The 57,671-nt window shown below is 43.2% G+C and carries 50 protein-coding genes and 2 tRNA genes (1 of these 52 running past the window's edge); 34 read left to right on the forward strand and 18 right to left on the reverse strand.

From position 1 onward, the window contains the following. The 8 genes from GL182_RS23495 to GL182_RS23530 all read left to right on the forward strand — a co-directional run. Window positions 1-367: hypothetical protein (locus GL182_RS23495; RefSeq protein WP_205603723.1), on the forward strand; the 367-nt coding region annotated here is incomplete at its 5' end. A 107-nt stretch (window positions 368-474) separates the two neighbouring features. Then, window positions 475-1,650 (forward strand): group II intron reverse transcriptase/maturase, encoded by a 1,176-nt coding sequence (gene ltrA / locus GL182_RS23500; RefSeq protein ID WP_262889365.1) that lies wholly within the window; start codon window positions 475-477, stop codon window positions 1,648-1,650. A 163-nt stretch (window positions 1,651-1,813) separates the two neighbouring features. Continuing rightward, window positions 1,814-2,881, forward strand: a complete 1,068-nt coding sequence (locus tag GL182_RS23505; RefSeq protein WP_205603724.1) for a hypothetical protein — start codon at window positions 1,814-1,816, stop codon at window positions 2,879-2,881. A gap of 171 nt (window positions 2,882-3,052) precedes the next feature. Continuing rightward, on the forward strand, window positions 3,053-3,817 hold the full coding sequence (gene map, locus GL182_RS23510; RefSeq protein ID WP_163382412.1) for a type I methionyl aminopeptidase: 765 nt from the start codon (window positions 3,053-3,055) through the stop codon (window positions 3,815-3,817). A 264-nt stretch (window positions 3,818-4,081) separates the two neighbouring features. Further along, complete coding sequence (locus GL182_RS24365) at window positions 4,082-4,174, forward strand: type II toxin-antitoxin system HigB family toxin (protein WP_240469945.1); 93 nt, start codon at window positions 4,082-4,084, stop codon at window positions 4,172-4,174. Window positions 4,175-4,185: 11 nt separating this feature from the next. After that, window positions 4,186-4,572, forward strand: a complete 387-nt coding sequence (locus GL182_RS23520) for a type II toxin-antitoxin system HigA family antitoxin (RefSeq protein ID WP_163382414.1) — start codon at window positions 4,186-4,188, stop codon at window positions 4,570-4,572. A gap of 299 nt (window positions 4,573-4,871) precedes the next feature. Continuing rightward, window positions 4,872-5,396, forward strand: a complete 525-nt coding sequence (locus tag GL182_RS23525; RefSeq protein ID WP_163382416.1) for a TetR/AcrR family transcriptional regulator — start codon at window positions 4,872-4,874, stop codon at window positions 5,394-5,396. Window positions 5,397-5,819: 423 nt separating this feature from the next. Beyond that, on the forward strand, window positions 5,820-6,716 hold the full coding sequence (locus tag GL182_RS23530) for an SDR family NAD(P)-dependent oxidoreductase (protein WP_163382418.1): 897 nt from the start codon (window positions 5,820-5,822) through the stop codon (window positions 6,714-6,716). 186 nt (window positions 6,717-6,902) lie between these two features. Here GL182_RS23530 and GL182_RS23535 read toward each other — a convergent pair. The 3 genes from GL182_RS23535 to GL182_RS23545 all read right to left on the reverse strand — a co-directional run bounded on the left by GL182_RS23535 (window position 6,903) and on the right by GL182_RS23545 (window position 7,938). Further along, a tRNA-Ala gene (locus tag GL182_RS23535) sits at window positions 6,903-6,976 on the reverse strand. A gap of 42 nt (window positions 6,977-7,018) precedes the next feature. Further along, window positions 7,019-7,639 carry a recombination mediator RecR gene (gene recR / locus GL182_RS23540; protein WP_163382420.1) on the reverse strand — a complete coding sequence of 207 codons (621 nt, stop codon included), beginning with the start codon at window positions 7,637-7,639 and terminating at the stop codon, window positions 7,019-7,021. A gap of 11 nt (window positions 7,640-7,650) precedes the next feature. Continuing rightward, the gene (locus tag GL182_RS23545; protein WP_163382422.1) at window positions 7,651-7,938 is read right to left on the reverse strand and encodes an ATP-dependent Clp protease adaptor ClpS; all 288 of its coding nucleotides are present in this window, start codon (window positions 7,936-7,938) and stop codon (window positions 7,651-7,653) included. A 53-nt stretch (window positions 7,939-7,991) separates the two neighbouring features. Between GL182_RS23545 and GL182_RS23550 the strand changes: the two genes are divergently transcribed. Next, on the forward strand, window positions 7,992-9,437 hold the full coding sequence (locus GL182_RS23550) for a sodium:solute symporter (protein ID WP_163382424.1): 1,446 nt from the start codon (window positions 7,992-7,994) through the stop codon (window positions 9,435-9,437). 22 nt (window positions 9,438-9,459) lie between these two features. On the opposite strand, the gene GL182_RS23555 is transcribed toward GL182_RS23550, so the two are convergent. From GL182_RS23555 to GL182_RS23565, 3 genes are all read right to left on the reverse strand, one after another. Then, window positions 9,460-10,149: a sugar transferase gene (locus GL182_RS23555; RefSeq protein ID WP_163382426.1), complete on the reverse strand. Its 690-nt coding sequence runs from the start codon at window positions 10,147-10,149 to the stop codon at window positions 9,460-9,462. Between the two features lie 327 nt (window positions 10,150-10,476). Next, complete coding sequence (locus GL182_RS23560) at window positions 10,477-10,815, reverse strand: MGMT family protein (protein WP_163382428.1); 339 nt, start codon at window positions 10,813-10,815, stop codon at window positions 10,477-10,479. Further along, entirely contained in the window at window positions 10,808-11,686 is an 879-nt protein-coding gene (locus GL182_RS23565) for a mechanosensitive ion channel family protein (RefSeq protein ID WP_240469946.1), read from the reverse strand. Before GL182_RS23565 ends, GL182_RS23560 begins: the two co-directional genes overlap by 8 nt. An 82-nt stretch (window positions 11,687-11,768) precedes the next feature. Here GL182_RS23565 and GL182_RS23570 point away from each other — a divergent pair, with 82 nt between their 5' ends. The 7 genes from GL182_RS23570 to GL182_RS23600 all read left to right on the forward strand — a co-directional run bounded on the left by GL182_RS23570 (window position 11,769) and on the right by GL182_RS23600 (window position 20,136). Then, a complete protein-coding gene (locus GL182_RS23570; RefSeq protein WP_163382430.1) occupies window positions 11,769-12,449 on the forward strand; it encodes an SDR family NAD(P)-dependent oxidoreductase in 681 nt (226 codons plus the stop codon). A gap of 29 nt (window positions 12,450-12,478) precedes the next feature. Then, window positions 12,479-13,159 (forward strand): head GIN domain-containing protein, encoded by a 681-nt coding sequence (locus GL182_RS23575; protein ID WP_163382432.1) that lies wholly within the window; start codon window positions 12,479-12,481, stop codon window positions 13,157-13,159. A gap of 455 nt (window positions 13,160-13,614) precedes the next feature. Further along, a complete protein-coding gene (gene thrA, locus GL182_RS23580) occupies window positions 13,615-16,062 on the forward strand; it encodes a bifunctional aspartate kinase/homoserine dehydrogenase I (protein ID WP_163382434.1) in 2,448 nt (815 codons plus the stop codon). A gap of 1 nt (window position 16,063) precedes the next feature. Further along, the gene (locus GL182_RS23585) at window positions 16,064-17,008 is read left to right on the forward strand and encodes a homoserine kinase (RefSeq protein WP_163382436.1); all 945 of its coding nucleotides are present in this window, start codon (window positions 16,064-16,066) and stop codon (window positions 17,006-17,008) included. A 28-nt stretch (window positions 17,009-17,036) separates the two neighbouring features. After that, a complete protein-coding gene (thrC, locus tag GL182_RS23590) occupies window positions 17,037-18,332 on the forward strand; it encodes a threonine synthase (RefSeq protein WP_163382438.1) in 1,296 nt (431 codons plus the stop codon). Between the two features lie 161 nt (window positions 18,333-18,493). Further along, on the forward strand, window positions 18,494-19,408 hold the full coding sequence (locus GL182_RS23595; protein WP_163382440.1) for an aminotransferase class IV: 915 nt from the start codon (window positions 18,494-18,496) through the stop codon (window positions 19,406-19,408). Further along, window positions 19,405-20,136: a sulfotransferase family protein gene (locus GL182_RS23600; protein ID WP_205603725.1), complete on the forward strand. Its 732-nt coding sequence runs from the start codon at window positions 19,405-19,407 to the stop codon at window positions 20,134-20,136. Before GL182_RS23595 ends, GL182_RS23600 begins: the two co-directional genes overlap by 4 nt. A 159-nt stretch (window positions 20,137-20,295) precedes the next feature. On the opposite strand, the gene GL182_RS23605 is transcribed toward GL182_RS23600, so the two are convergent. Beyond that, complete coding sequence (locus GL182_RS23605) at window positions 20,296-21,312, reverse strand: polysaccharide deacetylase family protein (protein WP_240469947.1); 1,017 nt, start codon at window positions 21,310-21,312, stop codon at window positions 20,296-20,298. Between the two features lie 251 nt (window positions 21,313-21,563). Here GL182_RS23605 and GL182_RS23610 point away from each other — a divergent pair, with 251 nt between their 5' ends. Beyond that, entirely contained in the window at window positions 21,564-22,610 is a 1,047-nt protein-coding gene (locus GL182_RS23610; protein WP_163382442.1) for a hypothetical protein, read from the forward strand. A gap of 301 nt (window positions 22,611-22,911) precedes the next feature. Here GL182_RS23610 and GL182_RS23615 read toward each other — a convergent pair whose 3' ends face one another. Next, complete coding sequence (locus tag GL182_RS23615) at window positions 22,912-23,103, reverse strand: hypothetical protein (protein ID WP_163382444.1); 192 nt, start codon at window positions 23,101-23,103, stop codon at window positions 22,912-22,914. Window positions 23,104-23,353: 250 nt separating this feature from the next. On the opposite strand from GL182_RS23615, the gene GL182_RS23620 reads away from it, so the two are divergent. From GL182_RS23620 to GL182_RS23630, 3 genes are read left to right on the forward strand one after another with little or no spacing between them, the layout of a single operon-like run. Continuing rightward, window positions 23,354-23,794, forward strand: a complete 441-nt coding sequence (locus tag GL182_RS23620) for a hypothetical protein (protein ID WP_163382446.1) — start codon at window positions 23,354-23,356, stop codon at window positions 23,792-23,794. Beyond that, a complete protein-coding gene (locus GL182_RS23625) occupies window positions 23,791-24,564 on the forward strand; it encodes a hypothetical protein (protein WP_163382448.1) in 774 nt (257 codons plus the stop codon). The genes GL182_RS23620 and GL182_RS23625 overlap by 4 nt, the downstream gene beginning before the upstream one ends. 47 nt (window positions 24,565-24,611) lie before the next feature. Further along, window positions 24,612-25,172: a DUF1349 domain-containing protein gene (locus tag GL182_RS23630; protein ID WP_163382450.1), complete on the forward strand. Its 561-nt coding sequence runs from the start codon at window positions 24,612-24,614 to the stop codon at window positions 25,170-25,172. Here the strand turns inward: GL182_RS23630 and GL182_RS23635 are convergent, their stop codons facing one another. The 5 genes from GL182_RS23635 to GL182_RS23655 form a co-directional block, all read right to left on the reverse strand. Beyond that, entirely contained in the window at window positions 25,173-26,537 is a 1,365-nt protein-coding gene (locus GL182_RS23635; RefSeq protein WP_163382452.1) for a flavin monoamine oxidase family protein, read from the reverse strand. A 203-nt stretch (window positions 26,538-26,740) separates the two neighbouring features. Beyond that, a complete protein-coding gene (locus GL182_RS23640) occupies window positions 26,741-28,126 on the reverse strand; it encodes a vanadium-dependent haloperoxidase (protein ID WP_163382455.1) in 1,386 nt (461 codons plus the stop codon). 121 nt (window positions 28,127-28,247) lie between these two features. Then, entirely contained in the window at window positions 28,248-29,147 is a 900-nt protein-coding gene (locus GL182_RS23645) for an ROK family protein (protein WP_163382457.1), read from the reverse strand. Between the two features lie 141 nt (window positions 29,148-29,288). Then, window positions 29,289-31,616, reverse strand: coding sequence for a PIG-L family deacetylase (locus tag GL182_RS23650; protein ID WP_163382459.1), 2,328 nt, complete (start codon window positions 31,614-31,616; stop codon window positions 29,289-29,291). 24 nt (window positions 31,617-31,640) lie between these two features. Then, window positions 31,641-32,885, reverse strand: coding sequence for an ROK family protein (locus GL182_RS23655; protein WP_163382461.1), 1,245 nt, complete (start codon window positions 32,883-32,885; stop codon window positions 31,641-31,643). A 273-nt stretch (window positions 32,886-33,158) separates the two neighbouring features. Here GL182_RS23655 and GL182_RS23660 point away from each other — a divergent pair, with 273 nt between their 5' ends. The 3 genes from GL182_RS23660 (at window position 33,159) to GL182_RS23670 (ending at window position 35,655) form a co-directional block, all read left to right on the forward strand. Continuing rightward, window positions 33,159-34,151, forward strand: a complete 993-nt coding sequence (locus GL182_RS23660) for an isoaspartyl peptidase/L-asparaginase family protein (protein ID WP_163382463.1) — start codon at window positions 33,159-33,161, stop codon at window positions 34,149-34,151. Between the two features lie 6 nt (window positions 34,152-34,157). Further along, entirely contained in the window at window positions 34,158-34,913 is a 756-nt protein-coding gene (locus GL182_RS23665; protein WP_163382465.1) for a copper homeostasis protein CutC, read from the forward strand. Between the two features lie 274 nt (window positions 34,914-35,187). Then, on the forward strand, window positions 35,188-35,655 hold the full coding sequence (locus tag GL182_RS23670) for a CBS domain-containing protein (protein WP_163382467.1): 468 nt from the start codon (window positions 35,188-35,190) through the stop codon (window positions 35,653-35,655). A gap of 23 nt (window positions 35,656-35,678) precedes the next feature. On the opposite strand, the gene GL182_RS23675 is transcribed toward GL182_RS23670, so the two are convergent. Next, window positions 35,679-36,455 carry a YdcF family protein gene (locus GL182_RS23675; protein ID WP_163382469.1) on the reverse strand — a complete coding sequence of 259 codons (777 nt, stop codon included), beginning with the start codon at window positions 36,453-36,455 and terminating at the stop codon, window positions 35,679-35,681. Window positions 36,456-36,617: 162 nt separating this feature from the next. On the opposite strand from GL182_RS23675, the gene GL182_RS23680 reads away from it, so the two are divergent. From GL182_RS23680 to lpxB, 9 genes are all read left to right on the forward strand, one after another. Continuing rightward, on the forward strand, window positions 36,618-39,827 hold the full coding sequence (locus GL182_RS23680; RefSeq protein ID WP_163382471.1) for a UvrD-helicase domain-containing protein: 3,210 nt from the start codon (window positions 36,618-36,620) through the stop codon (window positions 39,825-39,827). After that, window positions 39,828-42,704, forward strand: coding sequence for a PD-(D/E)XK nuclease family protein (locus GL182_RS23685; protein WP_163382473.1), 2,877 nt, complete (start codon window positions 39,828-39,830; stop codon window positions 42,702-42,704). A gap of 54 nt (window positions 42,705-42,758) precedes the next feature. Then, a complete protein-coding gene (locus GL182_RS24370; RefSeq protein ID WP_240469948.1) occupies window positions 42,759-43,928 on the forward strand; it encodes a response regulator in 1,170 nt (389 codons plus the stop codon). A 55-nt stretch (window positions 43,929-43,983) separates the two neighbouring features. Next, a complete protein-coding gene (locus GL182_RS23695) occupies window positions 43,984-44,781 on the forward strand; it encodes an MlaE family ABC transporter permease (protein WP_163382476.1) in 798 nt (265 codons plus the stop codon). Window position 44,782: 1 nt separating this feature from the next. Continuing rightward, entirely contained in the window at window positions 44,783-45,535 is a 753-nt protein-coding gene (locus tag GL182_RS23700) for an ABC transporter ATP-binding protein (protein WP_163382478.1), read from the forward strand. After that, on the forward strand, window positions 45,532-46,500 hold the full coding sequence (locus GL182_RS23705; RefSeq protein WP_163382480.1) for an MlaD family protein: 969 nt from the start codon (window positions 45,532-45,534) through the stop codon (window positions 46,498-46,500). Before GL182_RS23700 ends, GL182_RS23705 begins: the two co-directional genes overlap by 4 nt. A 134-nt stretch (window positions 46,501-46,634) precedes the next feature. Next, entirely contained in the window at window positions 46,635-49,418 is a 2,784-nt protein-coding gene (gene acnA / locus GL182_RS23710) for an aconitate hydratase AcnA (protein ID WP_163382482.1), read from the forward strand. 327 nt (window positions 49,419-49,745) lie between these two features. Then, window positions 49,746-50,165, forward strand: coding sequence for a 6-pyruvoyl trahydropterin synthase family protein (locus tag GL182_RS23715; protein ID WP_163382484.1), 420 nt, complete (start codon window positions 49,746-49,748; stop codon window positions 50,163-50,165). Window positions 50,166-50,195: 30 nt separating this feature from the next. After that, window positions 50,196-51,311 carry a lipid-A-disaccharide synthase gene (gene lpxB / locus GL182_RS23720; protein WP_163382486.1) on the forward strand — a complete coding sequence of 372 codons (1,116 nt, stop codon included), beginning with the start codon at window positions 50,196-50,198 and terminating at the stop codon, window positions 51,309-51,311. Window positions 51,312-51,333: 22 nt separating this feature from the next. Here the strand turns inward: lpxB and clpX are convergent, their stop codons facing one another. From clpX to GL182_RS23740, 4 genes are all read right to left on the reverse strand, one after another. Then, window positions 51,334-52,560, reverse strand: coding sequence for an ATP-dependent Clp protease ATP-binding subunit ClpX (clpX, locus tag GL182_RS23725; RefSeq protein WP_163382488.1), 1,227 nt, complete (start codon window positions 52,558-52,560; stop codon window positions 51,334-51,336). Between the two features lie 7 nt (window positions 52,561-52,567). Beyond that, complete coding sequence (locus GL182_RS23730) at window positions 52,568-53,239, reverse strand: ClpP family protease (protein WP_163382490.1); 672 nt, start codon at window positions 53,237-53,239, stop codon at window positions 52,568-52,570. 82 nt (window positions 53,240-53,321) lie between these two features. After that, window positions 53,322-54,650, reverse strand: a complete 1,329-nt coding sequence (gene tig / locus GL182_RS23735; protein WP_163382492.1) for a trigger factor — start codon at window positions 54,648-54,650, stop codon at window positions 53,322-53,324. An 87-nt stretch (window positions 54,651-54,737) separates the two neighbouring features. Further along, a tRNA-Leu gene (locus tag GL182_RS23740) sits at window positions 54,738-54,819 on the reverse strand. A 242-nt stretch (window positions 54,820-55,061) separates the two neighbouring features. Between GL182_RS23740 and GL182_RS23745 the strand changes: the two genes are divergently transcribed. After that, the gene (locus GL182_RS23745) at window positions 55,062-57,281 is read left to right on the forward strand and encodes a RelA/SpoT family protein (RefSeq protein WP_163382494.1); all 2,220 of its coding nucleotides are present in this window, start codon (window positions 55,062-55,064) and stop codon (window positions 57,279-57,281) included. 57 nt (window positions 57,282-57,338) lie between these two features. Then, on the forward strand, window positions 57,339-57,671 hold the 5' portion of the coding sequence (locus GL182_RS23750; RefSeq protein WP_163382496.1) for a Fur family transcriptional regulator. Its footprint extends 165 nt past the window's final position; the window shows 333 of its 498 coding nt (coding positions 1-333); it begins with the start codon at window positions 57,339-57,341; its stop codon lies off the right edge, out of view.

Below are 57,671 nucleotides of genomic sequence, written 5' to 3' on the forward strand. Positions count from 1 at the left end.
TAGGTCCGGACCTGCTTCAGTAAACTGGCACAGTTTGGACCGGAATCACTGGCACGCAAAAACCGGAATGGGTGGCACAAGACGAACCGTTATATCCACAAGTGAACCAATGATGAAGCCCCGAAAGGGCAAGATGGAGAGAAAAGCGGGTGGGTACGTTTGCACCCGCGACCAAGCACAACGGAAACCGGATTTACTGGTTGTGTCTCTCCCGGGGTTAAGTTGGCAGGACATCAAGACAGGCGGTACATTGGAACAAGTGAAATCATTGTCGTGCTGTAAAACCGTAAAAGGGGAAGCAGCCACCGTAGGTTGCGGTGAGACAATGGTGGCAGACCGAATCGTAGTAGCGATAAAGGTGCTGTAATGGCATCGGAGCGAAGGGTTCGGCATGTTTGTGTTTTTATAGGCCCTACAACCGGAAACGGGATGATAGACTACTATGAGACAAAGTCGCAACCGATCACCAAAGTGATGGTATGGCAGGCTTACAAGAAAGTACGAAAGAACAAAGGCAGTTCCGGCGTGGACGGAATGACCTGGGCATTGCTTGAGAGCGATCTGTCCGGTCATTTGTACAAACTTTGGAACCGTTTGAGTTCAGGAAGTTACTTTCCACAGCCTGTCAAAGCTGTACTGATACCGAAGAAAGGGGGAGGGAGTAGGCCACTTGGCATACCCACCCTTCTGGATCGCATCGCGCAGCAAGTGGTTAAGCACCACTTAGAAAAGCAGATGGAGCCGTTGTTTCATGATGCCTCGTTTGGGTACCGTCCCGGACGAAGTGCTCATGATGCAGTAGCCCAAAGTCACCGGAATTGTTTCAACCACGACTTTGCCATAGACCTGGACATCAAAGGCTACTTCGATAATATCGACCATGACCTTATGATGCAGGCATTGGGGCATTACTGCAATGACAAGTGGGTGCAACTGTACGTATCGCGTTGGCTCAAAGCGGACGTGATGCAAGAGATGAAAATTCGCAAGCGCTTAAACGGCACACCACAGGGAGGAGTGATCAGTCCACTTTTGGCTAATCTTTTTCTTCACGTGGTATTCGACAAATGGATGGATAAATTTCATCCAGAAAAGCCATTTGAGCGATATGCGGATGACATCGTGGTGCACTGCAAAACAGAAAAGCAGGCTCAATTTATGCTACGGGTCATAGACCAACGTATGCGGACTTGTAAACTGACTTTACATCCTGACAAAACCAAGATTGTGAACCTGCGAGGTCACTCGGAGAATAGTTATCCTAGAAAGTACGACTTTTTGGGATTTAGTATACGACCGGTGATGCGCGAAGTGAAAGGTGGGCGTAGGTTGTTACCCGGCATCTTTGTGAGCAATAATGCGAAGAAGGCCATCCGGGAGAAGTTCAAGGAACTGGAGATTCACAAGCGCAGGATTTCCGTAAAGGAGCTTGCAAAAAAGTTGAACCCAATAATTCGTGGACTAATGAACTACTACCACAAATTTTGGCTGGCGGGAATGCGCCCTGTATGGAATGGCCTAAACCATCGACTACTCAAATGGGTAAAATGGGAAAAGGGCTTGTACAAATATGCGTCAGTTCGCTGGCTCAAGAAGCAGTTCAAGCAACATCCCGGCCTTTTCGAGCATTGGAAATTGGTCCAACCATGAATATACCTATATTCACAGTGACAAAAACATGAAGAGCCGTGTGAAGGGAGACTTTCACGCACGGTTCTGTGGGAAGGCAAGGGTGAAATTCCCTTGCCTGACCCGATTGTGAGTAATTTAAATGAACGACAAAAATCACATACCAATAATAATCGGAAACTGTTTGCCTTTCAGAATAATTGAAAGAGAAACGGATGAATGGAATGCGACATTAGAAGAAATTAATAGTCGAGAATACGATTATGTAAAACTCAATCGAATGTCAACCTTCATTGACATTGGAATAGCTCCTTTTTCATTAGGTATTGGTTTTGATGGAAGCTTGGTTTTACCTGCAACGGAAGATTACAGGACAAAAGAAAGTGCACTTGAAAAATTTAATCAAACACTAGGTATTCTCTTGCTTGGGGGAATTTATTCAGAGTCTGTTCAACCCGACAATATTTCATATGGGACGCTATTTTTTGATGGGTATATTAAAATTCACGGAGGCAGTAGTGGATTGGTTGCGGGATTTCATAAGTCAATCCGTTCAAAACTTGTTGGTACACTTGATTCTATCAAATTATTAGAACCTAAGTCGATTAAGACAAGTGAAATTGAAAGTGCTTATAAAATCGGAAAAAGTATAATTGAAAATCTCCCAAATTTATCAGCTAATATGTTACTCGATGGAACTTCTCATTACGTCAGGAGTCAATGGTCAGAGAGTTTAATATTTCTGTGGACTTCAATTGAACAACTGATAAATCAAATATGGGAGCAAGAAATTATTAAAAGTGAAATTGAAGGTGTAATAGAGGGCAGAACAGACTTTCTAAAAGACTATCGTACTTGGACTACTTCTACTAGAATTGAAACATTGTTTCAAAAAGGGTTTATTCCATTCGGAGTTTATAAATTCTTAAACCTCGCAAGAAAAACAAGGAACGACTTCATTCACAACGGAAAACCTCTGACTAAAGAAAAAGTTGAAAATGCCTTAATTGGTCTATTCCAAGTTGTTTCTTTGATAATTAGCGATTACAAATCAACTGATAAGTTGGACGAAACACTAGAGGTTATCAGACAAAACCAAAGAGGAGGATTGTTTCCTAAAAAGACTAAACTCGAAAAAAATGAAGTAACTCATTGGCTTGAAACTCCACCTATTCCAGGAGATAGTCATTGGGGTAAAAAAGAATATGAAATTATTGAAGAATTAGTTCTTAAACCAATTAGAAAAGAATGAAAACTACTCACAACAAAGCATATAGCTTATGGCGGGTAGTCGGCTACCAGCAAGGCTTTAGCTCCGTAGCAAGCTTTGGTTTCGGGGGACAGAAAAGTGCTTCGAAACCGCCACAAGCCATATGCAAAACGTTATCGGTCAGGCTAGAATGACAAACCAACAAAGAATAACATGTCAATAACAAAAGAATCAGAACTAATAGGAATGAAAAAGGTAAGTGATGTAGTTGCTTACACTTTAAAAGCAATGAAAAATTATGCTCGACCAGGTATATCAACCAAGCAACTTGACGACTATGGAGCAGAGATATTGAAAGATTTTGGTGCAAATTCAGCACCTCACAAAACATACAAATTTCCGGGTTGGACTTGCATAAGTGTAGACAATGAATTTTGCCACGGAATACCTTCAACGAACAGAATATTAAAAGAAGCTGACCTCATAAATATTGATGTTTCGGCAGAACTTGACGGTTTTTGGTCAGACAATGGCGCTTCGTTTGTTCTCGGAGACGACAAATACGGACATCAAAAACTAGTGGAAGCTTCTAAAGAAATTCTGAAAAAAGCCGTGTCAAATATCAAAGGTGGTATTAAAGTATCAGACATTGGACTTCTAATAGAAACAGAAGCAAAAAGACGTGGTTACAAGGTGATTAAAAACCTCACAGGACACGGAATAGGTAGAAGTCTGCACGAAGAACCATCTGAAATAGCAAATTTTAAAGACCGATTTAATCTGTCTCGATTTAAGAAAAACTCTGTGGTAGCTATTGAGACTTTTATATCTACACACTCAAACTATGCAGTATCTTTGAATGATGGATGGACAATGGTTGGAAATAAAGGCGGTTATATGGCTCAACACGAACATACAATTGTAGTGACAGACAACAAACCAATTATACTGACTGAAAAGAATGAAATTTGGAATTGAAAATTAAAAACAGCCCGAACCGCTAAAAGCATATTTAACTTATACCGGGGAAATTGGTAAATTCAAGGTTGGTGCTTTTAAGTAAATTTGGTGCAGGCGGACAGGAAAGTGCTTTGAAAACCGCCACAAGTAATGTATGCGGGAAGTTACCAACCTTGGTTCAAACTGGCTGAGGACCAATGATGTAAAACAATCCTATGCAAATGCCAGCATATTGAAAGACAGTAGGATTGTTTTAAGATAAAGGGAAATTCTTTCAGGCTGGTGGCAAAATTCAATTTTGAGAAACGGTGGGTTTTCATTCTGTTCATCGGGACTCATAGTGAATATGACAGGATTGATGCAGATACGATTTAATTGAAAAGCAAATGGAACTAATACCAATAAAATCAGCAACAGATTATCAAAAAGCACTTGAAAGGCTTGGGAGTATTTTCGATGCCTCTAAAGGTACATCGGAAAGTGATGAAGCGGATATTATTGGATTAATGGTGGATGATTATGAAAAGAAACATTATCTGATCGATTCCCCCGATCCCATTGAAGCCATAAAAATAAGGATGGAAGAGCTGCAATTAAAACAAAAGGATCTGGGAAATGAGATCGGTGGAAAAAGCAGGGTTTCTGAAATACTCGATAAGAAAAGGAAATTAACTGTAGAAATGATAAGGAATTTAACCGAAAAGCTAAATCTTTCACCTGGGGTATTGATTACAGATTATCCAGATAAAGGTACGGTTGGCAACAACGGTTAAAGCAAATGCGGCAGGCCAATCGAAAATGGCATTTTTGAGTACCTTTATAAATCGAAATTAAGAGATCAATTTCGTTTTCCAACCCCGCACGTCAATGCTATTAAGTTAAGAAAAAAATGGCCTCAGGAGATAAAATAAGTTGTGGGTAGCCTTGAAGGCACTGGACAGGATTCCATAATGCCATTCCAGCCCTTGCACCTAGCAACATGGGATTGGCGGCAAATAAAATAGCGAATTCAATAAAAATGTAATTGAATTCAATTTTTTTCGTTAAATTACTGACTGAACGGTCAGTCAGTATGCTTAAAAGAGAAAAAATAATAGTATCAGCCTTGCATCTATTTGCAAAAAATGGTTTTTCAGAAACCTCTGTAGATGCTATTGCAAAACACGCCAATGTATCGAAAGGATTAACCTATAGTCATTTTAAAAACAAAGAGGATTTATTAAGGGTCGTTATTGAAAGTACAATAACCGAAATGACTGCGAAAATGATGCAAATTGAAGATCATTCTATTTCATCATTGCTGCAAAATTTGAAAACAAGCCTAATAAAAGATAAGGAGATTATACGTTTGTCAATTCTTTTGCTAATTCATCCACAGACACCCGCTTCAGTAACAGCAATGCTAAATAAGCAAAAATTAGAATTGATCGAATTACTCTCATCACTTTTGGAAGTTAAATTCAATGACAAAGCAAGAATTGAATCCGAATTGCTTCTCGCAACAATTGATGGAATAACCATGGATTATGTATTGAATCCTGATATAGAAAATTTTGAGGATAAAATAGATCATATAATAAATAGGTATGAATCATGAGATCAATAATCATAAAGGGATGTACGAAGGTGGTGAATACGGAGGAAGCCTATTTACTGTCTGTACGGAAGGTGTCTTCAGGCTGGCGTAGCCTGCTCCGCAGTCATTCGGGAAACCCTATTCGAGCTCGATTATCCCTATAACAAAAACATTGAAAATCATGTGAATCAATCTTAAACCGGTACTGATAGCAAGGCATGCTGACGGGTTTGAATGCCGTGTGGAACCCTTGTATAGCTCAACATAAATGAACCGTTGAGCATGTGCCGGGAATTTGCGGAGATGGTTTTTTCCTTTTATTTTTAAAGCACTAGATAGTAAAAGTAGCTGTTTTTAAGTGGGTTATTTGTCCGAACTCCGGGCCTGGTTCATGTGGGTACTTTGGCTTTTACCCTATGGGATGATGGATCTAGCGTAAGCAAAATGATTCAAGCCAACTGCACAGTAAAAATACGTATGATGAGGTTTGAAAAGGTATGTCTGATAACTGGTGGGAATTCTGGAATTGGCAAGCAAGCTGCCATTCAATTGGCTAAAATTGGGTTTCATGTCATAATCGGTGTCAGGAATCTGGAACGAGGAGAAGTTGCAGACATTAGAGAGAAATCGGGTAAAGATGACGTTGAATTATTACAGATTGATTTGTCATCAAAGAAATCAATAATAGATGCCTCACATGAACTAAACAATCGCGTAGTGAAGCTGGATGTCCTCATTCATAATGCAGCGGACTTTGATATTTCACGTAAGCAACCTGAAAAATCGGTCGATGGCATGGAGTCTATTTGGGCAACCAACCACATTGGCCCGGTATTGCTGACTGATTTGCTTTTGGATTTGATTAAGAAAAGTGAGCAAGGCAGAATCATTACAATTGCTTCACAGGGCTTGGTTATGCATCCAACAATGACAGTAGATTTGGATGATCCAGAATTTAAAAATAGAAAATTTAGCGTGTCCAATGCGTATTATCAATCAAAACTTGCCCAGGTAATGTATACCTATTGGCTAGCGGATCAGTTAAAAGATACAAACGTTACCGTAAACGGCATTCGAGTAACCAATGTGAAGGTAGATATAAGCCGGTATCCAAATATTTCGGGATTGATGAAATTGCTTTACTCCATAAAAAGTAAATTCTCCATCTCCCCTGAAAATATGGCGAGAACCTATACTTACTTAGCAAGTTCTACAGATTTAAGTAAAACGACTGGAAAATACTTCAATGAGAAAAATAAACCAGTTACTTCATCTGCCTACAGTATGAAAAAAGAAAATATTGATGCAGTCATGGAATTAACGATGAAGTACCTTAATTAAATCAACGCGTTCCGTTCAGCAAACCATCCATATAGTTTTGACGGTCTTCTGTAATTAGTGAAGAATTAAGTTCTTTCTTCAACATTCTGATCAGCAAAAGGGGTGTTTTTTTCGATATGCTATCGGGAATGGCAAAAAAAAGCCCCGCAACTGAGACAGATACAGGGCTTTGTAAATTGCATAAAGTGGAGGATAACGGATTCGAACCGATGACCTCTACACTGCCAGTGTAGCGCTCTAGCCAACTGAGCTAATCCCCCGAATGGGAGTGCAAATATATGTAGGGAATTCTATTCCCCAAATTATTCCGCAGAATATTTTATTCGGGAAAGGATACTGCGGCCCAGGGTGATTTCGTCTGTATACTCCAATTCACTGCCAACAGGTATCCCCCTGGCAATGGTGCTCACTTTGATTCCCCGGTCCTTGAGCTTTCTGGTGATAAAAAAAGAGGTGGTATCTCCTTCCATGGTAGCCGGAAGGGCCAGTATGACCTCCACTACTGCCTGACCCGATGGGGGGCTTTCAATTCTTTTCATCAGAGAGGCAATGTTGATTTCATCAGGTCCTATGCCCTGTATGGGTGAAATCACCCCACCGAGAATATGGTACAGTCCGGCGTATTGGTTGGTATTTTCTATGGCCAGTACATCAGGAAGATCCTCCACCACACAGATCAGGCTTTTATCCCGTTTGATCCCTTCACAAATACTACATACAGCCTTATCTGATACATTGTGACAAATGGAGCAGTACTGGATGTCATGTCGAAGTTTGATAAGGGCATCTGTCAGCGCAGTGGTGACCGGTTCTTTTTGCTTGAGCAGATGTAGGGTTAACCTGAGGGCTGTTTTTTTACCTATGCCAGGCAGTCGGCTGATTTCAGCAACAGCATCCTCAATAAGTTTGGAAGAGAAATTCACCAAAGGAGAATTTAAACGATGGTAGCCTGAATCCCTGCATCAAGGATGGATTCACACATGGGCTTTAACTTGCTGATGCTGCCTTTTTTTACAGAGCATTTGCCTTTGTAATGAATGATCATCGTACATTGTTCTGCTTGCTCCTGGCTATGTTTACAAACCTTGATCAGGATCTTGGTGACGTGATCAAAAGTGTTGAAATCATCATTGAAAACAACCAGATCATGCTCCTCCTTATCTACCAGCTCATCAAGTAGTAATTCTTCTTCTGTTTCCACTAAATGTTCTAAAGGTTTCATTTTGCAAAGTTAATAATTAATCACAACTTTATCGGCCTTTAGCCTCAGTCAATATGGATTCAAATTTAGTACTAATTGTTATAACGTCCTATTTTTTGCTGTTGTTCCTTATTTCCTGGCTTACTTCCAGAAAATTGACTGCAGACACATTTTTTACCGGTGACCGGCAATCTCCCTGGTTTTTGGTAGCCTTTGGTATGATTGGAGCATCCTTATCCGGGGTGACTTTTATCTCAGTACCTGGCGAGGTAGGGAATAGTAACTTTTATTATTTTCAGCTGGTGCTGGGCTACACGGTGGGTTATACGGTGATCGCAAAGGTACTGTTGCCCCTTTACTACCGGCTAAACCTGGTTTCCATTTATGCCTACCTGGAGGGCAGGTTTGGTTTCTGGTCATATAAGACCGGTGCTTTCTTTTTTATTCTTTCCAGAACTCTGGGTTCTTCCATCAGGGTTTTTCTGGTAGCCGGGGTCTTGCAGCTGATCCTGTTCGATCGCTGGGGCATTCCCTTTTGGGGTTCGGTATTGATTACCGTCAGCCTGATTTGGTTGTATACCTTTCGGGGGGGGATAAAAACAGTGGTATGGACCGATACCCTGCAAACCTTTTTCATGTTACTGGCGGTGGTGGTCAGTATAATCCTGGTGGCAAAGGAACTGGGATTAACCGGTTTGGGGGATTTGATGGTTATTGTTTCTGAGCAGCCTTATTCCAGGGTTTTTGACTGGGACTGGAAGTCGGGCACCAATTTTTTCAAGCAGTTTTTTTCCGGGGCATTTATTGTCATCGTGATGACCGGTTTGGACCAGGACATGATGCAAAAAAACCTGACCTGCAGAAACCTTAAGGATGCCCAGAAAAACATGTTTTGGTTTACCAATATCCTGGTTGTTGTCAACCTGGTCTTTATGGCCCTGGGAGTTTTGCTGTACCTGTATGCGGCAGAAAACCAAATCTCCATTCCGGAGCGAACGGATGACTTGTACCCGCTTTTGGCCACCTCCTATTTTTCCACCTTTGTGGGACTGGTTTTTGTGCTGGGCATCACTGCAGCGGCATACAGCAGCGCAGACTCTACGTTAACGGCTCTTACGACATCTTTTTGTTATGATTTTCTGGAAATCGATAAGAGATATTCCAAAAAGGAAGCAGTAAGCATGAGGAAAAAGGTGCACCTGGGATTCACCTTTATCATGTTTTTGGTCATCCTGGTATTCCGGTGGATCAACGATCAAAGTGTAATCAATGCGGTTTTCACCATTGCAGGTTATACCTATGGCCCTTTGCTGGGATTGTACTCCTTTGGCTTGTTTACCAAATTCCAGGTCAGGGATAAGTGGGTGCCGGTGATGGCTATTTTGGCCCCTTTGATTTCTTTTGTGCTTTCCCTACAATCCGAAAAGTGGCTGGGAGGTTATCAATTTGGGTTTGAATTACTGATATTAAATGGGCTTTTGATGTTTCTGGGTTTGCTGATCGCCAGGAAAAAGCAGTAAACATTTCCAATCAATAGGTTTTTCAATAGGCTTTGTCCTTGTCCATAAGCAAAGATACTATGGTCCAGAAAATGATCTTTAAATCCAGGAGCGGAGACCAGTTGTTGACATAAAAGATATCCAGCTTACACCTGGAATAAATGTCATAAAAGTCTTTGGTTTCTCCCCTGAAGCCCTTGGCCTGCGCAAGGCCCGTAATGCCGGGCTTTACCGTATGCCTGAACATGAAATTATCAATTTCTTCTGAAAACTTGTAATTCATGGGAACAGCATGTGGTCGGGGACCCACTATGGACATGTTGCCCTTGATGACATTAAAAAACTGAGGCAATTCATCCAAACTGGATTTTCTCAAAAATTTTCCGATCCAGGTGACCCTTGGATCATCTTTGGTTGCCTGTTGCACATCGGCCTTTTCATTTACGTACATGGTCCTGAATTTGAAACAGTAAAAAGGAACATTGTCCTTACCATGCCTGAGTTGTTGGAAAAATATGGGACCTTTGGAAGTAGCTTTTATCAACAGACCAATGATGGGGAAAAGCCAGGAAAAAACAAAAATCACCAGGCCTATGCTGATGGATAAATCAAATGCCCGCTTTACTACCAACTGAGATTCGTCAAAAAATACAACAGGAAAAGATTTGAAGAAACTCCTCTTGGTATTGATGTTTTTTAATGCTGGTTTTCTCTCCGTAATTGTAGAGGCCATAATATTTTCAGATTAAAATAATTGAATGTAAGATGTTCCCCTAACCATTATCGTGCCATAATACCAATCATGTAATTTTGTATTTTTAAAAATGTATTTCAAATGTAGAATAAAGGCTTTTAATTTCCTAATTTTTATTCTTAGTAATTGTATTTAATAACATAAAAAGCTTATTTTTTAACAAATGATTAATTTTTTGGCAGATCACATAAATATTTGGTAATTTTTAATCTTTTTCTGTCAGAAATAAAAAGATGACCGTTTGTAAAATTTTTTCCCAAAATAATGAGAAAGGCAGTTTCCAGCCAAAAGTTACCGGTCTCCGGTTTATATCTGGAGGTTTTGGCAGGGATCCCAGAAATGTTTTTCAAAATCCTGAACCCGGTCATTGACTACTTTTACACCTTCCTCTTCCAGCAGCTGCTGCATCCGGTTGTTGTCAGCAAAGTGAAATTTTCCTGTCAGCAGCCCTTGCCTGTTGACTACTCTGTGGGCAGGGATGTTTTTGTGCTGATGGGCAGCATTCATGGCCCACCCGACCATTCTGGCACTCCCTTTACTGCCAAGGTAGCTTGCGATGGCACCGTAGGTACTTACCCTGCCTTCAGGTATCAGCCTGACTACCTGGTATACCAGATCAAAAAAGTTCGTTTTTTCTTCATTCATGCCCCAAATCAATGATACTTTGGTTGATGCTTCTCCTTATTTTCTTTTCCAGTTCCTTAGAAGTGGTGTTAAGTTGGACCTGGAGTTTCATTTTCACTGTATCTTTATGGATTTCCAGTGCTTTCAGGCTCATACTTTGTAATTTTATTTCCTTTCCAAAAGGTTTGATGGCTTTCTTAAGCTTTTGTTCCGTCTGGTCTACATTTAAACCCGCCTGGTTTTTGACTTCAAACTCAAAAGTGAGCCTTCGTACACTTTGCCTGCTGTGGTTGATTACGTGAGAAGCGAGGATCAGGCTATTGGGTACCATGACCAGGTCGCTGTCATCGTTGATCAATACTACATTGAGTAGGGTAATGTCCTGGATTTTTCCTTTGTGCTCTGCCACCTGAATGAAATCCCCAAGTGTGATCTGGTCAGAAAACATGATGATCAGACCATTGATCATATTGGTGATATAATCCTTAGACAATAAGGCAATGGCTGCCGCTACCAGGGTGATGCTTCCCAGAAATTCAAAGGGTTTGATCTGGAAAAAGATCATGATAGCAAAAAGAAAGACAATCACATTTAGCAGGCTGGCGATGTGATTGATGCCCAAAACAAAATTGCTGTGCAGGGAATCCGATTTCTTTTTTCTCAGGTAAAACCGAACCAAAAACAAGCGGGCAAGTGAAATCAACACACTTCCTGCCAGCAGAAGAGATAGGGCATCCATCAAAGGGATCAGCCGGGTAAGCAAGGGCTCCTTTTCCCATTCCAGAAATTCCCGCAGAAATACCAGAATCAGATAGGTGATGACTTTTAGGACAAAAAGAATTCGCTTTCTTTTCTCCGTAGCTTCTATTTTGCTTTTTCCCAATTCCACCATGTTTCTTAAAAATAAATCTTAATTTTATGTTTTTGCATTTGCCATGCAAAAGTATCGGATTGTAACCAAACTAAATAATAGCATGAATAGAAATATTATCATCACCGGTAGTGCAGGGAATCTGGGTCGAGCAGTAGTGACCAAATTCAAGCGGGAAGGTTTTAAGGTCATTGCCATTATAGCACCTGAGAGTGGAGATGAGGTGGAAGATGCAGATGATGTATACCAGGTGGATGTTACCGATGAGTACGCTGTGCAGGAATTTAGTAAAGAATATCAGGTACAATATGGGGAGCTGGAATGTATGGCATTACTTGTAGGAGGCTTTGGTATGGGAGGCATAGAAGATACCAGCACCCGTGACCTGGATAAAATGATTCGCCTGAATTTTTTCAGTGCCTTTAACATGGTGAAATTTTTCCTTCCCCTGATGAAAAAGGCCAACAACGGAACCTTTCTTTTTGTAGGAGCCAAACCGGCCCTGCAACCTAATGAAGGTAAAGATGTTCTGGCATATGCTTTGAGTAAAGGATTGGTGATAGACCTGGCTGAGTTCACTGCCAATGAAACAGCAGATATCAAAGTCCGTTCTCATGTATTTGTTCCCAGCATCATCGATACTCCCCAAAACAGGGAGGCCATGCCGGATGCGGATCACGGTCAATGGGTAAAACCATCTGAAATAGCAGAGGCCATGCACTATGCGGCCAGCAATGCCTCGCTAAGAAACATGACCTTTAAACTATACGGAGGCGTATATTAAATCAAACACCCTTTAATCCAGCTATTGATATGAGAAATTTGTGCTTAACCTTTAGTTTACTGTTATCCTTTTCCCTGGTACGGGCCCAGACTTCCTCCGAAACCAGAACATTGAAAGCTTTTGATCAGGTGGTAGTGAGTCATTCCATCGAGGCGGAGTTTGTTCGTGGGGATCAGCATGAAATAGAAATTACGGCTTCCGGAATCGGATTGGAAGAAATCCTTACCAATGTAAACAAGAGAAAGCTTGAAATCAAAATCTCAGGGTCCAATCCCAAATCCAGCTCGGTGAAGGTGAAGGTAACCTATACCAAACTGGAGGTGGTGGAAGTAGAGACTGCTGCCAGGGCTTTTATCCAGGATCCTCTCGAAAGCAAATCCATTAGCTTGTCTGTTGCTACCAATGCCTACCTGGAGGCAGGTGTAAAAGCCGGAGAATTGAACCTGGATGCAAAAACCAATTCCAAAATGTATGTCAAAGGAAGTGCAGATCACCTGAACTACAATGCCTTTACCAATGCAGAGATCGATGGGGAAGACCTCGTGGTCAAGCATGCGGAAGTAAGGACCAATACCAATGCCTATGGTACTTTCGAAGTGTTGGAATCACTGAAGGGTACCGCAGCGACAAGAGGAAGGATCAAATACAAGGGAGATCCCAATGTGGTGGATATCAAAGAAAGCATTGGTGGAGTGATTGAGAAATTCTGAGCAGTACTGATTTTTTCTCCAGGAGCCTGCCTTGTCTGATAAAAACCTTTATTCAGGCACTGGAGAAAACCTCATCAGGCACCGGTCGGTCAGGAGGGACACAGGTGCAGGATAGATAATAAATAGCTCCCTTTCCAGCAGCCCATTCCTGGTTTGGCAATCAGGATTTTATCTGCAGCCAGCCGGGTATTTCTAATCAAAAAAACTTGTGATATATAAAATTTGTCCTTAGAATTGTCCCTTCAAATAAAGAAGCATGGTTTTCGCAGTAAAAATTATTTCAAATCTTTCAAAAACCGGATTTATCCGGGATGCAACCTGCAACGTATTTTTTAGCGGCAACACAACTACCACTTTCACCACGGGGTAATCCCGTGTTTTGATTCATATTGCCTCAATACCAACAGGTCTTCTGCAGACCTTAATGATTACATTTTAACCGATAATAATTAGCAATGAAAATATTAAAATTCGGAGGTTCGTCAATCGCTGATTTGGAAAGAATAAAAAATGTTCTCTCCATAGTAAAGAATGCTGCTCAAAAAGATGATATAGCGGTAGTTTTTTCAGCTTTTGGTGGGGTAACAGAGGATTTATTGAAATGTGCAGCACTGGCCAGGCAGAATGATCCTGAATACCAGCCGCTTTTGCTTTCCATGGAAAAGCGACACCTGCAATTGGTCAAAAACCTGATACCCGTGCAAAAGCAATCAGCTGTGCTGACCTATGTGAAGATCAGGTTCAATGAACTGGAAGATTTGTATCATGGCATATACCTGATCAAGGAATTTTCCCCCCGGACTTCTGATTATGTGGTCAGTTTTGGAGAGCGCATATCTGCCTTTATCATGGCGGAAGCCCTCAAGGAGACTGATCTGAACACGCATTATGTGGATGCCAGGGATCTGATCCGCACCAATGACCGGTTTGGAAATGCCAGGGTAGTTTTCCCTACGACCAATCAATTGATCTACGATTATTACAGCAAAAACAAAGGGCTCCTGGTGATTACAGGTTTTATTGCTTCCACTGATAAGGGAGAGACCACCACCCTGGGAAGAAGCGGATCCGATTATACGGCTGCCATTTTTGCAGCTGCCCTAAAAGCTGATGCTTTGGAAATCTGGACGGACGTATCAGGTGTCATGACTGCCGATCCCAAATTGGTGTATTCGGCCATCACCATCCCTCAGCTCAGCTATAGCGAAGCCATGGAGCTTTCCCATTTTGGTGCCAAAGTAGTTTTCCCAGCTACCATGCAACCTGCCATGAAAAGGAAGGTGCCCATCTATATAAAGAATACTTTCGAACCTGAGGAAGAAGGCACCCTTATTTGTGAAACATCAGAGACAAACAAACTGATCAAGGGGATTTCATCACTGAGCCATATCTCCCTGCTCAATGTGCAGGGTTCAGGTCTGGTGGAAGTAGTAGGGGTAAGCAGCAGGGTGTTCGGGACACTGGCCCAGTCGCTGATCAACGTGGTGCTGATCAGCCAGGCATCCTCTGAGCACAGTATCTGTATCGCCATCAAAAGTGAAGATGCCGAAGTGGCCAGAGAAGTATTGGAGAAGGAATTTCACTATGAAATTCTGGCCGGGGAAATGGACAAGGTACAGATCATGCCCAATATGGCCGTAATAGCCGTGGTAGGGGAAAACATGAAACACTATCCAGGTGCCAGTGGTAGGTTGTTTCAGGCTTTGGGCCGGAACAATATCAATGTTTCAGCCATCGCTCAGGGAAGCTCCGAGTTAAATATTTCTGCGGTCATCAAACAGTCTGACCTGCAAAAAGGTCTGAATGCGCTGCATGAAGCATTCTTCTTGTCAGACAACAAGGTACTGCATGTGTTTTTGGTGGGGGTAGGCCTCATAGGTAAGACGCTGATAAAAATGATTCAGAGCCAATTGAATAAATTGCAGGAGGAGTACATGCTGGACATCAAAATTCATGGCCTGGCCAATTCCAGGTTTATGGCTTTTGACGAGGACGGTTTTGATTTGTCCACTGTTCCCGTGCCTTCAGAAAAGGACCTACCGATGAACCTTCCTGTTTTTCTGAACACCATGAACAGCATGAACTTTTCCAACTCTGTTTTGGTGGATTGTACGGCCAGCCAGGAAGTGGCCGATACCTACGCCAGGGTGTTGGAATCTAAAGTGGCCATAGTCACCCCAAATAAAAAAGCCAATTCAGGTTCACTGGAAAAATACAAGTCACTCAAAAAACTTTCCGGGCAGCGCAATATCAAGTTTTTTTATGAGACCAATGTGGCGGCAGGTTTGCCGGTCATCAATACCCTTCAGGACCTGATTTTGAGTGGAGACAAAGTTCTCAAGATAGAGGGGGTATTGAGTGGGTCAATGAATTATATTTTCAGTGAATTGAGTAAGGGAATTCCTTTCAGCCAGGTAGTGGCTCAGGCCAAGGAAAAGGGCTACACCGAGCCTGATCCCCGCGATGACCTCAGTGGTATGGATGTGGCCAGAAAAATATTGATTTTAGGCCGGGAAGCCGAGCAGGATTTGCATTTTGAAGATGTTTCGGTACAAAGTATGGTGCCGGAAGATTGTGCCCATATCGAGTCTGTGGGGGAGTTTTTGGAAAAACTGGAAGCGCATGACGGCCATTTTAAACAGCTGCTGGCGGAAGCCGATAAGAAGAAAGAGAAGCTCAGGTTCATGGCCGTTCTGGAAAACGGTAAAGCTACGGTAGGATTGAAGTCGGTGGATAGCAGTCATCCTTTTTATTCCCTGGTAGGAAGTGACAACATGATATTATTTACTACTGAAAGGTACCACGAATTTCCCATGATCATCAGGGGACCGGGGGCAGGAGCAGATGTCACCGCAGCGGGAGTTTTTGCAGATATCATCAGGCTAGGCAATTATTCAAGATAAGATGGAAAAGCAAAAAGTGACCGCCTTCGCCCCTGCTACCGTAGCCAATGTTTCTTGCGGCTTCGATATCCTGGGCTTTGCCGTGGAAGATTTAGGAGACAAAGTCAGTGTATCCCTCTCCGAAAAACCGGGGATTCGTGTCACCAAAATTGAAGGGGATAAGGGCAAATTACCCTATGAGGCGGAGAAAAACACCTGCAGTGTGGCCATCATGGCCATGATGAAAGAGCTGGATTTTAATGGAGGATTGGAGATAGAATTGTATAAGGGACTGCCGTTGGGTAGCGGCATGGGTTCCAGTGCGGCCAGTGCTGTGGCGGCCTTGATGGCTACCAATACCTTGTTGGGTAATCCATTTGAAAAAAAGGACCTGCTGCCTTTTGCCATGGAGTCTGAGCGAATTGCCTGCGGGGCAGCCCATGCTGACAATGTGTCTCCGGCACTCTTGGGAGGATTCGTTTTGATCCGGGAATATCATCCCCTGGATGTGATTCCGCTTCATGTTCCCAGGGGATTGTACTGCACCCTGGTGCACCCCCATCTGGTACTTAACACCTATGATTCCAGAAGCGTATTGAGAAGAAATGTGTCCCTGCAGGATGCTACCACCCAATCGGGCAATATAGCAGGTTTGGTGGCAGGATTATTTCAGGAAGACATGGCCCTTATCAGCCGATCTCTGAATGATGTCATTGCAGAACCCTCCCGGTCGGTTTTGATTCCGGGATATGATGAGGTAAAGGAGGGCATCAAGCCTGCCGGTGCCCTGGGATGCGGCATCTCCGGATCCGGCCCCACCATTTTTATTCTGTCTCCATCCGAGGAGATAGCCTGGGAAGTCAGCCGGCTGGCCCAACAGGTTTTTGACAAAATGCAGCTTCCCATCGACCTTTATGTTTCTGCTATCAATACCCGGGGAGCCTATATTATCGAAGAGGAAATTTAACATTATTCACCGCCGGGAATCTTTTGCAATGAAATATTACAGTACCAATAACGCCAATCATAAGGTAGATATAAAGGAGGCAGTCATCAAAGGCCTGGCACCGGATCAGGGCTTGTATATGCCTGAAAACATACCTACTTTGCCTGCTGCTTTTTTTGACCGATTGCCTGGGCTGTCTTTTAGAGAAATGGGCTATGAAATCATCGGCGCTCTGTTTTCGGAAGACCTCAGTCCTGAACAAATTAAAGCACTGGTCGACCATACGCTGACCTTTGATGCCCCCCTGTTGCAGGTAGAAGAGGACGTTTACAGCCTGGAATTATTTCACGGGCCCACCCTGGCCTTCAAGGATTTTGGTGCCAGGTTCTGTTCTAAATTAATGAGCATGCTTCAGGACAAGCGGGAGATCAAAGTTTTGGTGGCTACCTCCGGGGATACGGGCAGTGCAGTGGCCAATGGTTTCTTTGGAGTAGACGGAGTGGAAGTCATCATTCTGTATCCTTCAGGCAAAGTAAGTCAATTGCAGGAAAAACAATTCACCACATTGGGAGGAAATATCCGGGCAATAGAGGTAGCAGGTGTATTTGATGATTGCCAGAAAATGGTCAAGCAGGCCTTTCTGGATCCGGAGTTGAACAACAAAATGCTTTTGACCTCTGCCAACTCAATCAATATTGCCAGGTGGATTCCGCAATGCCTCTATTATTTTTATGCCTATTCCCGTTTACCGGAAAAGGATAAAAAAATCGTATTTTCCGTACCTAGTGGAAATTTCGGCAATCTTGCGGCTGGTATCCTGGCGGAAAGGATGGGATTGCCCATCACTTATTTTGTAGCCGCTACCAATATCAATAAGGTGGTACCGGACTACCTGCAGGGAGAGGAATTTATGGCCAAACCTTCCCTTCAAACCATCAGCAACAGCATGGATGTAGGGAATCCAAGTAATTTCTATCGCCTGTTGGCACTTTTTGGCAATGATGAATCCAAGTTGAAGGAAAAAGTGAAGGGCTATTTTTATACCGATAACATGACCCGTGAGTCCATGCTGAAAGTAAAGTCCCAAACCGGTTATACCATGGATCCGCATGGAGCAGTAGCCTATCTGGGATTAAAGGATTTTATGAGTGCGCATCCAGGGACCTTTTCGGGGGTATTTCTGGAAACAGCTCATCCGGGGAAGTTCCGCCAGGTGGTGGAAGAAACCTTAGCCATTCAGCTGGATTTACCTGAGCGCTTACAGGCTTTTATGGAAAAGGAGAAAAAGGCGGAAAAAATGGAAAACGATTACCTTGAATTCAAGAAATATTTATTGACCATTTGACCGATTACAGCAAAGGGTTTTGAACCTTTATTTTACCTTCAGGGACTTAAAGCTGGTTTGGGCAGGTAGGTATAAAGCGGATTGATCTTTTTTTATCATATTTGTGAAAAGGTTCCTGTCGGGACTTTTTTTATGATACCAGACACTACAAATTTACATCTATGGTTAAGGGCACTCACCAGGCAAAGGAAGACAAAAGAAATCAATCGGTTAAAATATTTATCAATGGAGAGTTTCTTCCAAGAGAGGAAGCCAAAATATCTGTTTTTGACAGCGGGTACCTGGTAGGGGATGGGGTCTGGGAGGCTTTCCGCGTCCATGATGGGCGCATGATTTTTATTGATCTGCACCTGGACCGCTTGTGGCAATCGGCAAAAGTCGTTGGCATAACCATTCCCTTCAGTAGGGAAGTGTTGGTAGATAAAATCCGGAAGACACTTGCGATCAATGAGATGAAAGACCACATCCATGTCCGGGTGATGCTGACCCGAGGTATAAAAGCAACACCCTCTCAGGATCCCAGACTTACCATTTCAGGACCTAACCTGGTGATCATTGCTGAGCACAAAGAAGCGGCTGATGAAAGTAAAAACCAGGGAATCAGCTTGTTTACCAGCACCATCAGGAGAGGTTCTCCGGATTACCTGGACCCAAGGCTGAATTGCCACAGTAAACTTCACGAGGTTCAGGCCCTGATACAAGCCATAGAAGCCGGAGCCGATGAAGCCTTAATGTTGGATATTAACGGTTTTGTGGCTACTTGTAATGCCACCAATTTTTTCATGGTAAAAAACGGAGAGGTCTGGACGTCTACCGGCGAATACTGCATGAACGGCATCACCAGAGGAAACATCATCCGGGTTTGTGCGCAAAATAACATTACCTGTCACCAAAAGAATTTTTCTTTATTTGATGTTTATGGAGCGGATGAAGCGTTCGTTACCGGAACCTTTGGCGGGCTTACACCGGTCATAAAAATTGATGGCAAGCCTGTAGGACAGCCTGAAGCCGGACCTTTGACCAGGCAGCTGAGGAAGGGATATGAAAAGTTAATTGAAAAAGAGATCCAGTCATGAGGAGCCTGCAATACCCCAAAAGACTTTTCCTCTGGTCTGGCCCCAGAAATATTTCTACGGCCCTGATGTATGGTTTTGCCCAAAGAAAGGATACTGTGGTAGCGGACGAGCCTCTCTATGCCCATTACCTGAAGATATCGCCTGCCAAGCCCTATCACCCCGGAGCCAATGAAATCCTGGCCTGTATGGAGAATGAAGGGGAAAAAGTGGTTCAACAAATGCTTGGAAAATTCGAGCAGCCCATCGCCTTCTTTAAAAACATGACCCATCACCTGATTGGATTGGATTGGTCCTTTATGGAGGAAGGTGTCAATATTATCCTGACCCGGGAACCCAAAGAAATGCTGTTGTCATTCTCCAAAATCATAGAAAAGCCGGTCATGGAGGATATAGGCTATGCCATGCAATGGGAACTGCTTCAATACCTACAGTCCAATAATTATCCCTATGTGGTTTTGGATGCCAAAAAATTCCTGATGGATACAGCCGGCCAACTGCGTAAATTATGTGCGGCCTGTGGGATACCTTATGATCAAGGTATGCTCCAATGGACGGCCGGTCCCCTTCCGGAAGATGGGGTCTGGGCCAGGTATTGGTACCAAAATGTGCACAAGTCTACCGGATTTCAGCCTTATCAGGAAAAAAATGAAGCCATGCCTGAACATTTGCTACCCCTTTTGGCTACCTGTGAACCCCTGTATCAAAAGCTTTTGGCTTTTTCTATTTAAAGATCCAGTTATACCAGGGCAGGCAGATAGGACATTTAAATCAGACCAATTTTGCAGGTTTAGGGGGCAATTGCACTCATTTTCAGGTTACCTTGATTTATTTCATAAATTCATTGGTAAGCAGGAAGCTTGATACCTTATACGGGTTTAATGCTGTCATTAACGGGACTCCAGGCTACTCAGCTGTTTCCGTCTTTCATGCACTTCCCTCCAGGTGGTGAGGATGATGCCTTCTTTTTCCAGGAATTGTTGGAACCGGGGGTCCATCATGGCCAGCATATCGCCTTTCCTCAATGGGGCACTTGGGGTAATGATTTCAAAATGTGGGGTGGAATTCGTGCTGTGCAGGATGATTTGTGTGAGTCCCGGTTCGAGCATTTGAATGGCTTCAATAAATTTATCCGTCTTATACCTTTGGATTTTTTGGTCATCTCCTGCTATGTCCGGGCTTATTTTCCAACTGTAGCTGTCCGCATGCAGGTCATCCAGTACAGGAAGACCGGCATTCCATAGTTTTTCACCTATTTGTTGAAACTGTTCGATCCTTTCTTCCGGAGCATCGATTTCTTGTTGAATCCAGCTGGCATGACCACCGGGAAACATGACCGGAACCTGTTCTTCTATCCCAAGCTGTATGTATTTTTCCAAAAACGTTTCCGTCGCAAATAAGGTACCCATATGGGAGTCCATATGGGTAGGCTCCACGCCCATCTTTCTGAATTTCTCCAATTGAGCTTTGATCTCCTCATACAATTCCTCAGGATCAGCATGGTTGACCACCTCCGCTACAGAAGGCCAAAAGTACCCCTCTTCGTCCATCAGGCTGGCTCCCCCGCTAGTTCCGGTCAGGGGACTCCATCGGTACCCTTTCCATTCTGAAGTGAGTGTGAGGTGGACGCCCGCATCTGTAGCCGTGTTTTTTTTCAGGTATTGGAAATAATCCGGTACCCAGGCACAGGGCATCATGACAGAGGAAGAGTTGGCCATGCCTTCATCCATGGATAGGATGGTGCCCTCATTGGCTTCCCGGGACATCCCGGCATCATCTACATGGAGGATAAGTACCTTTCTGCCTTTTGGAAACCCAAGTTTTTCGGCATAGGTTTGACCATTTACTGGTACAGCCTGACATAGAGCCAGCAGGATGGGAAAGTAACAAAATATTTTGACCATCATTATCAGGGGGTGTTTCCCATGTAGTACCAGGATTTGTCCATTTGGACTAATCAACCTTAAATTTATGATGGAAATTGAGATTATTTCAGAAAGGTTGGGTTTCATACTTGCTTTGTGGTTTTTTAAAACATAATTTTGAATATTATTCCTTCCGCCCGGAAATTCAGGAGATAATGGAATGATTATCCGGGCCAGCTCATCGGTAATGTACCTGAGCCAGGTACATCCTCAAATTTGAAAATACTATAGCAATGGAAAACGACCAGCCTGTTGATGTTAATGTTACGCCCAAGGGATTGATTTACCTGCCAGAACCTGCCAAAGGATTAAAATTTGTCAGTGAAGGTACTATTGAGCCCCTGTTTTATGATCCGGAAAAGACCTCCGATGAAAACCTCAACTACAAGTTTTTGTTGCCCGCTCTGGAGAAAATAAAGGGGCAAGATTTCGACTTTGTGCTGGGTTTTGATCATGAATTGAAGCGAACCATTATCGGATACCCGAATGCTGAAGGGCGGTTTCTGGTTTTCAATGCCCATCAACAGGCTGCTTTGTTTGCCCATACTTTTTTGGCAGGCGAGGGATATCCGGTAATGGAGGAAGAAAAGACGAAAATTGTAATCAAAAGTATTGTCCTTTCTCAGCAAATTGATAAAATCATCACCAAAAACAATGGGGCTTACAAAGAATCCCATGCCGGATATGATGACCTTAAAGAAAAAATCATGAGCATGGATGATGATATCCGTGAATTCCTGGCTTTTGATGAGAAAAACCATGTCATCATGGATTTGGATAAGGACATCAACGTGGAAAAGCAGCTTGATTTGATCAATTCCCTGGTTAAAAAATTGAAAGGGGAGGAGAAAAGCCTGTTTGATTTTCATGTAGACCTTCAGATCCGGTATAAATTATATGGAGAGAAGTCCTTCAATATAAGCTCTGAGGGAGAGAATAAAAAAATATTTGATCGCTTCAGAAACAAGCCGCCCTCAGACGCGATGCATGAAGAATTGGTGAGCATATCGGACTACAAAAAGCAATTGTTTTTCAATAAACTGACTGGTAGGAAAAGTGAGCCCGAACTCAGACAAATGGATATGGTGCAACTGGAATACAGCAGCGGGCTTAAGATCAGTGTAGAGCTGACAGACGGGGGCGACAAGCTGTTTCTTCACCTGAGTGATTTTACTGATTGTTATAACAAAGAGTCTTACGCCACTTCAAGGAAAAATATCCACGACCGCTTGCTAAAAATTGTGGTTTCCTTAGGTAAGATGGTAATCGATGTCAATTGATAGAAAGTGATTGTAGCTTGAATGAACAGACCGACAATGGGTCGGCTTTTTCTCTTACTGTTGTTCATTTTTTGACTTTCCCGCAAGGAGAATAGCACATCAAATGACGCGCTACCCTCAGGTATTCGGGAGGGGAATGCGGGGGAGCAGGCTACCGAAGCTGGAATTCATAAGATGTTACTATCAAAACCATCTGGTGCCGATTGGCCATTTACCTTCCTATCAAACGCCTGAGGGGCAACAGCCTAAGAAACCGCTACCTTTCGTTTAGATCCCTGATAGCAAAACCATTTACCGGATGTCATTTTTTTTGCTCCTTTTTTTCTGATTTTTCCTTTTTCTTCTCTTCTTGATCGGGATATTCGTTTCTTCTTGGAGGGCGTGGCCCCTCACCTGCTGTGCCCGGCGTTTTTCTATTGGACCCTTTGTCTACCTTATCTCCATTGAAATACAAGGGAGAATGAATTACTGGATGTGTTTGTGGAGAAATCATTTTTTTGTCTTTTGGTTAGGTGATGGAAATTGGCCAAAATCATGCCATATATTGATGTAGCGCTTGGATGGAAGTTTACGTCTCTTATTATAAAGGCCTGCTACATTTGACCGGATTGCTAATAACTAAACACTTTTCCCGGGTCATGGGGTGGAGCCGGTTTTTTCTTTGGCTGTAGATCTGGAGATCAGCTAAGTGGTGGTATCAATTCCAGGTGGCAGGCCGGCAAAGGACGATAAAGAAAAATAAAATGGAAACAAAGTATCTAGCACCTGTTATTTGGACCCTGCTTTTATCAGGCTTGTATTTACCCATTAAAGAAAAATGGAAGCCAAAGCCCAGGCCATCGGTTTCACTGTCTCAGTCAACATGGGAGTTTGTGCCGGGCAAAGGGGAGGGGTCGTCGGACAGGCTACTTAAGGGACCCAAATACTTTCTGGAATTTGTCAATGATTCCATCTTTTTTGTTCAGCTGGAGGCCACAATGGTATACGGTTTGTATACCTATGAAGCAGGTAGTCAAAGTTTTACCTTTGGAAGTTTGCAGCGCATCAATCAACAATGTTGTGACAGCCAATTTTCATTAGACTTGATAGGAACCCTGCCTTCCATTCATTCCGGTGTGATATCGGGCGGGAAATTGAAATTGTATGGAAAAAAAGATTTAACATTTAAAGCCATGTTTATATGAAAACTGTAGACAACCTGACATTCGGTAGAAAAATCTTGTTTTCTCATGTATACTTATTGAGTAGGATTGGAATGATCCTTTCTTCCCTGCTGCTGGTCCCAGGCTGTGTAGAAGATGATTCTCAGCCAGAAGGGGATATCAGGGTTATTTCAGATAGTTTTGTTTCAGGGATGCAGGGATGGGCAGGAGGCTTTGCGGATCTGCCTGTTGACGGGCTCGATAGCTATGAGTTAGAGGTTGAACTGGATAATTTACCAGAAGAAACAGGGGAAACAGGCCAGGCCATTCGTGTTCAGGGCCACAACAGAAGTGATGATTTGTTCATGTTTCTGAAAAAGGAAATTTCCGGATTAGAGCCCGGAGCCAGCTATCAGGTAGTATTTAAGGTGAAATTAGCCTCCAGTTATCCTGAAAATTCCGTCGGTATAGGAGGAAGCCCCGGAGGTTCGGTTTATTTGAAGGCAGGTGCGGTAAATTTTGAACCCGAGCCGGAGCCTGTAGAGGAGGCCCAGACCACTTACCATCGGATGAATATTGATAAAGGGAATCAATCCCAGGATGGCTCTGATATGTACGGTTTGGGAACTATTGGGATAGCAGGAGATGATTTTGTTTACCAGATCATTTCAAGGGACAATCAGGATCGTCCGCAGCAAGTGACGGCCGATGAGGAAGGGAAACTGTGGCTGATAGTGGGTACAGACTCTGGGTTTGAGGGGTTGACAGTTTTGTACTATCAGGAAATCGAGGTAACTTTAACCAAAAAGTAGGGAAGGGGAAAAGAATTCCCTACCCAAGGCTTTAAATTATAGATGTCATGTCCAGTAAAAAATGGGAGGAATTTCAATGGCTGAATGAGCCCCTGAAATGGAATGCGGACCAGGAATCTCTTGAGATGAAAACCGATAGGAAGCGTGATTTTTGGCGCATTACCCATTATGATTTTGTCAAACATGATGGACATTTTTTTTATCGGGAAGTAGCAGGTTTATTTACCTGTCGACTTAAATTTTCGGGTCAATACCGGGATTTGTATGATCAGGCAGGGCTTATGCTTCGCCTGGATGAGAACAATTGGATCAAGGCAGGCATTGAATATGTAGATGGATTGGCTAAGGCAAGTGTAGTGGTGACAAGGGATTTTTCAGATTGGTCTGTAAAAAATTTATCAGAAATTCCTTCCGCTTTTTGGATAGAAGCGAGGAGAGGCAGCGATCATGTAGAAATATCTTACAGCATTGATGGGATAAAGTTTGAATTGCTGCGCTTAGCTTTCTTTCCTCCCTGCAATTTCCTGCAGCTAGGGATCATGGCCGCCTCCCCAAAAGGTGATGGATTTGAAGTAATTTTTGATTCTCCGGATATAAAAATGGAGTAATCAGGAAAGCATTTGCTCCACCACTTCCTCTCCCGAGTTGATGGCCCCTTCCATAAATCCCTGCCAGTCTGCCAGATGTTCACCGGCAAAGTAAACCGATTTGAAGGGTCTCTTCAGAATGGGCATCAAATCAAACCACTGTCCTATCCCGTACTGGGCGTAGGCTCCGTAGGAATATTGGTCTTTGCCCCAATAGTAACTGTTTTCGCCGGCTACCAAATGGCTGAGATCTCCAAAGGCGGGTCGAAGGGAATCCAGGATCAGTTTTAGTCTGGCTTCCTTGGGCTGTGCATGTAATACTTCGGCTTTATCGCCAATGGCATAGGCTACCAGCACACCTTTTTTGCCGGGTTGGTCTTTGGTGCCATGGTAGAAATAGTGTCCTACTCCATCGGTGACGCAATCAAAATTCTCTCTTCCCCAAAAACGTTCGGAGAATACCACTGGAAATTTTCCTATTCTGGCGTATTGAAGCCCTTGAAGCGCCTCAGTCATGCTTACCGGTAAGACAGGCTGCCAGTCAATTTTCAAGACCATATAAGTAGGAGCCGTGCAAATCAGTTGATCGGCCTGATATACCTCGCCATTGGCACAAGTCAGCCTCACTCCTTCACGGGATTGTTCCACCTTGGATACTTTTTTTCCCAACATTATCGAATCGCTTCCAATGGCAGCTGCCATTTTTTTAGGAAGCAGGTCATTTCCCCCCTGGATTTTCAGATCCATTTCGTTTTTTTCGCTACTTTCCGCATACTCTGCCAATGCGCAAAAAGTGGATACCTTGCGGATAGACTCACCAAAATCCGTACTGTCTAAAAGCTCCCTGATGTCAATGTCACGGTCAGAAAATCCTTTTCTGGATAAGAATCTCCACCAATCCATTTGATCCATCTTTTCTTTTTCTTTGTCAGACAGCTTATCCCAGTATATTTTTTTATTGTTCCAAAATGTCTCCATCTCAGGAGAAAAGCTCCATTTACCAGCTTTTTCATGTTTGCCATGATAAATCAGATCCGTTTCAAAACGGTTATCGAAAAGTTTGAGATCAAACTCCTGGCAGAGTTCGATCACCCTTTCATGAGAAGCTCCTACCCATTCTGCTCCCATCTCTATGGTTTGGCTTTCCCCTTTCACGGGTTGATGGGAAAATACCCGACCACCCACCCTGTTCCTGGCCTCCAGGATGGTAGTCTTGATGCCAGCCTTTTTGAGCTTATAAGCGGCAGCAAGTCCTGATAAACCGGCTCCGATTATCAGCACATGTTTTGGTTTTTTTCCAGGTAGGATGTTAGGGTATCCTTTTGCAGGCAGGGTCAATGCCCCACCCAATAGCGCAGTGGCCTGAAGGAAGTCTCTTCTTTTCATGTGTTTATAATTTGTTTTAAGCGGTCAGATGCCTGTCCCGATACTAAATCGGGAGAATCTTTGACGATTAAAATAATCATTGCTCTGTGTGTTTAATGATGATTTTAGTCGTGTCGATTTCATGGGAATAAAATGATTTTCCCTGAAGATAAAAAAAATAATAATTTTATTTCACAGCCCGGGTATTATATATCCGTTTAATTTTATTGGTCCGCTGTAAGCAGTATTTCTTTGGGTATATCAATTGTACTCAGGATGTAATGAGCGATTGCTTCGCCTTGTTTCATGCCTTCTTCAATGGCATCTCTGAAATGAATCCCTCCATATAGTCTCGAAATGGCGGCTTCCTCTGAAGCTTGCAGGAAAGAGTCAAAAGAACGTTCGGGAAGGCCGAAAAAAACCTCCGAGGTATCGACGAATTTGAAATCATCCCCGAAATATGAGCTGAGAATAATGGCACTTGTTTTGGAAATGACACTATGACCGCTGGTGTACTCTGGAAAAGGCGGGGTTTGTAAAATCGGCCTCCAGCTTTGGTCAATAAATTTATTGATGACAGTAATCGGTCGGATCCGGTCACTTCTATATTTTTCATCCCAACAACTGATAAAAGCATCATGTAATCCCATGGCCACCAGGGTGTGGATGTAGATACTGCTTTTTAAGTCGAGCCCTGCTTTTAGTGCGGCTATGCCCGTGATTCCCATCCAATGTCCTCCGGGGGAAATTTTCTTGAGGCCAATGGCCATATGGCCACTGTAGGATACATTGAAAGGGTTGCAATCCCAAAAATTGGCAATCAACTGCTGTTCTTCAGTTAAGGCACTGGTGACCTCATACACTTCATGTACTTGCCGGTAAAAGGAACTTCCTTCCTCCATGGAAAATTCAGCGGGTGGGTCGGGAGTAAAGGCTTCGGCATCCTTTATAAAAAAAGGCCTGATGGTTCTCCATTCGGGGTCAATGGCCGATAGGTATGCCGGTGGTGTAGGGTACCATTTTCCTTCACCGGGACTTGGACTGTAACGCTGTAGGGTGCTCAGGTAGCCATAGCCATCTTCTCTGGCGTATTTTAATACCAGGGAGGCGACCTCTTCGGCATACCGGATGTTTGCGGGTAGTGCTTTTTTTCTAAGGTATCTGTTTTTGATAAATTGATCAATAAGTTTTTCCTGTGACTTTTCCAGTCTCTTACCTGAGGGCATCAGTTTTTTACCCACTTCCAGCATGGCATAAATGCTTGCAAATGACCGGTTAAAAGTAACTTCGTCCAAATAGCTTGCTGAGGGTAAATCCGGGAGTGGGGCATTCAGGTTTTTGAGTAGCGGGTCCCTGGAGGTGCTTTGAGTTTCCTGAAAAACCAAATAGGCCGCTAGTAAGGAGTAACTGTAAAACCTGGCTGCACCAGGAGGGGTGGCTACATCGGTAACCATTACTTCTGTGATGGAAAATAGATGCTCCACCATCCAGGCTTCTACCTGGTCTTCTTGTTTAACAAGCGCTTTTTCAGCAGCGGGAATGGCTAATGGCTGGTTATTGCCGGGAAGAAATAGCCATACAAACAAAACTAACAACAACTGTTTTCCCATGTCCTTTCATTTCAATCTTTCAAAGGTATTCAATAATTCTATAAACCTCAACAAGAGATAGGGGTGGGTATACAGGAGAGATACCTTTGAAAAGGTGATTTTTGCAGCCTTCAAGAAAAGGTTAGGCCAAAGATGGTCTGGTGTCGGCCAGATTTTCGTTTTTTATTAAAAATTCATTTTCCTCTACCATGGATATGGCACCTAGAATGGCTGAATCATCCAGTTCGGAAACATAAATTTTCAAATTTTCCGAAATGGGTTTATAGGGGAAATTATTGATGACCTCTTGCAGGCCATTTTTAAAATAGGGATAGGCTTTTCTGATGGAACCACCAATAACAATGGCCTCCGGAGCATAGGTGAGTAATAAGCGGTAAATCAATTCGCCCAGGTGTCTGCCATAGGCATTAAAAATCTGCAGGGCTTCTGCATTTCCATCTTTCGCTTTTGCGGATAATTTCTTGGCACTGTACCTGTATTTACTTTTAAAAAATTTACTACTGCAATAATCTTCAAATGTTTGGTCCAGATAGGGCACCGCACCCCATTCTCCTGCCCCACAAAGCCTGCCTGTGTAAAGGTGTCCGTTTGCGATTATGCCTGTTCCAATACCTGTCCCAAGGGTAATGCCTACCACATGGCGGTGTGCATATGCCGGACCAAATTTGTACTCTCCCAGGGCAAAGCAATTGGCATCGTTATTTACGGCTACGGGAACCTTAAATTTACTTTCTAAGTATGCTTTTAAATTTACTTTTTGAAAAGAAGGAATATTGGCCAGGTTATAAACAATTCCCTGGATAGGGTCTACCAGCCCGGGTATGCCAATGCCTATGGACTTGAAGTTAAATTTATTGTAAGCTGATATTTGTGAGGAAATGGCATCAAGGATCTCTTCCTGGGGCAAACTGGCAGGGGTTTTACTCTCAATTCTTTCGACTAATTTACCTTCACGGATTATTCCGGAACTGATTTTTGTACCGCCTATATCCATTCCAAGTACCGTATTGCTTGCTTTCATTTTTTTGTTTGTTTTCGGAATTACCCCGATTAATTTTTTACCCCGAATGACCTGCGCCTGCCAGGCATTATTTTGCTTACAAAAGAAAATATCCGCAGGATGCTTTTTACACCTGCGGATAAAACGATTCAGTAAGTAGGTTTACAACATGCCTTCGGTAGATTTTTCCAGCTCTCTGGCTTCCACCAGAAAATCCTCTACACCCATCTCGCGGAAAAAAATCAATCCATGACTGGACCTGACTTTTGCCGTATGGTGTTGGTAAAAATAGTTTTTACCTAATAAAAGCTGCACATCGCTCAATTGGTTTACCCAGGTTCTCCTTGCAAGCGTGCTGAATTTACCATTGTGGGCATAGCTGGGAAAGGAAGCATTTACCTGGCTCATGTAACAGTTGGTAAAAGAATCTTCCATAACAGACATGTCACCTAGGGAAACGGGCACGATTACATTGGACTCAGCCGCATCAAATTTGAACCAGACATTTCGATATCCTATAATCTTAAAATTACTTAGGTCCTCTTCCAGACTCCATTGTCTAACCGCTTCAGCTGTGGCCTGCAATACCTTGTAATGAGTGTCTGGACCACTTCCTTCGGGATCCAGGGTGAGGCTGAGCTTGGTAGGCTTGATCTCCCTTAACATATTTAAAATGGGCTCCACATCTCTTTTCTTATCCGGCTGCTCGGTAAATATATCTCCGGTATAAAAACCCAATCGTAAATGATGAACGTTCTTTACCTGCACCCCAAAATGTGCCCATACCAATTCCTCTTCAAATTCCCTGATCATCCCTTTTAAGGTTTGGATGTTTTTTGGGTTTTTCTCCCCATCATAGGAATTTTTTAGTACGGTGATGATTTCATTGATCTGATCCCGCAGCTGCATGGTGGACTTGATGCCAAAAGTAAATACAATCGCTCTTACTACCCTGTGACACAATCCTCGTAGCCTTTCTTCCGCATTTTCAGAAGCTACATTGGTCAGGTAATGATAGACGTCCTTGTCCATTTTCAGTTTGTAGCCAGACTCATAGAAATCTTCGAACTTGACCATCTGTATGCGGCCCTCATCCAAAAACTTCTTGGTACTTTTCAGCGTGTCGATTACAAAAGAATTGGTAACTGCAGTAAAACCGGAGGTCAACACAGCAAAATGAGCCTCGTTACTGTTTTCATGGAGCTGTTTCGTTATTTGGGGTAAGATTCCGAGAGATATGTCATCATGGTGGGGACCGGTATGAAGAAAAACCTCATTCTTTTCCTCTTCCATTCCCTTGTCGATCTTACTGCTGATACTTTGAATGACTTCATTGACAGTATTTTCATTCAGATCGGGTATCTGACTGGTATATTTGTCATTCTTCAGGTCTTCCAGGGTGATCCTGTGGCCGTATTTTTGTAATTTTTTACAAAGGTCCAATACTGCCCGCTCCGTTTTGGTGAAATCCCATTTTCCGGTGAAGTAATACTGATCCACACTGTCAGTCAATTTGGAAGCGGCACCTTTGGTAAGATAAAACCGACCATTTTTCAGTTTCTGAAGTACTGTGGCGGGATAGACATTGGTCATGGATTGCTCCAGGGACTGTTTGACAATGGGCGCTTTGGCTTCCCCGGCAGCAATGATGATGGCCACTGCTTCCGGATTGTGAACGATGGTGTCCAATCCTATGGTGATTACCAGCCGATTGGCAGAAATTTCAATGCCACCCAGATCCCCTGCGGCCACAGCCTGGGTTTCAAAATTGGTTTCCGTTAGCCGGGTAGTGGAAAAGATATCGGAGCCCCTGGTATTGAAAGCAATGTGTCCATCCGGACCAATACCCCCAACAAAGAAGCCAATACCGCCTTTTTCCCGGATTTTGGCCTCATACTCCCCACACCACTGATCGATAAGGTAGATGGATTCCTGTTGTAGCCTTTCCTGATTATTGGTGTATTCCCTATAGCGCAAGGATAAATCTACCCTTGAGTCTGGGAAAATTTCCTTATAGGATTTCCCTTCTGCCAATTTGATTTCATCCGAATTTATCAGCAGGGCCTTTTTGGGGTCCAGGCCAAAGCCTTCTATGTAGAACTTGTTTACATAATGATAAAAACTATTTTTTTGCTCGGAGGAGATAGGGTAAAATTCATCAATTTGAACAAACTGAAGGTCTTTCAGTACAGGTTTTTTGCATTCTTTCAGACCATACTTTTCCCTTAATTCCAGTCCTTTTTTCTTATCCCAATTTTCCAGCAGAAACTTGGTCCATTTGATAAAGTATTCCGGTGTTTTACCTGTAGGTAAGCTGATGACACCATCGGGATTGGTAGAAACCCATTCTAAAAACCTGCATGCGGTAAGCAATCCCAGTTTTGGGAAATTATCTACCGTGAGGTAAGGAATCCTGGTGGTGACGGTCTCTGTTTCTGAATCCTCGAAAAAAGCCTCTTCAGTTTTCGAAAGTGGATAGTTTGCTAACATATCTTTTGTATGAGTTTTAATTTTCTAGTGTGAGTTGATCGTGTCTTCAAATATATGTTCATTCACAATAGCTATGGCTCCCCTGAGACCGACTTCCTTACCCAATTTGGAAAGTTCGATGGAAGTCTTTTCTCTAAGCTTGGCCATAGAGTAAATGTTCAATGCCTGTTGTATAGGAGTGGTGATGTATTGATTTGCTTCAGCAATGGCACCACCTAAAATAATTAGCTCTGGATTAAACAACTGAATAAGAATGGCAATCCCTCTGCCCAGGTCAAGCCCCACATCAGACAGGATACTGATCGCTCGCTGGTCTCCGGCACTGGCGGCTTCCACTACAATGGATGGGTCAATATTCTCTTCTTTCCCTTCAGATAACCGGGCCAGGATGGAGTCTTTGTCTAATTCTATGGCCTCCTTTGCCAACCGTACCACCGCTCCTCCGGAAGCCACTGATTCCAGACAGCCTCTTTTGCCACAGGAACAACTGATTTCCTTGGCATCAAATAAGGGGGAATGACTGAATTCACCGGCAAACCCTGAATAACCTCTGTACAGTTTTCCATCAATGATAATGCCTAAACCTATTCCCCAATCGACAAAAATGCCCAATACATTTTTATGACCACTATTATTACCAAATTTAAATTCGGCCAATGTTTTCGCTCTGGCATCATTCTCAATAAAAACCTTTCTCCCAAACTTGGATTCCAACTGATCTTTGAGCGGTTTTTTTCCCGATTTCAAATGGGTATGATTGATGCCTGCAACACCATCTACCAGGCCTGGCATGCTGATCCCTACGGCTATGACTTTTTCTTCCGGTATGCCGGATGAGGCGATTACTTCCATAGAAAAATCATAGATGCTGTCCAGGGTTTTTGGCTCATTATTCAGGGTTAGTTTGACCGTTTTTATTTTTGAGACCCTTTCATTTTTGGTGTTGTAAACAGCTGCCTTCGCTCCATAGCGACTGAGGTCTATCCCCAAAATAAAAAAAGAATCGGGTGCAAGTCCGTAAAGGTCTGGTTTCCTTCCTCCCTGAGATTGACCTCTTCCTTCCTTTATGACTATATTTTCTTCCAAAAGGTCTGCCAATAACAAATTTACTGTCGGTAAACTGATGCCTACCAGCTGGCAAATGTTATTGGCGGTGTTATTACCAAGGGTGTACAACTCCTTGACGATTTTTAGCTTGTTGATATAATTTTTAATCTCAACAACCCCTTCCTTTTTTTCAAGGACTATATTTGGATCAATCAGGTTCATCAGGTTAATTTTTGTGCAAATTAATAAAAAATTTTATTAATTAGCTATTACTTACATTAAAAAATTTATGTAATTTTAGACAGATTTTTTTTGATTTTGTCCGAAAACGATTTTTTTCTCAAAATACCGGCAGTAAAAGGGAAAAAGGTTTTTTATGGTCTAGCGAATTTTAAGTTATTTATAAAAATATATAAAGCCAAGGTATTTATTGAAAATATTTTATCATGTTTGTTATTTATTTTGACCAAATACAACCTTTAACACAAAAAATTTATGGGAGGAAGAAGAAAATTCATCAAGCATTCCCTGCTATCCACATTGGCAGGAATTCCTTTGGCAGGAAATGCTGGGTCTTTGCAAACCTTTCGAAAGGAAGAAAAAACAGTAAAAAATTTCACTCCGCAGGTATTGTCCACCTGGAACCATGGTATGCCGGCCAATGACAAAGCCTGGGAAGTGCTGAACAGTGGAGGGACCATAGTGGATGCCGTGGAGCAAGGCGTCATGGTGACTGAAAATGATTTAAGTAACCTTTCTGTAGGGCTTCAGGGATTGCCAGACAGGGAAGGGATCGTGACATTGGATGCTTCGATAATGAAAGGAGATGGCTCTTGCGGTTCTGTAGCATTTGTAAGGCAGGTAAAGCATCCCATTACATTGGCAAGAAAAGTCATGGAAAAGACACCCCATGTCATGCTTGCCGGGGAAGGAGCAAGGCTGTTTGCCATTTCTGAAGGAATGCCCATAGAGCAAGAGGAGCTTAGTCCCAAGGCCCGGGAGGCCTACATGCGATGGAAGGAAAATGCCAAGTACCAGCCTGTCATCAATATAGAAAATCACGATACCATTGGCATGGTGGGTATGGATGAAAATGGTGCAATGGCTGGCTCTTGTACTACCAGTGGACTTGCCTATAAAATGCATGGAAGGGTAGGGGATAGTCCCATCATTGGAGCAGGCTTGTTTGTGGATGAAGAAGTGGGGGCAGCTACCGCTACGGGCCTGGGAGAGGAAGTTATCAGGATTTGTGGCGCCTTCCTGATAGTGGAGTTGATGCGTCAGGGCCGGACACCTCAGGAAGCCTGTGAAGAAGCAGTGAAAAGGGCGGTGTCCAAAAGTAAAGACATAGACAATACCCAAATCGGATTTTTGGCCTTAAACAAAGAAGGTGAATTTGGGGCTTTTGCCATACGGCCGGGGTTCAATTTTGCCCGGCATCACGGACAGGGCAAATCGTTGACGGATGCCAGAAGCTGGTATAAATAGGAGGCCATGTCTAAAGGAAACATTGTTTTTGAAGCCCCTGTATATACCATAGAAGCTGCCCTCCTTGCCGTGGAACATGGAGCAGACCGAGTCGAATTGTGTGCGGATTTCGGTGAAGGGGGGACTACACCCAGTCCCGGATTGCTAAAAGAAATAAAGAAACATGTCCCTGTTCCTGTGTTTGTAATGATCAGGTGCAGAGGTGGAGATTTCCTCTACTCCGAAAGGGAATTGCAGGCCATGCAAACCGATATGGGGATATTGTTGGAAAACGGAGCTGATGGCTTTGTATTTGGAGCGTTGACCTCATCCGGGGAAGTAGATGAAAGCGCCTGCAACAAACTGATTCAGGGGGCTAAGGGAAAACCCTGCACTTTTCACCGTGCTTTTGACCTGATTCTGGATAAAAAATCAGCATTGGAAAAGATTGTTTCCCTTGGTTTTGAAAGGATCCTTACTTCAGGAGGGGCACCAAATGTAGCCGCAGGAAGCGAAATCATAGCGAAATTATTTTTGTGGGCATGCGACAGGATCATCATTATCCCTGGAGGCGGGCTAAATGCAGCAGATTTGCGAGATCTGCACCAATCCTGGCCCTTAAAAGAAGTTCACAGTTCCTGTAAGGCTTTTAGGAAATCAGCCATGAACCTGCCCCCCACAGGTTTAAAGCTATCTTTGATAGAAGAGATGGAAGGCAAGGTGCTGACGGTTGATCCACAACTTATCCGCTCCTTCAGGGCAGCTTTGGATGACTTGGATTGACATTGCTTGCCTTTTTGGCAGAGTACCTCACAGGAGGTAAAAGAATGTCGGGTGAAAAAAAATTACCTTTAACATTGCCAATCAGGGTAAGTAAGGGGATTGTATCCTATTCTGGTCCACATGGCCTCGTTCGCCCATTTGCTGTTCTTTAGATGGGGTTTTTATACAGCATCCAAAGCCAATTTAATTTTTTCTACTAGCCTTCATTAGTAGATTATGTTTGCATTTATCTGTCTGTTTTGCTATATTATCTGTTCAATAAACCCTATAACATATGGTAAAGAGTTTTCAGGGGGTACGGGAGGCCCCTATCAAAAAAAGCAATCAGCCCCTGTTGGTGAGGGATCACATGAGCACCAACCTGATAACATTTCATCCCAAAGATACTATCGATCATGTAATCTCGGTGCTGACAAGAAAGCATATTTCAGGAGCCCCGGTCGTTGATGACAATGGTGCACTGGTGGGTATGATTTCTGAAGGAGACTGTCTGAAAGAGATCATCAAGGGGCAATATACCAATACACCCAAATTTCCAGGTACAGTGGAAGACCAAATGACCAAAGAGGTCATCACCATGCCGCCGGATATTTCCATTTTTGATGCTGCAGATCAGTTCCTGACCCTTAGGATACGAAGGTTCCCTGTTGTAAAAAATGGAGAATTACTGGGACAGATCAGTGTGAGTGATATTATCCGGGCCATGCCCAAACTCAAGGCATCCACCTGGGAAAAGCATTAGCACATCACACGGGTGAAGTTCTTTTAGATGTATCCAAGGGTTTTATAAGCCAGTATGCCTACCCATTCCTTGACCAGTTTATGCCAAACCAAAATGGCATTTATGCTGGGTTGAAAAATGGTTTTAATGTTAAATTTGGGAGTAGCGGCATAGTAGTCTACCGGAAAGGTATCCGGATTCAGGCCTGTTTTTACAAAGCAGGCCTTTGCTCTTTTCATGTGAAAAGCCGAAGTAATCAATAAGAAAGAGGAGTTTTGCTGGTCCAGGATACCTTTTTCCTTCAACAGTTGTTGGGTATAGACGGCATTTTCTCTGGTGTTTTTGGCTGCTGTTTCCAGTATCAGGTCAGCTCTTTTTACCCCTGCCCAAACCATGAAATCTCCCAGGGATGCTGCCTCGGAAATCTCATCTGAGGGATCAAAGCCCAAACCTCCTGTGATGAGGATTTTTTTAATTTTACCCATTTTGTACAGTTGCACGGCATGGGTAACCCGGTCTGCACCTTTATTGAAATAGGTCCGGTCCTTCGGGGTTTTATCAATATTAGTAACCCCTGTCAATATGATCCCTACTTCATAATCCGGCAGGCTATGGAAATCCTTTGGTGGCGGCTCCCAATCATACATCAGCCAATTGGAAAGATAGCTGTTGGAGAAAAATACGGTTAGCAGAAAACCCGTCAGCACCAGCTTTTTACCCCAGGAGCGGTGGATGGCAAATGTCCCTACACCTATCAGGAAGAGGCAAATGGTAAATGGCATGACGAGAAAGCTAAATAATTGCGAGATATAAAAAAACATGTCTTTCCTTTTTGGCTGGTTTTACTATTGGATGAAACCACTTCCGACAAAATTATCTAATAATTCTCTTTGTACGCAATATTTATTTTTAACTTCACATCATTCCTTTGACTTGACATCGTAGCTGTTATCCTACTGTTTTAAAATTCCGGTTTTTCGTTGATGCAAATGACTCCCTTTCAAATTTATAAATCTTCTGCTGGTTCAGGAAAAACCTACACCCTGACTACTGCCTATCTGAAATTGGCCCTGGAGCAACCTACTGCATTCAGGCAAGTGCTGGCCGTTACCTTTACCAATAAGGCAACGCAGGAGATGAAGGAGCGGATAATAAAAGAACTGAAAAGAATCAAACACAGGGTAGATCCTCAGCAGCAGATGGACCAGGATCTCCTGGAAAAATGGCACCTGGACCCACCTGAATTAGCACAAAGGGCTTCCGGGGTTTTGACGGCCATTCTGCATGATTATTCGGCCTTTTCAGTAAGCACCATTGATAGTTTTTTTCAGCGCGTAATCCGTGCTTTTGCGAGAGAAATAGACCTGCAGGCCAAATTTGATGTAGAGATGGACCTGGAGGCTGTCATGTCCAGGTTGGTAGATCGCCTGATGCTGCGGGTAGTGGATGATCCGGAACTGCACCGTTGGATGGTAGATTTTTCCATAGCCAGAATCACGGACGGGGGATCCTGGGATATCAGAAAGCCCATTCATGATTTGGGAAAAAAAATGTTTCAGGAAGATTTTAAAAACGTCCAGCATGAAGTCAAAGCCTTTCTGGAAGAACCTGATATGCTGCATCAGTTCAGGCAGCAATTGTATTTAAAAAAGAAATTGATTTTCGAGCAGGCACATGCCATGAAGGATCTGGCTACGCAGATCAGGCAGCAACATGGCCTGAATTGGGAGGATTTTACGGGGGGACAAAAAACCTTTGCCCGCTGCTTTGATCAGTTAGGGGCCCCTTTGAAGCCTATACCGGAACTTTCGGATGCCCAAAAAAAGAAGATAGGTGATCCGGACGGATGGGCCACCAAAACAAGTAAAAATAAAGCTGCCATTCATGCAGCCTATCATGACGGACTGGGAGACCTGCTGGCCAAAATGGAATCTCAGGAAAAGGAATGGATTACCCTGGAGGTCATTTCCAAAAACTTGTACGTATTTGGATTGTTTGGATACCTGCTACAGGAATTGGCAGAGCTGAAGGATGAGGAAAATTTATTGTTGATTTCAGAAACCAATGATTTTCTCCGCTCCATCACCGCTGACAATGAAGCTCCCTTCATTTATGAAAAGGTGGGCAATCAATTTCAGCACTTTTTACTGGATGAATTTCAGGATACCTCAGGCTTTCAATGGGCAAGTTTCAGGCCTCTGCTCATCAACTCCCTGTCAATGGGTAAGAAGAACCTGATTGTTGGAGATGTAAAGCAATCCATCTACCGATGGCGTGGGGGAGAAATGAGGCTGCTTATGGAAAAGGTAGAGCAGGAAATAGGGCATTTCGGGGTGTCAATAAAACAATTGGCTACCAATTACCGCAGCTTGCCCCAGGTGGTTTATTTTAATAATACCTTATTCAGGCAACTTTCCAGACTTTTGGCTGATTCCTTGTCCGCAAAACTGGGTTCCGATCATGGGGAAACCATCCGGAAGGCCTATGCCGAGGTGCACCAGCATGTGGCGCCACGACAAGCCGAAAAGGGAATCTCCGGAAAGGTGAAATTGGAATTTATTGCACCCGAGGCAGATCAGTCCTACAATGATAAGGTTTTGGGCGCCTTGCCCGGTCAGGTGGAGCAATTAATGGCCCTTGGATACAGGTTGAGGGATATTGCCATTCTGGTCAGAAAAAACGGCCAGGCAGCAGAAATTGCAGATGCCTTTATGTTGCATGGACATAAAGAACCAAACCAACGCTACGAAGTGCTGTCTGACGAAGCCTTGTTTTTACATAAATCTTCTGTAGTGAAATGCCTCCTGGCGGCCTTAAAGGCCATAGATGATCCGGAGGATAGATTGTCCGAAAGGAGTATCTGGATCCATTGGGCCAGAATCGGGGGAATTGAATTGGGTTCTGAACTTTTCGAGGAAGGGTCCATGCCTGAAAACCTGAAGCCGCTTCGGGAAAACTTTATCCTCAAAATGCCATTATTCAGGCGATTGCCTTTAATGGATTTGTTGGAGGCAGTGGTTGATTTGTTAGGTTTCAATGAGGAATTGCAGGAAAAAGCTTACCTGTCCGGACTGAAAGAAGCTTTTTATGATTTTGCAGAAAAAAACAGAGCTGACCTGGGGAATTTTCTCGAGTGGTGGGAGCAGCAAGGGCATAAAAGGACCATAAAACTCCCGGAAGCTCACGACGCCATCAGGATTTTAACCATTCATAAGTCCAAGGGGCTACAATTTAAAGTGGTCTTATTGCCCTTTTTGGATTGGAAGCTTTTTGATACCGCCAAGGATAATATCGTTTGGGCACGCTATAACTGGGATAAAAATCACTCTCAGGTCACCATACCCTTAACCTTGAGGAATAATTTACTAAAATCCGATTTTGCCTCTATATTTCTGGAAGAAAGTCTGCTTCATCACCTGGATAATCTGAACATGCTATATGTGGCATTTACCAGAGCTGAGGAGGTCATCTGGGGAATGACTCCCCTAAAGCTTAAAGAGGGAAAGGGTACAGCAAATTTAAGCACAGTGGCGGATTTGTTGATTCAGGCCATGAGTCTTCCATCAGTAGCAGGCATGGAGTTGGATCTTCCCAGCCATTTTGACCAGGAAAAGCAGCTGTTTGAAACCGGGGAATGGCACTCCTTACCCCCGATAAAAGAGCCAAAGAAGGATATTCAACCTTTGCTCTGGCAATACAGGCCCTGGGAACAAAGCCTACAGGTAAAAAATGTTTTTGGCAGTTTTGAGGATGCCGGATTATTCAGAAAAAGGGACTTTGGTTTGCTGGTTCATGCCCTGATAGAAAGATCAAAGGATGTTAAGGATTTTATGTTGGAACTGGATACGCTTTATTTTGAAGGGGGAATTGATGCAAAGGAAAAGAAGGCGCTTGAAAGTCAATTTATAGAACTCTGCAAGCTGGAAAAGTTTAGTGGCTGGTTTGATGGCAGACACAGGGTTTTGACAGAACAAGGCATTTTGTTGCCGGGTGGAGAAAGCAAAAGACCAGACAGGTTGGTTTTTAAAGGGAAGAGAGTGGAAGTAGTCGATTTCAAGACGGGTAAGGAAAGCAAATTACATAGTCAACAGATCATTGGATATGTGGACCTGGTCAGACAAATGGAAAAAGAAGCGGAAGTGGAAGGCTATCTCTGCTACCTTGAGTTGGGCTCAATAATTAAAGTGAATTAAATGAATGGTTTTTTAAAACAGACAGCGCGTACGCTTTTGCAGCGCGAGGGAGGCTTAAAGGGAGTAAAAGTCATTTTGCCGAATCGTCGGGCAGGCTTGTTTTTTAAAAAATACCTGGGGCAATTGATCGCAAAACCCATTTGGATGCCGCAGGTAGTTACGATTGAGGACCTTTTTTATGAAATTGCCCGGAAAAGACCGGCCGATAAACTGCGGCTGATTTACGAAATGTATCAGGTCTATTCCTCCCTGTCTCAGGTGGAAGAAAGTTTTGACCGCTTTTATTTTTGGGGAGAAATGATACTGAAGGATTTCAATGACCTGGATCAGTTTCTGGTCAATCCTGAAAAATTATTCACCAATCTCAAGGAGCAAAAGGTTCTGGAAAGTGACTGGAGCTTTCTGAATCCGGAGCAGGTGGCCCTGATCAAGGCTTTTTGGGCTTCATTTGAAGAAAGGGACCAATACCATCAGGAAAAATTCCTGAAATTCTGGGATCTGCTCTTTCCGCTATACCTGCAATTCAATGCCAGGCTGGAGAGCAGGGGACTGGCCTATGGAGGAGGCATCTACAGAGAGGTGACACAAGGCTTGTCAGACATGGATGCACCTGGAGCCCATCATGTATTTGTCGGTTTTAATGCTTTTACAACCACGGAAGAAAAACTGATCAAACATTTAATTTCCCAACATGGAGCGGAAATATTCTGGGACATCGACAGCTACTACCTCAGCGACCCGGCCCAGGAGGCAGGACTTTTTTTCAGGGATTACCAGAAAGACCCGGTTTTTGGTCCAACCTTTCCTGAAAGTATACCCCGACAAATTGAGGAGAAAAGGGCCCCCGTAAAAACCTATACGGTACCTTTAAAGATCAACCAGGCTAATGTAGTAGCCGGCCTTCTGGAACAAGTGGTAGCAGATAAGGAAAACTGGGAAGAAACAGTGGTGATTCTTCCTGAAGAACAGCTGCTCTTTCCCATATTGAATTTGTTACCAGACAAGGTAAATCGGGTGAATGTTACCATGGGGTATCCCGTAAAACAGACTCCCGTCTATACCTTTCTGGAAGCAGTGCTGGAATTACAGCGCTACACAAAATCAGAAAATGGGGAGGTTATGTTCTACCACAAACCAGTAAGGGAACTGCTCCATACGGTATATCTTCGGGAAATCAATCCGGATTTTGTGGCACAGCTGATAGAGGAATTGACCCGTACCAATACCATATACCTGCCAGCAAAGAAATTGGTCAGAGGAGGGGCGCTTTTTTCACTGGTTTTTCAAAAATTAACCTCATCAAACCTATTGGAAGTGGTTTTGGATCTGATCCGCAAGCTGGCTGCCGGACTGGATGAGCAAAGCATGGAGCAAAGCTACCTGTTGCAATGTTTCAAACAAATGAACCGGCTCAAGGATATTTTCGAGCAGGACATCAGAGAGGAAGTCAGTGTAGAATTTTTTATCCGGATTTTCAGGCAGGTCTTTGGAGAAATAAAATTGCCCTTTCAGGGTGAACCCCTGGAAGGGCTTCAGCTCATGGGCGTTTTGGAATCCAGAAACCTGGATTTCAAACGAGTGATAGTCTGTAACATGAATGAAGGAAGTTTTCCTCCCTCCAACAGCATGAATTCTATGGTGCCGTTTAACCTCAGGCGTGCTTTCGGAATGCCTGTTCAGGAGCAAAATGATGCCATTTATGCCTATACATTTTATCGTTTACTCCATCAGGCAGAGGAAGTTCACCTGCTGTATACCACTGCTGGATCCAATGGTCAGGTGGGTGAAAAAAGCAGGTACATTCATCAATTGCAGATCGAAATGGCTCATGAGGGCCTTGTAAAAGAGGATGAGGTGATACATGTACCTGTCAATTTGACCTCAGCCGGACCCATTACCATTCCCAAGGATGCCAGGATCATGGATTTTTTAAACAGGTACACAGACAGGATTTCCGAAGGTCAGCAACCCATTACATTTTCTCCTTCAGCAATTAATATCTGGCTGGACTGCCGGCTGAAGTTTTACCTTACCTATATCGCAGGTCTGGAGGTACCCGAAGAGGTACAGGAAGAGGTAGACCCCGCCATATTTGGTAACCTGGTTCACCTTTCTTTGGAAAATCTGTATGGAGGGTATTTGCAAACCAAACATAACCGGCGGGTAGAAGCAACAGATATTGATAGACTTAAGGATTATATATATCCGGCAGTGGAAAAGGCCATCTTCACCCAGTATTTTTTGGAAAACAAAGAGGGGTACAAATTAACCGGACAGCTGACCATTGCCAGGGATGTGCTGCAGAAATATCTACTAGGGGTACTGGAAAAAGATGAAGCAGTGGTGCCATTTGAAATCATATCGCTGGAAGCAGCCCGGAAATACAAAGCGCAGTTGCCGGTAAAGACATCCGACGGGATATCCATGGTTTCCCTGGGAGGAATTATTGACAGGGTGGATAATATCGGAGATTCCATCAGGCTTATTGATTACAAATCGGGGGCAGACAAGAAGGAATTCAAAAGTGTGGAGAGTTTGTTTGACAGGAATGACAAATCCAGAAATAAAGCAGCCATGCAGACCTTTTTTTATGGTCTGCTTTATGAGGCCAATTTCCCTGCCAACCGTTTACCCCTCAAACCCGCCCTGTTTAATCTCAGGGAAATCTTCAAGGAAGACTTTAATCCTTACCTGCAGGAAGTAATCGGCAGGGGGGAAAGAAAAGAAGTCAATGATTACGGGGCATACAGAGAGGAATATGTGGCAAGGCTTAAGCTAAGCCTGGAAGAAATATTTGATCCCAACCAGGTTTTTGATCAGACAGAGGACCATCAAAAATGTCAGTTTTGTCCTTTTTCAGCAATATGTTGCAGATAGGTAAAGCTTTAATTTACAGACTTATTTATTATATTTACGCCTTTGATTTTGAAAATGAAACCAACCATTCAAACAGTTTGGGTATTTGGAATAGGATTAGCGGGAGGAATGGTGATTTTAATTGCTCCTTATTTGTTGCGAAGCTTCAACCTGATACCTCAGAGTACAGATTCCTGGCAATTTATCAGGAATTACGGGTTTATATCCAGTTTTTTTTTAATAGGGTATTCATTCTTCTTTTTTCATTCCATCAAGAGAATCAGGGATTTGGAAGCAACTACCCGCTTTCAGATATTCAATAAATTGCCAAATTGTGTTTGGGTGTTTTCTCAAGAGAGCCAAAAGCTGGTCATGTCAAATGAGATGGCATCCACTGTTTATGGCATTGAGGAGAATGACAAATCAGCGGAAATATTCAAGTCTCAGTTTTATGACTTAAAAATTGCGGAAAAAGTACTTGGTGGGAAAAACCAGGTGTACCGAAACATCGTGATGATTGATAAGTTTTATGAACCCAGATATGTAGATCTATTTGGGATACCCTTTAGACGCAGGCGGGAAAACCTGGTATTGGTAATGGTGGTAGATCATTCGGAGGTTCACCAATCGCTGAATCAAATCCAGAAATTGTCTCAGTCCCTTATGGTACAAAACCAGCAGTTAAAGGATTTTTCATTTATGAATTCACATAAAATCAGGTCTCATTTGTCAAATATCCTTGGGTTGATCAGCGTAGAAGAAAAAGGCCTAAGTGGGAAGGCCATGGAAATGCTGAAAGTTGCAGCCGGTAATCTGGATAGTGAAGTTCAAAAAATGAATAAATTATTGATGGAAAAAAACTTAAATGGAAAAGAGGTGGAGCAAAAAGAGCAGCGGATCGTATTCGTGGATGACGACAAGGTGCAGCACATGATCAACAAGAGGGTTTTACTTAAGGTAAACAAGCACCTTAAATTGTTCTTTTTTGAAAACCCTTATGAAGCTTTGGAATGGCTGGCCATTCATCCGGCGGATGTGTTATTACTGGACATCAATATGCCTGAAATGGATGGGTGGTTTTTTCTGAAATTGATGGAAGAAAGGGGCATCCGCCTGGACGTAAAAATGCTCACTTCTTCGCTTGATCCCGATGATTTGGAAAAAAGCAAAACCTTTGATCAGGTAAGTGGATTTTTAATTAAGCCATTAAAAGATGAAAATATTGCGGAATTTTTGGCCAATTAGAAGTATTGATTGATTTTTGTATTCATATTGCAATTAAAACTAAAACGACCTTTCTATGGCGGGTGACCCCAATAATAAAGATAAAGTAATCGGGAAGCGTATTGATAAATTTTTTATCGGACTTGAGAGTGCCTACAAGTTTGTTAAAAGGTTTTTTCAGGAAGTTTGGTTTCCTCCCTACGAATTCAAGGAAGTCATTCGGCAGTGTTACCAAATTGGTTGGAATTCCCTGCCTTTGATTTCCCTGACAGGGTTTATTGTAGGGGTGGTGTTTACCAATCAGTCCCGGCCTTCTCTTGCCGAATTCGGGGCAACTTCCTGGCTTCCGGCTTTGATTTCGATTGCTGTGGTACGGGCCATGGGGCCTTTGGTGACCGCTTTGATTGCTGCCGGTAAGGTGGGATCGAGTATTGGGGCCGAGATAGGATCTATGAAAGTGACCGAGCAGATTGACGCCATGGAAGTCTCTGCCACCAATCCCTTTAAGTTTCTGGTGGTATCGCGGGTACTGGCAAGTACATTTATGATTCCGATATTGGTATTGTACACCGACTTTGTAGCGCTATTGGGAGCTTTTGTAAACGTTCATTTTAATGAAATGGTGAGTTTGAGCACGTTTTTTGTACAGGTGTTTGATGCCATATCCTTTCTTGATGTGTCTTCCTCCATGGTGAAATCCCTGTTTTTCGGTTTTACTATTGGTATTGTAGGCTGTTACAAAGGTTATAATTCAACCAAAGGAACGGAAGGAGTAGGAAAAGCAGCCAATTCTGCGGTGGTTATGGCCATGTTTTTAATTTTCATTGAAGAGTTACTTTCTCTACAGGTAACCAATTTCTTTAGACAATTGTAAGATGAGAGAAACCGTAATACAGGTAAAAAATCTGGTCAAGTCCTTTGGAGATCTGGATGTATTGAAGGGTGTAGACCTGGATTTATATAGAGGGGAAAACCTGGTAGTCCTTGGAAAATCAGGAAGTGGAAAGTCTGTACTCATCAAAATCATGGTGGGTTTGCTCACACAAGATGAGGGTTCGGTGATGGTATTGGGTAAAGAGGTAAAAAATCTTCGCCAGAAGGAACTCAATGAATTGCGCCTGAAAATTGGATTTTCCTTTCAGGCCAGTGCCTTGTATGATAGCATGACCGTAAGGGAAAACCTGGAATTTCCCCTGGTGAGAAATGTCAAAAACCTGAATAAAGCGGATAAAGATAAGCTGGTGGAGGAAGTTTTGGACAGTGTAGGGCTTTTGGCTACCATCAACCAAATGCCATCGGAACTTTCGGGAGGTCAAAGAAAAAGGATAGGAATAGCCAGAACCCTCATTTTGAAACCCGAAATCATGTTGTATGATGAGCCAACAGCGGGACTGGATCCCATTACCTGTATGGACATCAACAACCTAATCAATCAGGTGAACGAGAAATACCAGACAACCTCAATTATTATTACACATGACCTTACCTGTGCCAAGGTAACCGGAGACCGCATGGCAGTACTGCTCGATGGTGTCTTCGGGGCCAAGGGAAAATTTGAAGAAGTGTTTGAGCAAGCACAGGATGGCAGAGTTAAATCATTTTATGACTATAATTTCATCAAACAATGAGAAATGACAATAAAAAATCGGTTACTGTCGGCATATTTGTGCTGGTAGGAATCATTATCCTGGTTACTGGAATTCTTACCCTGGGTGCGCAGCAAAAAGCCTTCGTTAAAAGCATTAGGGTGTTTGCTGTTTTCGATGATGTAGGAGGACTGCAGACAGGCAATAATGTTTGGTTTTCAGGGGTAAAGATTGGTACCGTAAAAAAGATTAACTTTTATGGGAATTCTCAGGTGGAAATCGAATTGAATATCGAGTCCTCAGCCAAGGATTATATCAAAAAGAATTCAAAAGCCACCATCAGCTCAGATGGTCTGATCGGAAATAAAATTATCGTCATTTATGGCGGCACGGGGGATGGTCCTTCGGTGGAAGAAGGAGACAGACTCACGGCAGAAATGCCGCTGGATACCGATAAAATGATGGAAACCCTGCAGGTAAACAATAATAACCTGGTTTCCATCACAGAAGACCTGAAAGTGCTTACCCAAAAAATTGCCAATGGAGAGGGTATTGTAGGTTCCATGCTTACCGACAGTACCCTGGCCCGGGATTTCAGACAAATGATGGACAACCTGGAAAGTACGGCAATCAATAGCAACCGGATGACATCGGAATTGGCCGATTTTTCCAATAAGCTGAACCAGAAGGGGGGGCTGGTGGATGATTTGATCAATGATACCACGGTTTTTGCCAGCCTTAGGAATACAGCCAGGGGATTGGAAGCTACCGGAGCAGAAGTAAACCATGCAGCGGCCAACTTTAATTCGGCCAGCGAAAGCCTGAGCCAAAACGACAATGCGCTGGGCATGTTACTGAATGATGAAGAATTTGCTGCTTATTTAAAAAGTACCATGAGCAACCTGGATACAGGCACGGTCCGTATGAATGAAACGTTGGAAGCCATGCGCTATCATTGGTTCTTTCGGGGAGCTTTTAGAAAAAGAGATAAAGCCAACGAAGAGTAAAACATCAAAAGCGGAGTATCTTCCGCTTTTTTTATGTTCCATATTTGTCAAAAAAAACTTATATTGGTGCGACAGGGTGATTTTATCCCTGTATCAGAAAAAAATCTTTTTTTATCATTAAATCTACTTGAAATATGCCTAATGATCCTTATAAAATCATAAAGAAACTTCCTACTGCTCAGGGGGATCTCCGGTACTGGAGTTTGAAAGCCCTGGAAGAGCAAGGATATCCTATCAAAAAACTGCCATTTTCCATCCGTATACTCCTGGAAAATGCGCTTAGAAATTTCGATGATTTTGCGATTACCAAAGAGAATATAGAAACCCTGCTGAACTGGAAACCAGCCGCCTCTGAAAAGGACATTCCCTATAAACCTGCCCGGGTGCTGATGCAGGATTTTACCGGTGTTCCGGCTGTGGTGGATATTGCCTCCCTGAGGGCTGAGGCTGTCAGGAAAGGGAAAGATCCGGGAAAGATCAATCCACTCATTCCTGTAGATTTAGTAGTAGACCATTCGGTACAGGTAGATTTTTTTGGAACCAATTATTCCTACAAGAGGAATGTGGATGTAGAGTATGAGCGGAATGGAGAGCGGTATGAGTTCCTGAAATGGGCACAAAAATCCTTCAATAATTTTGCAGTAGTGCCTCCTGGAATGGGTATTTGTCACCAGGTGAACCTGGAGTACCTGGCCCAGGGAGTAATAGCCAGGGAAGGGAATGTGTTTCCGGATACCCTGGTGGGGACAGATTCCCATACCCCCATGGTCAATGGAATCGGTGTCGTAGGCTGGGGAGTAGGCGGGATTGAAGCGGAAGCAGCCCTTCTCGGTCAGCCGATATACTTTATTATGCCGGAGGTGGTAGGGCTTAGACTTACCGGATCCCTGCCCCTGGGAACCACTGCTACGGATATGGTACTGACCATTACCGAATTGTTAAGGCGAAATGGAGTAGTGGGCAAGTTTGTGGAAGTTTTTGGTCCGGGTTTGGATAATTTATCAGTTCCGGACAGGGCTACTATATCAAATATGTCTCCGGAGTTTGGATGTACAGTTACCTATTTCCCCATTGATGACAGGACATTGGATTACATGTCCAAAACCAATCGTTCAGAAGCACAGATAAAATTGGTTGAAGAGTATACCAAAGCCAACATGCTTTGGAGGGCTAATGAAGATGAGATCAATTATTCCACAGTAGTCGAATTGGACCTTGGAACAGTCGAACCAACCGTATCAGGTCCCAAGAGACCTCAGGATAAAATCCTCATGCGGGAGTTTAAGGAGAAATTTGGTCACCTGCTCAAAGAGGTGCACGGGAGAGAATACATTCCCATTGACAAAAGAGATGATGTGGGCAGGTGGTATGCAGAAGGTGGGGGAAATCAACCTGTCAAAGACCAAAAGACAAATGTTAACACGGATGTTGAAATCGAAACCAAGGTCAAAAATGGACTGAAGTCAGTGGTCATTAAACTCCACAACGAGAAATTTGCCTTGCATGATGGTTCCATTGTGATCGCAGCCATTACCTCCTGCACCAATACATCCAATCCAAGTGTGATGATAGGTGCTGGTTTGATAGCCAGAAAAGCCAGAGAAAAAGGGCTGGATGTAAAACCATGGGTCAAAACTTCCCTGGCACCCGGATCAAAAGTGGTGACGGATTACCTGGAAAATGCAGGTTTGCTGGATGATTTGGAGGCTTTGCGCTTCCATGTAGTAGGCTATGGATGTACCAGTTGTATCGGCAACTCCGGCCCATTGCCCAGGCACATTGCCAAAGCAGTGGAGGAAAATGACCTGGTAGTGGCTTCCGTCTTGTCCGGAAACAGAAACTTTGAGGCAAGGGTACACCCCCAGGTGAAAATGAATTACCTGATGTCGCCCATGCTGGTAGTGGCGTATGCCTTGGCAGGAAGGGTGGATGTGGACTTAAACAATGAGCCCCTGGGATATGACCCCAACCTCGAGCCGGTATACCTCAAGGATATCTGGCCATCCAATGAAGAGATTTTCGAGGTATCCAACAGGGTACTCTCTCCCAATGATTACAAAAAAAATTATGGGGAAATTTTTGAAGGAAATGAACAATGGCGCTCCTTGAAAGCACCAGAGGATAAAGTTTATCAGTGGTCCGATAAGTCTACCTATATCAAAGAGGCCCCTTTCTTTAAGGGTATCTCAGAGACGGTAACAGAACCCAGTGATATAGAAAGTAGCAGGGTGCTGTTGAAACTTGGTGATTCCATTACCACGGACCACATCTCTCCTGCAGGTTCATTCTCTCCCAACTCCCCTGCCGGCAAATACCTGATAAGTAAGGGTGTAGAGCAGGCCATGTTCAACTCGTATGGTTCCAGAAGAGGAAACGACGAGGTAATGGTCAGGGGTACTTTTGCCAATGTGCGCATCAAGAATCAGCTGACCGGAAAGGAGGGGGGATATACTACCCATATGCCTTCCGGTGAAGAGATGACCATCTATGAGGCTGCCAGCAAATACCAGGAAGATCAGGTACCATTGATCGTGCTGGCAGGCAAGGAATACGGGAGCGGTTCCTCCAGAGACTGGGCAGCCAAAGGGACGACCCTGCTTGGAATCAAGGGTGTGATTGCAGAAAGTTATGAGCGGATTCACCGTTCCAACCTGGTGGGTATGGGTGTGCTTCCCATGCAATATACCAAAGGACAATCAGCTGCATCACTGGGTTTAACCGGTAAAGAAGAAATATCCATTAAGGGAATAAAAGAAGGCTTAAGCCCATTGAAAGTACTGAAAGCCACGGCAAAAAAGGATGATGGATCAGTGGTTAATTTCGAGGTAATCGCCCGTCTGGATTCAGCCATTGAGATTGAATACTATAAGAATGGAGGCATTCTCCACTATGTGTTGCGGCAATTCCTTAAAGCTTGACACTGCAGCTGGATTGATTGAATAAAGCAGTATCATTCCTGGAATGGTACTGCTTTATTTTTTAAGGGTGGACTCAAATCTCTGGTCTGCCTACCTGTCTTCGAGAGTTTTTTCTGCGAAGAAGGACTTGTATAATTTGCGGAGGAGTTTGTTTCTGATATTTAAAGGTAAGCAGGCCATCTTATCTGCTGATCAGTCTCCTGGGAGTAATTGACCGCTTTGTAAGTAGCAGGTAAATCACCAGGGCTGGGCTTATTTTGTTTTGCCACAGACAGCCGGGAATCTTTTTATTTTTTGTTTAACTTTGCAGCCTAATTGAAAATTGAGATGGTACACGTTTGTAGGAAGGAGCACTTTAATGCAGCGCATAAACTGTGGAATCCGAAATGGTCTGAAGAGAAAAACAAATCCGTTTTTGGTCCCTGTGCCAATGAAAACTGGCACGGCCACAACTTTGAGTTGATTGTCACCATCAAGGGAAGGCCGGATGAGGATACCGGATTTGTGGTGGATTTAAAGCAGCTGAGTACCTTGATCCGCAGGGAAGTCATCGACAAAGTAGATCATAAAAACCTCAATGTAGACGTACCCTTTATGGCTGGAAAAATGGCCAGCTGTGAAAACCTGGTCATGGAATTCTGGAAAATACTGCAGCCATTGGTGGGCGAACTGGTCAAGGAAGGAGGCTTGTACAAGCTTACCCTGTATGAAACTCCCCGTAATTTTGTGGAATACTATGGTGAATAGCCCCAATCGCAACCAACAAACTTCAGTCTGGTGAGATATTATATTATCGCAGGCGAGCGATCCGGCGACCTGCACGCATCCAACCTGCTCTATTCCCTGAAAAGGGAGGACCCCCAAGCGGAATTTCGAGGCATGGGAGGGGACTACATGCAGGCAGCGGGTTGCCACCTGACAGCTCATTACAGGGAAATGGCCCTAATGGGCTTTGTTGAGGTGCTGCTTCACTTCAGAAGGGTTTTCAGATACCTTGATTTAATAAAAGCTGACTTGCTAAAACACCGGCCGGATGCACTAGTACTGGTTGATTTTGGCGGATTTAACATGAAGATGGCGGCATTTGCCAGTAAAAACGGGATACCTGTTCATTATTATATTGCGCCCAAAGTCTGGGCCTGGAACCAAAACCGGGCATTTAAGCTAAAGAAACGGGTCGATCACCTTTACTGCATCTTGCCATTTGAACCCGAATTTTTTGAGAAATTTGATTGGCAGGTGGAATACGTAGGTAATCCGCTGTTGGATGAGAAGGAGAAATTTCAACCCGACCCCGATTTTTTGCAGAGGAATAGGCTGCAGGCAGGGAAACTGGTGGCATTGCTTCCAGGAAGCAGGAAGCAGGAGATCAACCAAATGCTCCGAACCATGATTCATTTAAAAACAGAATTTAATGAAGTAGATTGGGTGGTGGCAGGCGTAAGAAACCTTCCGGAGGAAGTTTACCAGGAGGCCATGGCTGCCGGACTGAAGGTAGTTTTTGACCAAACATACGATGTATTGCATCATGCCCGGGCTGCTATAGTAACTTCTGGTACGGCTACCCTGGAAACGGCCTTGTTTAAGGTGCCCCAGGTGGTGGTATACAAGACCAGTGGGATTTCCTATGCCATTGCCAAAAGATTGATCCGGGTGCCTTACATTTCCCTGGTAAATTTAATTGCCGGTAGAGAAGTGGTAAAAGAGCTGATTCAGGATGACTATAATCCGGCTTCCGTGAAATCTGAGTTACAACAGATCCTCGCCGATGGTCCGGTGAGGACAGAAGTATTGAAAGGTTATCAATTACTTTTTGACTCAATAGGCCATAAAAAAGCCTCGCAGGAAACTGCAAGGCTGATTTATACAAGTTTGGGAGGAAAGACCTCCTGATAAAACCATTCAGGCCACGGCTTTATGCTACCTGAAGCTTTTTAAATTTTGATTTTTCAAATTGAGAGTTGGCATAGTCACGGTCGATGATCAGGGTTTGTTCTTCTTCTATGGAAGGGAACTCATACATGGCATCGGTGATAATGGCTTCACAAATTGACCTCAGGCCCCTGGCCCCCAGATTGAATTCCACTGCTTTTTCCACGATAAAGTCAATTCCTGATTCCTCAAACTCTAAGATGACATTTTCCATTTTCATCAGTTTGATGTATTGCTTCGTCAATGCATTTTTAGGTTCTGTGAGGATTCTTTTCAGGGTAGCCTTGTCTAGCGGATCCAGGTGAGTAATGACAGGCAGCCTGCCGATCAATTCCGGTATCAGACCATATGCCTTGAGATCCTGGGCCGTTACATATTGCAATAAATTGTTTCGATCAATTACTTCAGCATTGGTTTTTTTGCTGAAGCCCATGGGTTGGGTATTCAGCCTGCTGGCAATGTGTCGGCCAATACCGTCGAAAGCACCACCACAAATGAAAAGAATGTTCTCTGTATTGACAGAGATCATTTTTTGATCCGGATGTTTTCTTCCTCCCTGTGGGGGAACGTTTACGGTTGTGCCTTCCAGCAACTTGAGCATGGCCTGCTGTACACCTTCACCGCTGACATCCCTTGTAATGGAAGGATTGTCTGATTTCCTGGCAATTTTATCCAGCTCATCTATGTACACAATGCCCCTTTCAGCTGCTTCTACATTGTAGTCTGCTGCTTGCAATAAGCGGGTAAGGATACTTTCTACATCTTCACCTACATAGCCGGCCTCTGTGAGCACGGTGGCATCTGCAATACAAAAGGGGACTTCAAGTGTTTTGGCAAGTGTTTTCGCCAGGTAAGTTTTACCGGTTCCGGTGTCTCCTACCATGATGATGTTTGATTTTTCGATCTTTACATCATCATCCATTTCTTCTTTTTGCCCCAATCTCTTGTAATGATTGTATACGGCTACTGTCAGCACCTTCTTGGCCTCCTGTTGGCTGATGACATACTCATCCAGGTAAGCGGTCAGCTCCTTGGGCTTTTTCAGCTTGAATTTTGGCTTTTTGGAATGTTTTTTCGTTTTGTCCTCTTCACCCAAAATCTGAAAAGCCTGTTCGATACAATAATTACATATATGAGCAGAAATACCGGAAACCATCAGGTCCACGTCTTTTTTATTTCTGCCACAAAAGGAACACGTTACTTGAGCCATCCGGTATTTATTTTTCTTTTTTCGTCAAAACTTCATCTATCAAGCCATATTCTTTGGCATCAGAAGCCCTCATCCAGTAATCCCGGTCTGAGTCTTTTTCAATTTCCTCAATAGATTTGCCGCTATGGTTGGCCAGAATCTCATACAACTCCGCCCTTAACTCCAGAATTTGCCTAACAGATATTTCCATATCTTTTGATTGACCCTGCATACCGCCGGAAGGCTGGTGGATCATGACACGGGAGTGTGGTAATGCTGCTCTTTTTCCTGCAGCTCCCCCTGCCAGTAACACTGCTCCCATAGAAGCTGCCAAACCGGTACAAATGGTGCCTACTTCCGGGTTGATGTATTGCATGGTGTCATAAATACCCAAACCCGCATAAACAGATCCGCCGGGACTGTTGATATAAAGCAAGATATCCTTTTTGGAGTCTACTGACTCCAAAAACAAGAGCTGAGCAGTGATGATATTGGCAATATGGTCATCCACAGCAGTGCCTAAAAAGATGATCCTATCCATGATCAATCTGGAAAATACATCAATTTCCCTGAAATTGGTGGGTCTTTCTTCGATGACTGCCCGTGTCATGTTTTCGACCCCTTGCGTATATTGGTCAAAAGTATTGCCACTGATGCCCTGTCCTTTTACTGCGAATTTTCTAAATTCTTCTTTATTCATTTTTTGCTTTCTTAATGATAATGATACAAAAATAAAAAAAGCCCTTACAAAAGGACTTTTTAAGAACAAATAATTTCTTTAATTAGTTTTCGAGGAGTTCTTTAAACTTTTCCACGGCTATTTTTTCCTCCTTGATATTGACCTTGTTTTTTACAAAATCGAGTACCTTTTCATTTTGTACAGCTGTGAGCATCTGCATGTAGTTTTTACCTTCATTGCCTTGCAGGTAATTTTGAAGGAACATGTCCATGTTTTCTTCCATTTGGGAGCCCATACCCGAGGAAGCGAGTTGTTCACGGATCATTTCCTTGGTCTTTTCAATGACATCTTCGTGTTCCGCCTTGATTTCGTTCTCCTTGGCAATCTGGTTTGAGAGCAAAGACCAGGTCAGTTGCTTGGTGTAGGCTGGAAATTCGTTTTCTACTTCTTCTTCACTGAATTTCCCCTCATTGGCACGGAGCAACCAGTCTTTCAAAAATTCCTCAGGTAGATCCAGCTTATGGTTGGCTACCAGGCTATCTTTTAATTGCTCCTCATTGAATAGCTTGACCTCTTTCTGGTAATTTTCAGTTAATATGGTTTTGATTTTTTCCAAAAACTCTTCTTCTGTGGATACCTGCTCCGGACCGAATACCTTGTCAAATAACTCCTGATCTAATTGTGCTTCTTCGGTTCTGTTGATATTCTGTACTGTAAAAGTAAAGTCGCCTTTCAGTTTCTCGGCATCTTCCTTGCTGATATTCAGTACTTCAGCCAAATCTCCTTTTATCGCTTTGGAAGGATCAAATGATATGACATCCTCCTTTTTGACTCCTACAAACTTTTTCAATGAGCGTCCGTCCATGGCATTCAATGGCAGGGAAAGGGTTTCCTCATAAGAACCATCTTCTGCTTTCAGATCGCCGTAGAGAAAGTCATTTTCTTCACTGACCTCCGGATTGGACATCTTTCCATATTGCTTCTTGATATTGTCCAGGGCTTCATTCACCTCTTTATCAGAAAGCTCCACCTGGTAATTTTTGGCATCCAGTTTTTGATCCAGGTTTACATTGATTTTTTCTACAAAACCGATTTTATATTCGAAAGCAAATTCTTTTTGTTTTTTCCAATCGATGGTCTCACCTTCTTCTTCCTGCGGAATCGGATCACCCAAAACTTCAAACTCCTGTTCCTTTAAATAGTCGTTCAGGGTCTTGGATAAAATATTATTGATTTCTTCTACCAGTACAGAGGTGCCATACAGGTTTTTTACCATAGCAAAGGGAGCCTTGCCTGGACGGAAGCCTTTGATGTTGGATTTTTTGGCATAGTCCTTTATTTTGGCATCAACTTTTTGCTGGTAATCAGCCTCATTAATTTCTATTTTGACTAAAGCCTCATTGGCAGCATGTTTGTCTAATGTAATTTCCAAGGGATTTGTATTTAATGTTTACCAATAACAAAAACCCTCCATCCTGAAATTTTAGTAAAATCAAGATCGAGGGATTCTAAAAGGGTGTGCGGATGGAGGGACTCGAACCCCCATGCCTCGCGGCGCTAGATCCTAAGTCTAGTGCGTCTACCAATTTCGCCACATCCGCTAAATGTTAAGATAAGAATAATGATAAGTCTTTAAACTTATACGCTTAAAACTTAAATAATCTGAAAATTCTTCAGCTCACTCAAATAAAGTGCCACCACTTCTTGATTGCAACCCCGTTTTTTACGTGGATGCAAAGGTAATCATCAATTTTAAAGTTTCAATAACTTGATCCAAAAAAATTACAAATATTACTTTAGAATTTGATTCCTTCAACTGGAATAATTTTATAACTTGTACCATATGATCAAAGTTGATATAGAAGAAGAGCGAAAGGAAATACTCAAACGGTACCGCAAACTTTTGAAGGTAGCCAAGCCATTGCTCAAATCCGGGGATGCCAAACTGATCAAAAAGGCCTTTAATGTGTCTAGTGATGCGCATAAGGAAATGCGGAGAAAATCTGGTGAACCTTACATTTACCATCCGCTTGAAGTGGCACTGATCTGTGTGGAAGAAATAGGGCTGGGAACCACCAGCATCATCGCAGCCTTGCTTCATGATGTAGTGGAAGACACCGATTTGGAGCTGGATGACATCGAAAGGGAGTTTGGGACCAAGGTGGCGCAAATCATAGATGGCCTTACCAAGATTGCTGGTGTTTTCGATTACGGGACATCCCAGCAAGCAGAGAATTTCCGAAAAATGTTGATTACACTTTCAGATGATGTGCGGGTAATCCTCATTAAATTGGCTGACCGGCTAAATAACATGCGCACATTGGATGCCATGCCCAGGCACAAACAATTAAAAATAGCCTCTGAAACCAAATTTCTTTATGCCCCCTTGGCACACCGACTGGGGTTGTATTCCATTAAATCTGAATTGGAGGATTTGCATTTAAAATTCATGGACCAGGAGGCTTATGGGTACATCGTTAAGAAGATCAATGATTCCAGGATTTCAAGAAATAAATTTATCAAAACCTTTATTGCGCCCATAGAAAAGGAACTTGAGGATCAGGGTTTTAAATTCGTCATCAAAGGAAGGCCGAAATCTGTCTATTCCATCTACAATAAAATGAAATCCCAAAACATTCCTTTTGAAGAGGTTTATGACTTGTTTGCCATTCGGATCATTATCGACACCGAGTATGAAAATGAAAAGGCAGATTGCTGGCAGGTATATTCCACGGTCACGGATTTTTACCGACCCAATCCGGATAGACTCAGAGATTGGATAAGTACCCCAAGATCCAATGGATACGAATCCCTTCATACCACCGTGATGAGTCAAACCGGGCAATGGGTAGAAGTTCAGATCAGGACCCAACGCATGGATGATATAGCAGAGCGGGGTTATGCCGCTCATTGGAAATACAAGGAAAAAGAGAATGCCCCGGAAAAAGCGGCAGGAAGCCTGGACGAATGGATCACTCAGGTGAGGACCTTACTTGAAAACAATGATGGCTCAGCCATAGAGTTTATGGATGATTTCAGGGGAAATCTCTTCCAGGATGAGGTCTTTGTTTTCACGCCAAAAGGAGACCTAAAGGTTTTACCCTTTGGTGCCACCGCCCTGGACTTTGCCTTTGAAATCCATTCTGAGGTGGGGGCAAAGTGTATAGGGGCCAAGGTCAATCAAAAATTGGTTTCCATCGGCCATAAATTGAAAAATGGTGATCAGGTGGAAATTCTAACTTCCAATAAACAAAAACCCACTGAGGACTGGCTCAAATCGGTGGTTACTTCCAGAGCAAAAGCAAAAATCAAAGATGCCCTGAAAGAGGAAAAAAAGGGCTACATGCTGGATGGGAAGGAAATTGTTCAAAGGAAGCTCAAGCAGATGAAAATTGATTTTTCATCAGAGGTAGTGGAGCAGCTGAGGGCCTTTTTTGAAACCAAGACCACCTCCGAATTTTATTATAAGGTGGGAAGGGGGATCATTGACCCCACAGCCATCAAAACTTTCAGGGATTTTAAGCAAAAAAAGAAATCCAGGAAAGGGCCATTGCTGCATGTTACCGATGAAAAATCATTTACCAAAGAGATCAAAAACCTGAAAGGTCCGGAACACGATCAACTCTTGATAGGAGAGGACATGGATGTGGTGGATTACGTATTGGCAAAATGTTGTAATCCCATTCCCGGAGATGATGTTTTTGGCTTTGTGACCGTAAATGAGGGAATTAAAATCCACAGAACTGCATGTCCCAATGCCCTTGAATTGCTCTCCAATCATGGAAACCGGGTCATCAAAGCCAGGTGGACCAGTCAGCAGCAGATCGCGTTTTTAGCAGGATTAAAAATTGTGGGTACGGACCGGGTAGGTTTGATTAGCGATCTCACCAAAGTCATTTCTAATGAATTAAAGGTAAACATGCGTTCCATAACGGTGGATTCGGATAGCGGAATCTTTGAAGGCAGCATCAAATTGTATGTACACAGCACCAACCATCTCGAAAATTTGATTGAAAACTTATCCAGGGTACCGGGTGTTTTAAAAGTATCCAGGTTCGATTAGACAGGGAAGGCACCCATATTCAAATAAGAACCGTATATTTGTAAAAAAAATGAAAGTATGGCTTCAAATGAAAGTCTTTACGAAAAGGTAAAGAAAATATTTACTGCCTATCTGGAAAACAAGAAGCTCAGGAAAACCCCGGAAAGGTATGCTATTTTAGAAGAGATTTACAGCAGGGGAGGGCATTTTGATGTAGAAGGGCTGTATATAAGTATGAAAAATAAAAATTACCGGGTAAGTCGGGCCACAGTTTACAATACCCTGGACCTGCTGGTGGAATGTGATCTGGTCACCAAACATCAATTTGGAAAGAACCTGGCACAGTATGAAAAGTCTTATGGTTACAAGCAGCATGATCACCTCATTTGTACGGAATGCCACCAGGTGAAA

Origin of the sequence: Cyclobacterium sp. SYSU L10401 (genome assembly GCF_010993705.1) — a bacterium.
Classification (GTDB): domain Bacteria; phylum Bacteroidota; class Bacteroidia; order Cytophagales; family Cyclobacteriaceae; genus Cyclobacterium.

Excerpts from the sequence above, each read along its gene's own strand:
- GL182_RS23630 (WP_163382450.1), top strand. The coding sequence starts at position 24,612 with ATGTCCAGTAAAAAATGGGAGGAATTTCAATGGCTGAATGAGCCCCTG.
- GL182_RS23525 (WP_163382416.1), top strand. The coding sequence starts at position 4,872 with ATGCTTAAAAGAGAAAAAATAATAGTATCAGCCTTGCATCTATTTGCA.
- GL182_RS23550 (WP_163382424.1), top strand. The coding sequence starts at position 7,992 with ATGGATTCAAATTTAGTACTAATTGTTATAACGTCCTATTTTTTGCTG.
- GL182_RS23670 (WP_163382467.1), top strand. The coding sequence starts at position 35,188 with ATGGTAAAGAGTTTTCAGGGGGTACGGGAGGCCCCTATCAAAAAAAGC.
- GL182_RS23685 (WP_163382473.1), top strand. The coding sequence starts at position 39,828 with ATGAATGGTTTTTTAAAACAGACAGCGCGTACGCTTTTGCAGCGCGAG.
- GL182_RS23645 (WP_163382457.1), bottom strand. The coding sequence starts at position 29,147 with ATGAAAGCAAGCAATACGGTACTTGGAATGGATATAGGCGGTACAAAA.
- GL182_RS23730 (WP_163382490.1), bottom strand. The coding sequence starts at position 53,239 with ATGAATAAAGAAGAATTTAGAAAATTCGCAGTAAAAGGACAGGGCATC.
- GL182_RS23610 (WP_163382442.1), top strand. The coding sequence starts at position 21,564 with ATGGAAAACGACCAGCCTGTTGATGTTAATGTTACGCCCAAGGGATTG.
- GL182_RS23605 (WP_240469947.1), bottom strand. The coding sequence starts at position 21,312 with ATGATGGTCAAAATATTTTGTTACTTTCCCATCCTGCTGGCTCTATGT.
- GL182_RS23615 (WP_163382444.1), bottom strand. The coding sequence starts at position 23,103 with ATGATTTCTCCACAAACACATCCAGTAATTCATTCTCCCTTGTATTTC.
- thrA (WP_163382434.1), top strand. The coding sequence starts at position 13,615 with ATGAAAATATTAAAATTCGGAGGTTCGTCAATCGCTGATTTGGAAAGA.
- GL182_RS24370 (WP_240469948.1), top strand. The coding sequence starts at position 42,759 with ATGAAACCAACCATTCAAACAGTTTGGGTATTTGGAATAGGATTAGCG.
- ltrA (WP_262889365.1), top strand. The coding sequence starts at position 475 with ATGGTATGGCAGGCTTACAAGAAAGTACGAAAGAACAAAGGCAGTTCC.
- GL182_RS23675 (WP_163382469.1), bottom strand. The coding sequence starts at position 36,455 with ATGTTTTTTTATATCTCGCAATTATTTAGCTTTCTCGTCATGCCATTT.
- GL182_RS23600 (WP_205603725.1), top strand. The coding sequence starts at position 19,405 with ATGAGGAGCCTGCAATACCCCAAAAGACTTTTCCTCTGGTCTGGCCCC.
- acnA (WP_163382482.1), top strand. The coding sequence starts at position 46,635 with ATGCCTAATGATCCTTATAAAATCATAAAGAAACTTCCTACTGCTCAG.
- GL182_RS23660 (WP_163382463.1), top strand. The coding sequence starts at position 33,159 with ATGGGAGGAAGAAGAAAATTCATCAAGCATTCCCTGCTATCCACATTG.
- GL182_RS23700 (WP_163382478.1), top strand. The coding sequence starts at position 44,783 with ATGAGAGAAACCGTAATACAGGTAAAAAATCTGGTCAAGTCCTTTGGA.
- GL182_RS23570 (WP_163382430.1), top strand. The coding sequence starts at position 11,769 with ATGAATAGAAATATTATCATCACCGGTAGTGCAGGGAATCTGGGTCGA.
- GL182_RS23655 (WP_163382461.1), bottom strand. The coding sequence starts at position 32,885 with ATGAACCTGATTGATCCAAATATAGTCCTTGAAAAAAAGGAAGGGGTT.
- GL182_RS23585 (WP_163382436.1), top strand. The coding sequence starts at position 16,064 with ATGGAAAAGCAAAAAGTGACCGCCTTCGCCCCTGCTACCGTAGCCAAT.
- GL182_RS23680 (WP_163382471.1), top strand. The coding sequence starts at position 36,618 with ATGCAAATGACTCCCTTTCAAATTTATAAATCTTCTGCTGGTTCAGGA.
- map (WP_163382412.1), top strand. The coding sequence starts at position 3,053 with ATGTCAATAACAAAAGAATCAGAACTAATAGGAATGAAAAAGGTAAGT.
- GL182_RS23595 (WP_163382440.1), top strand. The coding sequence starts at position 18,494 with ATGGTTAAGGGCACTCACCAGGCAAAGGAAGACAAAAGAAATCAATCG.
- clpX (WP_163382488.1), bottom strand. The coding sequence starts at position 52,560 with ATGGCTCAAGTAACGTGTTCCTTTTGTGGCAGAAATAAAAAAGACGTG.
- thrC (WP_163382438.1), top strand. The coding sequence starts at position 17,037 with ATGAAATATTACAGTACCAATAACGCCAATCATAAGGTAGATATAAAG.
- GL182_RS23545 (WP_163382422.1), bottom strand. The coding sequence starts at position 7,938 with ATGAAACCTTTAGAACATTTAGTGGAAACAGAAGAAGAATTACTACTT.
- GL182_RS23715 (WP_163382484.1), top strand. The coding sequence starts at position 49,746 with ATGGTACACGTTTGTAGGAAGGAGCACTTTAATGCAGCGCATAAACTG.
- GL182_RS23620 (WP_163382446.1), top strand. The coding sequence starts at position 23,354 with ATGGAAACAAAGTATCTAGCACCTGTTATTTGGACCCTGCTTTTATCA.
- GL182_RS23520 (WP_163382414.1), top strand. The coding sequence starts at position 4,186 with ATGGAACTAATACCAATAAAATCAGCAACAGATTATCAAAAAGCACTT.
- GL182_RS23555 (WP_163382426.1), bottom strand. The coding sequence starts at position 10,149 with ATGGCCTCTACAATTACGGAGAGAAAACCAGCATTAAAAAACATCAAT.
- GL182_RS23650 (WP_163382459.1), bottom strand. The coding sequence starts at position 31,616 with ATGTTAGCAAACTATCCACTTTCGAAAACTGAAGAGGCTTTTTTCGAG.
- GL182_RS23565 (WP_240469946.1), bottom strand. The coding sequence starts at position 11,686 with ATGGTGGAATTGGGAAAAAGCAAAATAGAAGCTACGGAGAAAAGAAAG.
- GL182_RS23530 (WP_163382418.1), top strand. The coding sequence starts at position 5,820 with ATGATTCAAGCCAACTGCACAGTAAAAATACGTATGATGAGGTTTGAA.
- GL182_RS23625 (WP_163382448.1), top strand. The coding sequence starts at position 23,791 with ATGAAAACTGTAGACAACCTGACATTCGGTAGAAAAATCTTGTTTTCT.
- GL182_RS23705 (WP_163382480.1), top strand. The coding sequence starts at position 45,532 with ATGAGAAATGACAATAAAAAATCGGTTACTGTCGGCATATTTGTGCTG.
- GL182_RS23635 (WP_163382452.1), bottom strand. The coding sequence starts at position 26,537 with ATGAAAAGAAGAGACTTCCTTCAGGCCACTGCGCTATTGGGTGGGGCA.
- GL182_RS23665 (WP_163382465.1), top strand. The coding sequence starts at position 34,158 with ATGTCTAAAGGAAACATTGTTTTTGAAGCCCCTGTATATACCATAGAA.
- GL182_RS23575 (WP_163382432.1), top strand. The coding sequence starts at position 12,479 with ATGAGAAATTTGTGCTTAACCTTTAGTTTACTGTTATCCTTTTCCCTG.
- GL182_RS23745 (WP_163382494.1), top strand. The coding sequence starts at position 55,062 with ATGATCAAAGTTGATATAGAAGAAGAGCGAAAGGAAATACTCAAACGG.
- GL182_RS23695 (WP_163382476.1), top strand. The coding sequence starts at position 43,984 with ATGGCGGGTGACCCCAATAATAAAGATAAAGTAATCGGGAAGCGTATT.
- GL182_RS23640 (WP_163382455.1), bottom strand. The coding sequence starts at position 28,126 with ATGGGAAAACAGTTGTTGTTAGTTTTGTTTGTATGGCTATTTCTTCCC.
- GL182_RS23560 (WP_163382428.1), bottom strand. The coding sequence starts at position 10,815 with ATGAATGAAGAAAAAACGAACTTTTTTGATCTGGTATACCAGGTAGTC.